The sequence below is a fragment of the Saccharospirillum sp. genome (genome assembly GCF_039982735.1).
Taxonomy (GTDB): Bacteria; Pseudomonadota; Gammaproteobacteria; order Pseudomonadales; family Natronospirillaceae; genus Saccharospirillum.
In genome coordinates this window covers 57,672-115,342 of sequence record NZ_JBDWXV010000018.1, presented here as the reverse complement: position 1 = coordinate 115,342, position 57,671 = coordinate 57,672, and the positions used below count along the sequence as shown (strand labels likewise).

The 57,671-nt window shown below is 56.3% G+C and carries 47 protein-coding genes (2 of these 47 cut by a window edge); 19 read left to right on the top strand and 28 right to left on the bottom strand.

The window, feature by feature from the left end:
* The 10 genes from ABJT94_RS16210 to ABJT94_RS16165 form a co-directional block, all read left to right on the top strand.
* Window positions 1–197 carry the end of a CmpA/NrtA family ABC transporter substrate-binding protein gene (locus tag ABJT94_RS16210; protein ID WP_348476573.1) on the top strand. Its footprint begins 1,102 nt before the window's first position, so only the last 197 of its 1,299 coding nucleotides appear in the window; its start codon lies off the left edge, out of view; it ends in the stop codon at window positions 195–197.
* A gap of 68 nt (window positions 198–265) precedes the next feature.
* The gene (locus tag ABJT94_RS16205) at window positions 266–1,267 is read left to right on the top strand and encodes an ABC transporter permease (protein ID WP_348476488.1); all 1,002 of its coding nucleotides are present in this window, start codon (window positions 266–268) and stop codon (window positions 1,265–1,267) included.
* 41 nt (window positions 1,268–1,308) lie between these two features.
* The gene (locus tag ABJT94_RS16200; protein ID WP_348476487.1) at window positions 1,309–2,157 is read left to right on the top strand and encodes an ABC transporter ATP-binding protein; all 849 of its coding nucleotides are present in this window, start codon (window positions 1,309–1,311) and stop codon (window positions 2,155–2,157) included.
* A gap of 288 nt (window positions 2,158–2,445) precedes the next feature.
* Window positions 2,446–3,396, top strand: a complete 951-nt coding sequence (locus ABJT94_RS16195) for a hypothetical protein (RefSeq protein WP_348476486.1) — start codon at window positions 2,446–2,448, stop codon at window positions 3,394–3,396.
* A gap of 215 nt (window positions 3,397–3,611) precedes the next feature.
* Complete coding sequence (locus ABJT94_RS16190; protein ID WP_348476485.1) at window positions 3,612–3,884, top strand: DUF1289 domain-containing protein; 273 nt, start codon at window positions 3,612–3,614, stop codon at window positions 3,882–3,884.
* A gap of 275 nt (window positions 3,885–4,159) precedes the next feature.
* Window positions 4,160–4,351 (top strand): CPXCG motif-containing cysteine-rich protein, encoded by a 192-nt coding sequence (locus ABJT94_RS16185; RefSeq protein WP_127555654.1) that lies wholly within the window; start codon window positions 4,160–4,162, stop codon window positions 4,349–4,351.
* 191 nt (window positions 4,352–4,542) lie between these two features.
* Window positions 4,543–5,844 (top strand): FAD-dependent oxidoreductase, encoded by a 1,302-nt coding sequence (locus tag ABJT94_RS16180; protein WP_348476484.1) that lies wholly within the window; start codon window positions 4,543–4,545, stop codon window positions 5,842–5,844.
* A gap of 9 nt (window positions 5,845–5,853) precedes the next feature.
* A complete protein-coding gene (gene nirB / locus ABJT94_RS16175) occupies window positions 5,854–8,412 on the top strand; it encodes a nitrite reductase large subunit NirB (RefSeq protein WP_348476483.1) in 2,559 nt (852 codons plus the stop codon).
* A 9-nt stretch (window positions 8,413–8,421) separates the two neighbouring features.
* The gene (gene nirD, locus ABJT94_RS16170; protein ID WP_348476482.1) at window positions 8,422–8,814 is read left to right on the top strand and encodes a nitrite reductase small subunit NirD; all 393 of its coding nucleotides are present in this window, start codon (window positions 8,422–8,424) and stop codon (window positions 8,812–8,814) included.
* Entirely contained in the window at window positions 8,811–11,468 is a 2,658-nt protein-coding gene (locus tag ABJT94_RS16165) for a nitrate reductase (protein ID WP_348476481.1), read from the top strand. The genes nirD and ABJT94_RS16165 overlap by 4 nt, the downstream gene beginning before the upstream one ends.
* A 2-nt stretch (window positions 11,469–11,470) precedes the next feature.
* Here ABJT94_RS16165 and ABJT94_RS16160 read toward each other — a convergent pair whose 3' ends face one another.
* The 5 genes from ABJT94_RS16160 to doeB2 all read right to left on the bottom strand — a co-directional run bounded on the left by ABJT94_RS16160 (window position 11,471) and on the right by doeB2 (window position 18,184).
* The gene (locus ABJT94_RS16160) at window positions 11,471–12,715 is read right to left on the bottom strand and encodes a hypothetical protein (protein WP_348476479.1); all 1,245 of its coding nucleotides are present in this window, start codon (window positions 12,713–12,715) and stop codon (window positions 11,471–11,473) included.
* A 92-nt stretch (window positions 12,716–12,807) separates the two neighbouring features.
* Window positions 12,808–14,181: an NAD-dependent succinate-semialdehyde dehydrogenase gene (locus ABJT94_RS16155; RefSeq protein ID WP_348476478.1), complete on the bottom strand. Its 1,374-nt coding sequence runs from the start codon at window positions 14,179–14,181 to the stop codon at window positions 12,808–12,810.
* 30 nt (window positions 14,182–14,211) lie between these two features.
* On the bottom strand, window positions 14,212–15,567 hold the full coding sequence (gene doeA, locus ABJT94_RS16150; protein ID WP_348476476.1) for an ectoine hydrolase: 1,356 nt from the start codon (window positions 15,565–15,567) through the stop codon (window positions 14,212–14,214).
* Window positions 15,564–16,841 carry an aspartate aminotransferase family protein gene (locus ABJT94_RS16145; RefSeq protein ID WP_348476475.1) on the bottom strand — a complete coding sequence of 426 codons (1,278 nt, stop codon included), beginning with the start codon at window positions 16,839–16,841 and terminating at the stop codon, window positions 15,564–15,566. The genes doeA and ABJT94_RS16145 overlap by 4 nt, the downstream gene beginning before the upstream one ends.
* A gap of 155 nt (window positions 16,842–16,996) precedes the next feature.
* A complete protein-coding gene (gene doeB2, locus ABJT94_RS16140; protein WP_348476474.1) occupies window positions 16,997–18,184 on the bottom strand; it encodes a N(2)-acetyl-L-2,4-diaminobutanoate deacetylase DoeB2 in 1,188 nt (395 codons plus the stop codon).
* A 526-nt stretch (window positions 18,185–18,710) separates the two neighbouring features.
* Here doeB2 and ABJT94_RS16135 point away from each other — a divergent pair.
* Window positions 18,711–19,511 carry a transporter substrate-binding domain-containing protein gene (locus ABJT94_RS16135; RefSeq protein WP_348476472.1) on the top strand — a complete coding sequence of 267 codons (801 nt, stop codon included), beginning with the start codon at window positions 18,711–18,713 and terminating at the stop codon, window positions 19,509–19,511.
* Here the strand turns inward: ABJT94_RS16135 and ABJT94_RS16130 are convergent.
* The 6 genes from ABJT94_RS16130 to ABJT94_RS16105 all read right to left on the bottom strand — a co-directional run bounded on the left by ABJT94_RS16130 (window position 19,495) and on the right by ABJT94_RS16105 (window position 26,679).
* Entirely contained in the window at window positions 19,495–20,271 is a 777-nt protein-coding gene (locus ABJT94_RS16130) for a TSUP family transporter (protein WP_348476471.1), read from the bottom strand. The two genes, ABJT94_RS16135 and ABJT94_RS16130, sit on opposite strands and share 17 nt — an antisense overlap.
* Window positions 20,272–20,486: 215 nt before the next feature.
* Entirely contained in the window at window positions 20,487–22,214 is a 1,728-nt protein-coding gene (locus ABJT94_RS16125) for a hypothetical protein (protein ID WP_348476470.1), read from the bottom strand.
* A 137-nt stretch (window positions 22,215–22,351) separates the two neighbouring features.
* Window positions 22,352–22,984, bottom strand: coding sequence for an SAM-dependent methyltransferase (locus ABJT94_RS16120; protein ID WP_348476469.1), 633 nt, complete (start codon window positions 22,982–22,984; stop codon window positions 22,352–22,354).
* 59 nt (window positions 22,985–23,043) lie between these two features.
* Entirely contained in the window at window positions 23,044–23,508 is a 465-nt protein-coding gene (locus ABJT94_RS16115; RefSeq protein ID WP_348476468.1) for an Mpo1-like protein, read from the bottom strand.
* Between the two features lie 351 nt (window positions 23,509–23,859).
* Window positions 23,860–24,027 (bottom strand): hypothetical protein, encoded by a 168-nt coding sequence (locus ABJT94_RS16110; protein ID WP_164743820.1) that lies wholly within the window; start codon window positions 24,025–24,027, stop codon window positions 23,860–23,862.
* A gap of 420 nt (window positions 24,028–24,447) precedes the next feature.
* Entirely contained in the window at window positions 24,448–26,679 is a 2,232-nt protein-coding gene (locus tag ABJT94_RS16105) for a DUF1631 family protein (RefSeq protein ID WP_348476466.1), read from the bottom strand.
* A gap of 330 nt (window positions 26,680–27,009) precedes the next feature.
* Between ABJT94_RS16105 and ABJT94_RS16100 the strand changes: the two genes are divergently transcribed.
* Window positions 27,010–28,074: a Gfo/Idh/MocA family oxidoreductase gene (locus ABJT94_RS16100; protein ID WP_348476465.1), complete on the top strand. Its 1,065-nt coding sequence runs from the start codon at window positions 27,010–27,012 to the stop codon at window positions 28,072–28,074.
* Between the two features lie 6 nt (window positions 28,075–28,080).
* Here ABJT94_RS16100 and ABJT94_RS16095 read toward each other — a convergent pair whose 3' ends face one another.
* The 9 genes from ABJT94_RS16095 to ABJT94_RS16055 form a co-directional block, all read right to left on the bottom strand.
* On the bottom strand, window positions 28,081–28,926 hold the full coding sequence (locus ABJT94_RS16095) for a transporter substrate-binding domain-containing protein (protein ID WP_348476464.1): 846 nt from the start codon (window positions 28,924–28,926) through the stop codon (window positions 28,081–28,083).
* A gap of 177 nt (window positions 28,927–29,103) precedes the next feature.
* A complete protein-coding gene (locus ABJT94_RS16090) occupies window positions 29,104–30,438 on the bottom strand; it encodes a GH1 family beta-glucosidase (RefSeq protein WP_348476462.1) in 1,335 nt (444 codons plus the stop codon).
* 47 nt (window positions 30,439–30,485) lie between these two features.
* Window positions 30,486–31,352, bottom strand: a complete 867-nt coding sequence (locus ABJT94_RS16085) for a carbohydrate ABC transporter permease (RefSeq protein WP_348476461.1) — start codon at window positions 31,350–31,352, stop codon at window positions 30,486–30,488.
* The gene (locus ABJT94_RS16080; RefSeq protein ID WP_348476460.1) at window positions 31,352–32,356 is read right to left on the bottom strand and encodes a sugar ABC transporter permease; all 1,005 of its coding nucleotides are present in this window, start codon (window positions 32,354–32,356) and stop codon (window positions 31,352–31,354) included. The genes ABJT94_RS16085 and ABJT94_RS16080 overlap by 1 nt, the downstream gene beginning before the upstream one ends.
* A gap of 82 nt (window positions 32,357–32,438) precedes the next feature.
* Window positions 32,439–33,650 (bottom strand): extracellular solute-binding protein, encoded by a 1,212-nt coding sequence (locus tag ABJT94_RS16075; RefSeq protein ID WP_348476459.1) that lies wholly within the window; start codon window positions 33,648–33,650, stop codon window positions 32,439–32,441.
* Between the two features lie 267 nt (window positions 33,651–33,917).
* On the bottom strand, window positions 33,918–34,940 hold the full coding sequence (locus ABJT94_RS16070) for a LacI family DNA-binding transcriptional regulator (protein ID WP_348476457.1): 1,023 nt from the start codon (window positions 34,938–34,940) through the stop codon (window positions 33,918–33,920).
* Window positions 34,941–35,004: 64 nt separating this feature from the next.
* Window positions 35,005–35,607, bottom strand: a complete 603-nt coding sequence (locus ABJT94_RS16065) for a YitT family protein (RefSeq protein WP_348476456.1) — start codon at window positions 35,605–35,607, stop codon at window positions 35,005–35,007.
* A 39-nt stretch (window positions 35,608–35,646) separates the two neighbouring features.
* Window positions 35,647–36,096 (bottom strand): methylglyoxal synthase, encoded by a 450-nt coding sequence (locus ABJT94_RS16060; RefSeq protein ID WP_348476455.1) that lies wholly within the window; start codon window positions 36,094–36,096, stop codon window positions 35,647–35,649.
* Between the two features lie 9 nt (window positions 36,097–36,105).
* On the bottom strand, window positions 36,106–36,477 hold the full coding sequence (locus tag ABJT94_RS16055) for a VanZ family protein (RefSeq protein WP_348476454.1): 372 nt from the start codon (window positions 36,475–36,477) through the stop codon (window positions 36,106–36,108).
* A 121-nt stretch (window positions 36,478–36,598) separates the two neighbouring features.
* Here ABJT94_RS16055 and ABJT94_RS16050 point away from each other — a divergent pair, with 121 nt between their 5' ends.
* On the top strand, window positions 36,599–38,845 hold the full coding sequence (locus ABJT94_RS16050) for an adenylate/guanylate cyclase domain-containing protein (RefSeq protein ID WP_348476453.1): 2,247 nt from the start codon (window positions 36,599–36,601) through the stop codon (window positions 38,843–38,845).
* Between the two features lie 415 nt (window positions 38,846–39,260).
* Here the strand turns inward: ABJT94_RS16050 and ABJT94_RS16045 are convergent, their stop codons facing one another.
* From ABJT94_RS16045 to ABJT94_RS16030, 4 genes are all read right to left on the bottom strand, one after another.
* The gene (locus tag ABJT94_RS16045; RefSeq protein ID WP_348476452.1) at window positions 39,261–40,631 is read right to left on the bottom strand and encodes a sigma-54 dependent transcriptional regulator; all 1,371 of its coding nucleotides are present in this window, start codon (window positions 40,629–40,631) and stop codon (window positions 39,261–39,263) included.
* The gene (locus tag ABJT94_RS16040) at window positions 40,628–42,451 is read right to left on the bottom strand and encodes an ATP-binding protein (protein ID WP_348476451.1); all 1,824 of its coding nucleotides are present in this window, start codon (window positions 42,449–42,451) and stop codon (window positions 40,628–40,630) included. The genes ABJT94_RS16045 and ABJT94_RS16040 overlap by 4 nt, the downstream gene beginning before the upstream one ends.
* A gap of 212 nt (window positions 42,452–42,663) precedes the next feature.
* Entirely contained in the window at window positions 42,664–44,850 is a 2,187-nt protein-coding gene (locus tag ABJT94_RS16035) for a TRAP transporter fused permease subunit (protein WP_348476449.1), read from the bottom strand.
* Window positions 44,851–44,936: 86 nt separating this feature from the next.
* Entirely contained in the window at window positions 44,937–45,902 is a 966-nt protein-coding gene (locus tag ABJT94_RS16030; RefSeq protein ID WP_348476571.1) for a TAXI family TRAP transporter solute-binding subunit, read from the bottom strand.
* Window positions 45,903–46,321: 419 nt separating this feature from the next.
* Here ABJT94_RS16030 and ispE point away from each other — a divergent pair, with 419 nt between their 5' ends.
* The 6 genes from ispE to ABJT94_RS16000 all read left to right on the top strand — a co-directional run bounded on the left by ispE (window position 46,322) and on the right by ABJT94_RS16000 (window position 52,616).
* On the top strand, window positions 46,322–47,185 hold the full coding sequence (gene ispE / locus ABJT94_RS16025; protein WP_348476448.1) for a 4-(cytidine 5'-diphospho)-2-C-methyl-D-erythritol kinase: 864 nt from the start codon (window positions 46,322–46,324) through the stop codon (window positions 47,183–47,185).
* A gap of 90 nt (window positions 47,186–47,275) precedes the next feature.
* Window positions 47,276–48,205, top strand: coding sequence for a ribose-phosphate pyrophosphokinase (locus ABJT94_RS16020; protein WP_348476447.1), 930 nt, complete (start codon window positions 47,276–47,278; stop codon window positions 48,203–48,205).
* 120 nt (window positions 48,206–48,325) lie between these two features.
* Window positions 48,326–48,961: a 50S ribosomal protein L25/general stress protein Ctc gene (locus ABJT94_RS16015; RefSeq protein WP_127555684.1), complete on the top strand. Its 636-nt coding sequence runs from the start codon at window positions 48,326–48,328 to the stop codon at window positions 48,959–48,961.
* Window positions 48,962–49,078: 117 nt separating this feature from the next.
* Window positions 49,079–49,669, top strand: a complete 591-nt coding sequence (gene pth / locus ABJT94_RS16010) for an aminoacyl-tRNA hydrolase (protein WP_127555685.1) — start codon at window positions 49,079–49,081, stop codon at window positions 49,667–49,669.
* Between the two features lie 25 nt (window positions 49,670–49,694).
* Window positions 49,695–50,786, top strand: a complete 1,092-nt coding sequence (gene ychF, locus ABJT94_RS16005; RefSeq protein ID WP_348476446.1) for a redox-regulated ATPase YchF — start codon at window positions 49,695–49,697, stop codon at window positions 50,784–50,786.
* Between the two features lie 279 nt (window positions 50,787–51,065).
* Window positions 51,066–52,616: a methyl-accepting chemotaxis protein gene (locus ABJT94_RS16000; protein ID WP_348476444.1), complete on the top strand. Its 1,551-nt coding sequence runs from the start codon at window positions 51,066–51,068 to the stop codon at window positions 52,614–52,616.
* Between the two features lie 274 nt (window positions 52,617–52,890).
* On the opposite strand, the gene ABJT94_RS15995 is transcribed toward ABJT94_RS16000, so the two are convergent.
* The 4 genes from ABJT94_RS15995 to ABJT94_RS15980 form a co-directional block, all read right to left on the bottom strand.
* Window positions 52,891–53,742, bottom strand: coding sequence for an ABC transporter permease (locus ABJT94_RS15995; protein ID WP_348476443.1), 852 nt, complete (start codon window positions 53,740–53,742; stop codon window positions 52,891–52,893).
* A gap of 13 nt (window positions 53,743–53,755) precedes the next feature.
* Window positions 53,756–55,045, bottom strand: coding sequence for an ABC transporter permease (locus tag ABJT94_RS15990; RefSeq protein WP_348476442.1), 1,290 nt, complete (start codon window positions 55,043–55,045; stop codon window positions 53,756–53,758).
* Window positions 55,046–55,454: 409 nt separating this feature from the next.
* A complete protein-coding gene (locus tag ABJT94_RS15985) occupies window positions 55,455–56,564 on the bottom strand; it encodes an ABC transporter substrate-binding protein (protein WP_348476441.1) in 1,110 nt (369 codons plus the stop codon).
* Between the two features lie 126 nt (window positions 56,565–56,690).
* On the bottom strand, window positions 56,691–57,671 hold the 3' portion of the coding sequence (locus ABJT94_RS15980) for an ABC transporter ATP-binding protein (protein WP_348476440.1). The gene runs 120 nt beyond the window's last position; only the last 981 of its 1,101 coding nucleotides appear in the window; its start codon lies off the right edge, out of view; it ends in the stop codon at window positions 56,691–56,693.

The following is a 57,671-nucleotide window of genomic DNA, read 5'->3' as shown; positions in this document are numbered from 1 at the left end:
CAGACCTTTACCAGGCTGCGGCTGAAAGCCTGATCGAGGAAGGCACCTTCAGCGCCGACCAGTTCCCGGCCTTTGCCAGCGAAACCGGCTTCAAACCCGAGCAGACTGAATTTATCGACGGCATTCCTTACAACGGCCGTGAACCCAACGCTTACCTGAGCCGGTTTCCCATCGGCCTGCAAGGCAGCAACGAGTAATCGTAGACCGTGCACTGCTCGTGGGTAATTAGCGCGCAGTGCACTCCAGTGCGGTACAGGAGAAAACCATGACAGCGCAGACATCCACCCACCCCTGGCGGAAACTCAAGCTCAACCTGAGCCATCGTCTGGCCGACTTCAACCCGGTGCAATGGCTGACATCACTGCTGTTACCCGTGACCGGCATTGTTGTCTTTCTGATGCTGTGGCACGTCGGTGCCGGCCAGATCAATACCTCGCTGGGCACCTTTCCGGGCCCGGTCGATGTGGTGGAACAAAGCCAGTCACTTTGGCAGGGCCATGTGGCCGAGCGGGAAAAAGAAACCGCCTTCTACCAACGCCAGGAAGAACGCAATGCTGCGCGCATGGCCGATGACCCGAGCTACAGCCCAACCATCCACAGTTACCCGGGCAAGGCGACGTTCATCGATCAGATTTTTACCAGTCTGGTCACGGTACTCGCCGGCTTTCTGGTGTCGAGTGTGATCGCCATTCCCTGTGGCATCATCATCGGTTTGTCGCGGTCGACTTATCAGGCCGTCAACCCGATCATCCAGATTTTCAAGCCCGTATCCCCTCTTGCCTGGCTGCCGCTGGTGACCATGGTGGTCAGTGCGGTGTATGTATCAGACGACCCCATGTTCGACAAATCGTTCATCACATCGTTGTTCACCGTGACCCTCTGTTCGCTCTGGCCAACGCTGATCAACACGGCCGTGGGCGTGGCGAATATCGATCGTGATTTACTGAACGTCAGTAAAGTTCTGCGACTACCGACGTTCACCCACATTCGTAAAATCGTCATCCCCTCGGCCATTCCGATGATGTTTACCGGTTTGCGTGTGTCGCTGGGCATTGCCTGGATGGTGCTGATTGCCGCTGAAATGCTGGCGCAGAATCCGGGGCTGGGCAAATTCGTCTGGGATGAATTCCAGAACGGCAGTTCAGATTCACTCGGTCGCATCATGGTCGCAGTGCTGGCCATTGGCCTGATCGGCTACGCCCTCGACCGCATCATGCTGATGCTGCAACAGGCCGTCAGTTGGGACAAAACAAGCGAGCAACGCTGAACCAAAGCAACCCGAAATTTTTACGCGTCAGGAGATTTAACATGACCCAGACACATCTCGAACTGAGTGGCGTCGGAATCGACTTCCCGACCCCCAAGGGGCCTTTCACGGCCCTCAGCAACGTCAATCTGAAAGTGCGCGACGGTGAGTTTGTATCACTGATCGGGCATTCGGGTTGCGGTAAGAGTACCGTACTCAACATTGTCGCTGGTTTGCACCAGGCAACCCGTGGTGGTGTGTTGCTCAATGGTAAGGAAGTTGACGAACCCGGCCCGGAACGCGCCGTGGTATTTCAGAACCACAGCCTGCTGCCCTGGCTCACTGCCTGGGAAAACGTGGAACTGGCAGTTAAGCGTGTGTTTGGAAAAACCAAAAGCCGGGCCGAATTGAAAGACTGGATCGCCCACAACCTGGAGCTGGTGCACATGGGCCACGCCATGCACAAACGCCCCGGTGAAATCTCCGGCGGCATGAAGCAGCGGGTCGGCATTGCCCGGGCACTGGCGATGCAGCCCAGTGTACTATTACTCGACGAACCCTTTGGCGCACTCGACGCCCTGACCCGCGCCCACCTGCAAGATTCGCTGATGGACATTCAATCTCAGCTGGGCACAACGGTGATTATGATCACTCACGATGTCGACGAAGCCGTGCTGCTCTCAGACCGAATCGTGATGATGACCAATGGCCCCTCGGCAACCGTTGGTCAGATTCTGGAGGTTGACCTTGAGCGCCCGAGGAACCGTCTGGCGCTGGCCGACGATGTGCACTACAACCACTTGCGCTCAGCAGTACTGACGTTTTTGTACGAAAAACAGCGCAAGATCGAACCGATTTCATCGCGGGCAACGGCGACCACACCGGCAAAAAAGAAAACCGAAGTGGCCTGACGTTTTTTGCAAAGAGGGTGCGCAACGCACCCTCTTTATTGATCTATTTTTTAACAACACCTCCGAATTGCCAGAACAAATACCCCACCATTTCACCGGGTTCTGTTATTTCCTTACGGTTTAACAGGCAGTACTCGCCAACACAAGGCGCATCGGTCAGCAGGCTGTTACTGAGCAACAAAGCTGACCTGTCGGGCAGGCCCAGGTACCAGCGTCGCCATTGGAGAAGCTTCCCGAGGGGTGATAGCGTAAAGGCCTTCACTCACTCCCAAAGGACTTGAACGCCCCATGGCGTACCACAGTTATTTGCATCTGGTATCGAGCTACCAGCAAGATCGCGTTGCCATCAATGGCCTGATCGAATCGATCGTCTCCAGCCTCGACCGCATCAGTTTGCTCACCGACCCCAACGCACAGCAAGAGGAAGTGGCCCATCTCAGCAAGGCTTATCCGTTCATCGAGATGCTCTACAGTCTGGACGAGCGAGGCAAACAATTACTGCCTTCCGCCTATGGCCAGGGGGTCACCGAACCGGCGCGTCGCACCCTGGGGCAGAACAGCGATCGCAGCCACCGGCCCTACTTTCAGGCCGCGCACCACAACCCGGGGGCCATCACCGTCTCCGAACCTTACCTGTCGAGCGCAACCCACCGTCTGGCCATTTCGGCAGTGCTGCGATTCAACCGCAACGACAGCGATGAGTCAGATGCTGAAACGCCCGGCTATCTGGTCCTTAATTTAAACCTGCAGGCACTGATTGCTTATCTGAACAACGATCAGTTGCGCTATCGGTTTCACCCAGTTTTTCGAACCGTCTACGCCCTGATCGGATCGGTGTTGATAGCTGTCTCCGGCCTGTTGCTCTGGGCCTCGCTGCAATCACTGCTGGGTACCCTGCTGACACCCAGCCACATCGCTACCGACTCATTCGGCGTCGTAATTCTGATCACACTGAGCCTGGCCATTTTTGACCTCGGCAAAACCATCATCGAGGAAGAAGTCTTCGTTCATAAAGACATTCACCACCACGGATCAACAGAAAGAACCATTACCCGCTTCATGTCTGCTATCCTGATAGCGATTTCGATCGAGGCATTACTGCTGATGTTCAAGTCACTGCTGGGTGAGAGCGACCAACTGATCCAGGCGGTCTATATGATGTTATCCGCCGTGGCACTCTTGATCGGGCTCGGTATTTACCTGAAACTCAGTCGACCTGACGGTACCACTGGCAGTTGACCGAGCCACTCTGCTACTGGAGTTCGGGTCTAACCGGTGGCACTAGTACGCACCGACCGCCGGGGTTACTCCTGTGGGGTCGGCGTGAATCCGTCCATGGAGCCTAGACCGCAGCGTCCTGCTGCGGACTACCCCACAGGAGTAACCCCGGCAATCGCTGCTCGCTCTATTGGCGAACTCCAAAACCAAAAAACTAAACAGCCTGACGCGGTGCCATGAAACAACTCGAATTTTTCGACATACCCAGCCCCTGCATCGGCGTTTGTGAATCCGGTGCCAGGGGTTACTGTCGCGGTTGTTTTCGTTCCCGGGCCGAGCGCCAATACTGGTTTCAGGCCGACGATGAAGCCAAGCGCCTGATCATTCGTGCCTGCCAGGTTCGTAAACTTCGTTTCGAGCGAGCCCAAACCAGCCAGTCATCCGAACCCTCTCCCCCTCAGGAAACACTCTTTCCTGATCTTGACGAAGAAGCTGGCAGTAATTCCTAGATTGAGGTAATCACGGAACTTGAGGAGTTCGCTGAAGGTTTAGTATCAGGTACCGGTTGTGCCTCTCTGGGGTAGTTCGCAGCAAGGATGCTGCGATCTAGGCCCCATGGACGGGTTTACGCCGACCCCAGAGAGGCATGACCGGTGGCTGATACGGGCTCCTGGCAACATAGCAGCCTCGAACTCCGGAACTTGCCCCCGAGTAAAGCCGTGCAGATATTAGTGCCATGCACTACTTTCTGTTGTATTGACGTGCCGACCTTGCGGAGACCACCATGTCACTCGATCATCTTTCCACTGAACTGGTGGATTTGCGTTGCCCCTATTGTGACGCCAGCATTCATCTGATTGTCGACCCCACCGAAGACAGCCAGGAATATACAGAAGACTGTGAAGTCTGTTGCCAGCCTATGGTTGTGGTGACCGAGGGTGATCAGATTGTGCGCCTGGCGCGGGAAGACGAATAACAGACGCCCCGATGCCCCAACACCGAACACGCCAACGGTCTCGCTGGCCAGTCTTGGTGCAAAAACAACACACTCCCTCCTGCGATAACCTGCTAACCGCCTGATTTTAGACGGTTTTAAAAGTTGGCACGCCCTTCGCTATATAGAAATCAGTCATCACAAATCAGAGTCTGGCTTGCCAGTTCTCTGAGATGAGATGGCCTTACACTGTGATTTGCGTATCGAGCATTGGCGCTCTTGGGGAAACCCAAGAGCGTCTTTTTTTTGCCTGGCCGAAAGGCACAGGCACTGGCGAGGGGCCTATGAACCAGGAGCGGTTACTGATCATCGGACACGGCATGGCGGCGACCCGGTTGCTGCAACAGCTGGTCGAGCGCGAGTATCCGGGGTCCATCACCGTGGTCAGCGAGGAAGGCGGGATTGGTTACAACCGCATTCAACTGACGCCCTGGCTCGCCGGTGAAGTCAGCGAAGCGAGCCTCGACCTGGTCGACGACGCCTGGTATCGCCAGCACCGGATCTACCGGGTAAACGGCGATGCCGTCGTCGCTCTGGACCCGGCAGGCCAGGTAAGGCTCAACTCTGGCCGCACCCTGGTCTTTGATCAGGCGGTGCTGGCAACCGGCGCCCTGCCCCGGTTTCCCGACCTGCCCTTTCCAGCACAGCCCGCGATTCGGGCCTTTCGCAGCAAGGCCGATGGCCACTGGTTAAAAGCACTGCCAGCGAACCGCTCGGCGGTAGTGGTCGGTGGTGGCCTGCTGGGCCTGGAGGCTGCCTGGGGGCTGCGAGCCTGCGGGCACCGCGTTAGCCTGGTTCACCGCAACACCCACCTGATGAACCGGCAATTGTCGGCACCGACGGCGGCGTACCTGGCCCGCGCGGCATCTCAAGCCGGCATTGCCTTGCATCTTGGCTGTGAACTGAGCCACATCGATGCCAAGCCTGAACTCACCTCGGTCGAACTAAGCAGTGGCGATACACTGGCTGCCGATGTGCTGATCGCCGCCGCCGGCATTCAGCCCAACCAGCACCTCGCTCGCCAGGCCGGGCTGCGCGTCAATCGCGGCGTGTTGATTGATGATCAGATGCGCACCAGCCACCCCCAACTGTTTGCGCTAGGTGAATGCGCCGAATACAAGGGCCAGACCTTCGGCCTGGTCGCACCGGCCTATCAGCAGGCTGAGGTGCTGGCCTCGGTGCTCTGTGCCGAACCAGCGCACTGGTCACCCCAGCAAAGTACCACCCGATTAAAAATTTCCGGGCTCGATGTGGTCTCTCATGGGCGCATCGACCACCCCGATGCCCGGCACCTGACACTGGACGCGCCCGTCCTGAATCAGTGCCGGCGACTGCATTTTCTGAACGACCGGCTGATCGGCGCCGAGATGGTTGGCATTCGCACCCACCTCGAGCTCTACCAACATCTGATTGAACAACAGACCCCCATAAACGATGCCCGCGCCGTGATGCTGGGCAGCATAAAAGCGGCCTAGGAGAAGCACATGACAACGCAACCGACACACACAGACACCCGGAATCAACGCCAACTGGTCATTATCGGTAACGGCATGGTCGGTCACCATGCTGCCATGAGCTTTCTGGAAACCTGCGGTGAGGCAGCGGACTGGGCCATTCACATTGTTGGTGAAGAGACTTACAGCGCCTATGACCGGGTGCATCTATCCGAGTACTTTCAGGGCAAGACGCACGCTGATCTGGCACTGGGCACACTCGAACAGTACAGCGAATGCGGCATTCACACCCACCTCGGCGTGGCCGCTCGCCAGATCGATCGCGACGCCAAAAAAGTCGTGCTTGCAGACGACACCGCACTGCCTTACGACGCTCTGATTCTGGCAACAGGCTCCTACCCTTTTGTGCCCCCGATCCCCGGGCACGACCTGCCTTCCTGCCTGGTCTACCGAACGCTCGATGATCTCGATGCGATTCGCAATGCCGCCAGTGATGGCAGCGTCGGTGTGGTGATCGGCGGCGGGTTACTGGGCCTTGAAGCAGCCAATGCCCTCAAATCGCTAGGGCTCGATACCCATGTCATTGAGTTCGCCCCCCAACTGATGCCCGTGCAACTGGACGCCGATGCCGGCACGCTGCTGCGCGATAAAATTCAGGCGCTCGGGGTTCAGGTTCATGTAAGTACCGCCACTCAGTCGATCACCAGCGACGAGCAGGGGCGCACCGTGCTTACCTTCGCCGATGCGGAACCGCTGGTCACCGATGTCGTCGTCTTCTCTGCCGGCATTCGCCCGCAAGATGCCCTGGCGCGCGACGCTGGGCTGAAGCTGGGTGATTGCGGCGGTGTCGCCATTAACAACCAGTGCCAGACCTCCGATCCGGCGATCTACGCCGTGGGTGAAGTGGCACTCTGGAACAACGCTATTTTCGGTCTGGTCGCTCCAGGTTATCGCATGGCTGAAACCGCCGCGGCTCATCTCGCCGGGGGTGATGCCTCCTTCACCGGGGCCGACATGAGCACCAAGCTGAAACTTCTGGGGGTCGATGTGGGGGCCATTGGCGATGCCCATGCGCGCAGCGCCGGCGCGGTGACCTACCGATACAGCAATGAACGCACAGGGGTTTATCGCAAGCTGGTGACCAGTGCCGATGGCAGCCGGCTGCTGGGTGCCATTCTGGTGGGCGACAACAGTCTGTACGACACCCTGCTGCAGTATTACCTGAACGACATTACCTTGCCCAAAGAACCGGACAGCCTGATCCTGCCCAGCAGCGAAGGCGTACCTCAGCTGGGCGTCGACGCGCTGCCCGACACCGCTACGCTGTGTTCCTGTCTCAACGTCACCAAGGGCGATGTCGTTGGCGCCATCGATTCAGGCTGTTGCTCCCTCGGAGAAGTGAAAGCCGAAACCCGGGCCAGCAGCGGCTGCGGCGGGTGCGCCGCCATGCTCAAGCAAGTGGTCGATGCCATCCTGGAAGCGCGCGGCGTTGAAGTTGACCATTCTTTGTGTGAGCACTTCAGTTACACCCGCCAGGAATTGTTTCATCTGGTGCAGGTCGGCCAGATCAAAACTTTCGATGCCCTGATTCGCGAACACGGCAAAGGCCTCGGCTGCGATATTTGCAAGCCTACCGTTGCTTCCATTCTGGCCAGTTGCTGGAACGAAGGTGTGTTGGAACCGGCGCACGTCAAACTGCAGGACACCAACGACACCTTTCTGGCCAACATGCAAAAAGACGGCACCTATTCTGTCGTGCCGCGCATTGCCGGAGGCGAAATCACCGCCGACAAACTGATTGTGATTGGCGAAGTGGCCAAAGAATACGACCTCTACACCAAAATTACCGGTGGCCAGCGTGTCGACTTGTTCGGTGCCCAGCTGCATCAGTTGCCTGAAATCTGGAAACGGCTGATCGACGCCGGGTTCGAAACCGGCCAGGCCTATGGCAAGTCCGTGCGTACGGTGAAATCCTGTGTCGGCAGCACTTGGTGCCGCTATGGTCAGCAAGACAGCGTAGGCATGGCGATCTTGCTGGAGAACCGATACAAGGGCTTGCGCGCACCGCACAAACTGAAATTCGCCGTCTCCGGCTGCACCCGAGAATGCGCAGAAGCGCAGAGCAAAGACATTGGCGTCATCGCCACCGAGCACGGCTGGAACCTCTATGTGTGCGGCAACGGCGGCATGAAACCACGCCATGCCGACTTGTTTGCGACCGACCTGGACGACGTCACCCTGATCAAAACCATCGACCGGCTGCTGATGTTCTATATCAAGACGGCCGACCGACTGCAACGCACCGCCCGATGGATGGAAAACCTGGAAGGCGGTCTCGATTACCTGAAAGACGTCATCCTCAACGACTCCCTGCACATGAATGTCGAACTGGAACAACAGATGGCGCGCATCGTCGAATCGTACCAGTGCGAATGGAAAGCCGTACTGGACGACCCGGAAAAACTGAAACGTTTCCGCACCTTCGTCAACAGCGACAGCGCCGACAGCAATGTGGTGTTCGTTAAAGAGCGCGAGCAGATTCGCCCCGCGCGCGATGAAGAAAAAGCCCGACTGATCGCCACCGCCTAGGAGACCGACATGACTGCCAATGCCCAATCGCAAACCCAAACACACCGGTCCGGAACCAGCCCCTGGGTTCAGGTCTGTTCCGTCGATGATCTGGTACCCGGCTCCGGCGTCGCTGCGTTAGTGCTCGGGCAGCAAATTGCCCTGTTCCTGTTACCGGGTGACGGACAGCTGACTCAATCGCAACGAGTCTACGCCCTGGCCAATCAGGACCCGGCCAGCGGTGCCAACGTTATGGCGCGTGGCTTGCTCGGTGACATTAACAGCGAACCTGTCGTCGCGGCTCCGCTGTACAAACATCACTTCTCACTGGAAACCGGCCGTTGCCTGGAAGACGACACCTGGCAAGTGCCGGTCTGGAACGCGCGTATTGTCGATGGCCAGGTCGAGATCGAGTGGGTATGACCGATCGCCGTCTGCACACCACCTGCGCCTATTGCGGCGTTGGCTGCGGCGTGGAAATTCCGCGCAGCGGCGATCGCGACATTCAGGTCAGTGGCCTGGCCGATCACCCGGCTAACCAGGGGCGACTTTGTGTAAAAGGTACGCATTTGGGTGAGATACTGCCGCTGCAGCAACGCCTGTTGCGACCCAAACTGGCAGGCAAGACCGTCAGTTGGGACACCGCACTCGACTTTATCAGCCAAACGATCGACAGGGTCCGCACTGAAACCGGCCCCGACAGCCTTGGTTTTTACCTGTCCGGCCAATTGCTGACCGAAGACTATTACGTCGCCAACAAACTCGCCAAGGGCTTTCTCGGCACCGCAAACCTGGATACCAATTCCCGGCTGTGCATGTCGTCGGCGGTGGCGGCTTATCAGCAATCGCTGGGGGAAGATGCGGTACCCGGTTGCTATAACGACCTGGAACAGGCCGATTTGGTGATACTGGTGGGCTCTAACCTGGCCTGGGCCCACCCGGTGCTGTTTCAGCGGTTGCAGGCAGCGCGCAAGGCGCGACCACAAATGCGACTGGTGGTAATAGACCCGCGCGCTACCGATACCAGCCGGGCGGCCGACTTGCACCTGCCGCTCAAACCCGGAACCGATGGCCGGCTATTCAACGGCGCGCTGGCCTGGCTGGCCGACAACAACGTACTGGATACCGACTTCATTGACCACCATACCCAGCAATTTGAAGACACCCTGGCCGCCGCACGGCACCATGCCGGCGCGAACTGGGCGGCCCTGGCGGATGATTGCGGCCTGGCGCTGGTAGACTTACTGCAATTCTTTGACTGGTTAACCACCACGCCCAAGACCGTCACCGCCTGGTCGATGGGCATTAACCAGAGCCGCTCCGGTGTGGCCAAAAGCCAGGCAATTATCAATCTGCATCTGGCCACCGGTCGCATTAGCAAAGTGGGCGCTACGCCCTTTTCCATCACCGGCCAACCCAACGCCATGGGCGGCCGGGAAGTCGGCGGCCTGGCCAATCAACTGGCCAGCCACCGCGGATTTACAGAGACGGACTGCAATGCCGTTACCCGGTTCTGGAATGCACCCAACCTGGCCCGCAAGCCCGGTTTGAAAGCGGTTGATCTGTTTGAAGCGGCGGCGCGAGGGGAAATAAAGGTTCTGTGGATCATGGCCACGAACCCGCTGGCCAGCTTGCCCGACGCCAACCGGGTGCGTGAAGCCCTGGCCCGGGTCGAGACCGTGATCGTCTCGGATGTGGTCACCGACAACGACACCCTGGCCTACGCCGATGTCATCTTGCCGGCACTCGCCTGGGGCGAGAAAGACGGCACCGTTACCAACTCCGAACGCTGTCTGTCGCGACAGCGTGGCTTTCTGCTACCACCGGGTGACGCAAAACCCGACTGGTGGGCCATGGCTGAAGTCGGCAAACGGCTGGGTTATGAGGCCGCCTTCAACTACAGCGGCCCGGCGGCTATCTTTGCCGAGCACGCTGCCATGAGCGTCTTTGAATCGGCACCCAACCGGCAATTTGGCTTACAGCCGTTAACCAACCTGACGCCGCGTGAATACGACAACCTGGCACCCAGCCAGTGGCCCTATGACGCCGAGGGCCGATCCCGTGCCCGCCTGTTTGGTGATGGCCGTTTTGCCACTGCTAACGGTCGTGCCCGGTTTGTTCCGGTCGCACCCGCCGAGCCTGACGCAGCGGGCAAGCAGTTGCGACTGAATACTGGCCGGCTGCGCGATCAGTGGCATAGCATGACCCGCACGGGTCTGGTCAGTCGGCTTGGCCAACACCGGCCGGACTTTTGCCTCACCTTGCACCCGGCCGATGCAGCCGAACGTGATCTGCTCGAGGGCCAGCCGGTAAGAGTAACCAATGCGTTTGGCCGCTTTGTCGCCGTGCTGGCTCTGGACAGCAGCCAGCGGCGCGGAGATGCCTTTGCACCCATGCACTGGAACGAAACCTTTGCCGCAGCTGGCGGTGTCGCCCGAGTGATTCCGCCCGTTGTCGATCCGCAATCGGGTCAGCCGGAAAGCAAACATGCACTGGTGTCTGTAGAACCGATGTCGATCAGTTGTGCGGGTACCTACGTTGCCGAGCACCTGCCCGAGACCCTCGCTCGGGGTGCCGTCTGGTTTAAACGGTCGCTGGGCGCACAATGGCTGTGGACCCTGTTTTATACCAACCGGACCCTGAGTGACATATCTGAACACTGGCAAAGCGTTGCGCCCAATACCGGTATTACCCTGACGGATTCAGAGCAGCACTGGTTTCAACAGGCCAGCCCTTCGGGCCAGACACCTTCCTACTGGCTCGGCCTGAGTGACCGGCAACGACCGGTGCCGGATACCGACTGGCTGCAGCAACACTGGCAAAATGATGAGGTGTCACTGGAAGACTGGCTGACGGGTAAACCGGGCGAAGCCAACCCGCGTGGCGATCTGATCTGCACCTGTTATTCAGTGTACGAACGGGACATAGAGAATTACCTGACCCGGCATTCGGAGGCCGGATTGGCCGAGGTTCAACGCGCCCTGAAATGCAGCACCCAGTGTGGCAGTTGCCTGGAGGAAGTCAGTGGCCTGGTTCAGGCGTGCAAGGTAGCGGCAGTGACCGTCGAAACCGCTTGAGATTATTGCAATCCTTTCAGGGCGTTCTCAACGTTCACTCCAGCCACCAGCATGCCAATAAGGTCGCCGTTGCTATCGCGAATCGGCAAAGCGATCTGGGACAAAAACTGGCGGGTCGATTCATCGTAGGCAATGGCGTCTATCTGAACCGGTTCACGTCGGGTAACAATGGCATCGAATGGCCCTTCATCGCCCTGAAACCAGTCCGACGTGATAGTACTGGTGCCCAGGGTGACACCGTGAATATCGGTGATGAACAGTTCACTGAACACGCCTTGAGACTGGCGACGAATCAGCGCCAAACGGGTAGACAGGTCACGGCTGAGCACCTCGGCGACCAGGTCGAAATTGCCAGTTCGTACTTCATCGACCCATTGCCGGTCTATCCGGTAGATTTCATCAGGGGATAATTGCCGGTTGCGCGCATTGGCCAGCAACACCGGCTCAAGCACCCAGTCGGACGCTAGCCAGCGCGACAGAGGCGCGACCAGATTGGCCAACGACTGCTCATTCTCAGCGGTTAACCCAACCTGATCAATACGGCACCCGGTAGCAGCTGCGTTGAATTCACTGATAAACCCGGGGTGTTCACTGGAGAACGCATCGGTAATGTACAAACCAAGCGGAATAAACCCCACAAAGCGCTGATTAATGGCCGATAGCTCCCCATTCAAACGAGCCACGGCCTCGTTAAAAACGGTTTCACTCACCAGTAAATGCCGCGCGCGGCCCGCCAGAAAGGCACGAATCAGGCTATCGGTTGACCCAACGCTGAAGAATTCGCTAAACCCCTGGCTTTGCAGCCAGATGGCCTGATAGGTACCGTTCATGACCAGAACGGTTTCATCCCTGAGATCTTCCAGGGTGGCATCCGACACATCATCCAGGCTGTACCAGTACCAGGATTCCAGCAGCAACGGATCAGACAGCACCGCAAAATCATCGCTGCCTGCGTTTTGCACATAAAGAAACCAGCCATCAATATCACCCCGGTGAGCCAGACGAACCACTCTGGGCCAGGGCGCAATGGCCGTGTGAAACTGATAATCGGGCAACTGCTCAAAAACACAGTCCAGGGTATGCTTCGCATCCCCCTGCAACGATTGATCGGGAGATTCAAACAAATAAGGTGGCATGACGTCTGTACCCAGACGAAGAATCGTTTCAGCCCTGGTAGCAAACGAGACGCTGACCAGATACGAGATGATCAGTAATGTGAAACGCACTTTCAGACTGGCCGAACGCATCAGACCCACTTATCCCCGTGACGCAATAAGCAGAGTGTAGACCGGTTTTCTGAAAACACCGTGCCTCCGGGCGGAGGCACGTTTTGAGCGTGTTAACTGCCCTGTTTGGGACCAATCCAGACTTGCTGGGCGTTAACGAATTCGCGAATGCCGTGTGGCCCCAGCTCCCGGCCCATGCCGGATCGTTTGATGCCACCACTGGGCAGGCGCGGATCAGTTTTAACAATGCCATTTACCGCTACCTGGCCGACTTCAAGCTGGCGCGCAATGGCTTCGCCACGATCAGCGCGGGTCCAGACTGCTGCCGCCAAACCGTAGTCACTGTTATTGGCAATGGCGATGGCGTGATCTTCACTCTCGGCTTTCATGATCACGGCAACCGGACCAAAGGTTTCCTCGCAACTGGCCACCATCGACTCGGTGACATCAGCCAGCAAAGTAACCGGATAAAAATAACCGGCACCCGAAGGCATTTCACCGCCGAGCAAACAGCGAGCTCCGGCTTCAATCGATACCGTTACCTGGCGATGCAGGTTATCGCGCAGATCGGCCCGGGCGATCGGTCCAATGTCCGTGGTTTCGTCCCGGGGGTCGCCCATCTTCAGGCGGGCCAGCCGTTCATGCACTTTGTCGACCAGGCTGTCATAGACCGATGCTTCAACAATGATGCGCTTGGCGGCGATGCAACTCTGGCCGGCATTGATGATGCGCGACAACGTGATGATATCGGCTGCTTCATCGAGATTGGCGTCCGCCAATACGATGCACGGATCAGAACCACCCAGCTCCAGTACTGAGTGCTTGATTTCAGAGGCAGCAATGGACGCCACTGCACCGCCGCCTTTTTCGGAACCGGTGAACGACACCGCCTGAATGCGCTTGTCGCGTATCACCGCCTCAACGGCTGGCGTTTCCAGCGGCAGGTTTTGAAAAATATCGGCCGGTGCACCCACCTGAACAAACAGATCGGCAATCGCCTGGGCACAGGCAGGCACGTGCGGGTCGTGTTTCATGACGCAGGTATTACCCGCCATCAGCGTCGGCGCGGCATACCGGAACGCCAGCCAGAACGGCGCGTTCCAGGGCAAGATGCCAAGAATGACACCCAGCGGCAAATGCTGTACGTAACTCAGCGTTGCATCGGAACCCAGAGTCTGCGGCTGCAAATAGGCCTCAGCGTTTTCCGCATAATGCTCGGCACACCAGGCCGATTTGATGACTTCAGCACGTGCTTCCTTAATCGGTTTGCCCATTTCTTCGGTCATCAGAATGGCCAGACGGTCGACATCGTCGCGCATCAATTTGGCGACCTTCAGCAATACCTCGGCGCGCTCGTTGTAAGAGCGGGTCCGCCAGCTTTTGAAAGCCGTTTCGGCACGCGACAGGATATCCTCAACCTGTGCGGAGGTGGCCGCAGGCACTTCATGCAGAAGCTTGCCTGTGGACGGATCGGTGGCGGTCAACATGTCTCGTTCTCCTCGGTTTATCGCTATGGCTTAGGAGCCAGCCACTTCACTGCTGACTTTTTCGCTGTTCTTGCTGCTGACTTTTTTGGACGGATCGCGAGACGCTCCCTTTCTCTTGGCCGTGTTTTCATCAGCCTTGGATTGAGATTCTGCGCTGAGTGGCTTGCCCGACACATCGGTTAACCGGGCTGGTGTATTCGCACTGAGTTCACGCGCTGCAAATTCCGGTTTGACGACGAAGTCCTCATCCAGATCGAAGAAAGACTGACAACCACGATCCGTCACATAAATGGTGTCTGATATGCCAACGGTCTTGTTGCCATCGACGCCCCACATCCAGGGAATGATGTGAAACGTCATACCCTCGCGCAGCACCTGGGAGTCACCCTGCTTGAGACTGATGATGTAACCCTCGTCCCAGCTGGGCGGAAAGGCGATTCCGATCGAATAGCCGGAACGAGTGACCAGCCGCGCCCCGACGTCGTTGTCGGTGATGATGTTGCGCACTAGGTTATCCACATCCGAAACCGTCAGCCCGGGTCGAATCAGTTTCTTCACCTCACGCAGCGCATGCTTCATGCGCTCCTGGGCGTGGTGCATCGACGCTGACAAATCGCCCAGCACAATAGTGCGCATCATGGCGGTATGATAGCGCCGGTAACAGCCGCCCACTTCCAGAAATACATGTTCACCCGGTTGCACTGTGCGGCCTTCCCAGGTTGCATGGCCGATCATCGACCGGGGGCCGGAGGTGACGTAGGGCATCACGGCCGGCGGCTCGCCACCGGCACGAAACATGGCGGCCGAAATGGCCGCACCGATGTCGTTTTCGGTGGCACCGGCCACCGTGGCCTCGAAACCGGCTTTCATGCCGGCCTCGGTGGCCCGGGCGGCCTTGCGCATCACATCCAGCTCGGCCGGTGACTTGCAGATACGCCCTTCCTCGACAATGCCAAAACAGTCGTTCAGAGAACCGTCCAAAAAGGTGGTGTGAATGCTGTCCTGATGATAGGCCGGGAAAAAATAGCTGTTACGCTCGTAGCCAATGCTCTTCCCGTTCAGGCCAAACTCGCGCAACGCCTCAACCAGCATCTGAATGGCATCACCGGTATCCGGATAGGGCCGGGTACGCTCCACCCAGGTTCGGGCATGAACATTCGACTCCTCCAGCGCCCGGGTGATCATGAACGGCTCGTCCTCCAGCGGTACAACAAGTGCCTGAAAGAAAGAGTACCCGGTGGTCTGATAATCGGTCAGATACATCAGGTTTTCCGGGTCGGTGATTACCACCGCATCCAGCAACCGGCTGGCCATACGCTCGCGCAGTCCGTCCAGTCGACGCACGTACTCATCGAATGGAAACGTCATGTCCTCGCGTTGTTTCATGCCGCCTCCAGTGCGTCTCCAATGGCTTTCGACAAGGTTGCCAGGCCTTCGTGCAAGTCCGCGTTGGGAATCGTCAGTGGCGGAATCAGTTTGAGCACCCGCCCACCGATACCGCAGGCACCGATCAGCAAGCCGGCTTCAAAACACCGCCGTGCCACGTCTTTCGCCAGGGCACCGTCGCCCAGATCGATGGCTTGCATCATGCCTTTGCCACGCACCTGAAAGGCCTTGCTGCCGTGCTCGGCGCAAATGCCATCGAGGTGTTCTTTCATTTCCTTGCCTTTGGTGACCACTTCGGTCATCAGGCCATCGTCTTTGAAGTAGCTCAGCGCCTGAACGCCGGCCACAAACGAGAATCCCTGACCGCGGAAGGTACCGGTGTGTTCACCCGGGCCCCAGTGCTTGTCGTGCTCCGGATGCACCAGGTTCATCGCCAGCGGTGTACCAAAGCCGCCGATGCCTTTGGCCAGCGTGACGATGTCCGGATCCAGACCCATATCGTCGAAACTGAAGTACTTGCCGGTGCGGCCACACCCGGCCTGAATGTCATCGATGATGAACAAAGCCCCCAGGTCATGCGCCAGCTTTTGCACCGCTTGCAACCACTCTTTAGAGGCGACATGAACCCCGCCTTCGGCTTGAATGGCTTCCACCAGAAAGGCCGCGGGTGGCTCCAGGCCACTGCTCGGATCAGCGTATAGCGCGCGCAGCCGATCGACCGAATCAACACCACACCCCAGCGTACAGCCCTTGCATTGGGTTTCGCAGCCAAAAGGCTGACGCAGCACATGGTTCAGCGGCACGCCGGCGGCGTTACGGAAATAGCTGTTCGCGGTGGCAGCCAGTGCCCCCAGTGTCATCCCATGAAAACCGTGGCTGTAGGCCACAATGGTTTGCCGGCCAGTGACCTTACGCGCCAGCTTCATCGCCGCTTCAACGGCATTGGTGCCGGTCGGGCCCATGAACTGCATCTTGTAGTTCATCTTACGCGGTTCAAGAATGGTCTGGGCGAACGACTGAATGAAATCGCGCTTGACCGTGGTGTACATATCGAGGCTGTGCGCCACGCCATCGTTCTGGATGAATTCGATCAGCGCCTTTTTCATGCGTTCGTTGTTGTGACCGAAGTTAAGAACCCCGGCACCGGCAAAAAAATCCACATAGGATTTGCCCGCTTCATCGACCTGGCGTGCATTCGACGCCGACTTGAACACTGTCGGATACAACCGGCAGTAGCCACGGATATCAGATTCCCACTTTTCAAATACGTCCATTTCAACCCCTCCAGTTGTGTGTTGAGACAATCATTTTTTAGTAGCCCGGTCTGTTCGGTTTTACTTCACGGTACCGCGACTTCGGGTGTTTGAGTGACACCGTCGCCTGGAACGATGCCAGGCCAGAAAGTTCTGTTTCTGGCCAGATAATCCGGTCATTCCGGAATCGGGACGCCCGCAATACGGGCATAAATGCGCGCCACCGGGTCAATAAGCGCATCGTTAAAATCGTAGTTCGGACTGTGACAGGGCACTTCATGTGCCGTTTCACCGTCTCCGGAGCCGACCAGCGCAAAGGCACCCGGGCAAACCTGTAAGTAATAGCTGAAGTCTTCGGATGCCATAATCGGCAACCGGGTGGTGTCGCTCAACGCGCCCTCGCCCAGCTGTGCTGCCAGTGCTGCCCGGTATTCCGCCGCTTCAGCCGCATGGTTAACCGTAGCCGAATATCGCGGAAATACCTCTACCTGACAGGTAACGCCATAAGCTTGCGCTGTGGCGGTGGCAATCTCCTCAATCATCTGCGTCAGCGGTTCGCGCATGTCAGGGTCGGCCAGGCGAAAACTGCCTTCGAGCACGGCCTGATCGGGAATCACCGTAACGCCACTGCGTGCATCAAAAGAGGTAACGCTCAATACGGTCGCATTCTGCGCCGGTAGCCGACGGCTCACAGCTTGCTGCAAGGCCACAACAATGGCTGACCCGGCCAGAACCGGATCCCGGCACAATTCAGGTTGGCTGGCATGGCCACCCTGGCCTTTGACCACCAGCTTGAAGGTGCCGTTACCCGCCATAACAGCGCCATCCGGACAGACCGCCTGACCAAAAGGAATCGCCGGCCAGTTGTGCCAGCCAAACACGGCATCAACGCCGTTCAGGGCACCGTCTTCGATCATTCGTTTGGCGCCGTGCCCGCCCTCTTCGGCCGGCTGAAACAGCAAAGTCACCGGGCCGGGCAAAACGTCTTCCTGAGACTTCAGCCATTGGGTGGCGGCAAACAGCGTGGCTGCATGGCCATCATGACCGCAAGCGTGCATGCAACCCTGGTTGTGGGATGTCCAGGCAACGCCGCTGTTCTCTTCGATGGGCAAGGCATCGATATCGGCGCGCAGCGCTATGTGCCGGCCCGGGGCCCTGGGGGCCAGTGTCGCCACCGTGCCGGTATCGGCACAGACCCGCCAGTCGATACCCAGCGCCGTGAGCTTCTGACGCAGCGTTGCCGCCGTGCGTTGCTCAGACCAACTCAACTCTGGCTGGCGATGCAAATCGCGACGCAACGCGATGGCATCTTCAATGGCCAGTGCCCAGTTTGAATCGCTTGACGATGAAGTTCGTGCTGACACGTTCGAGTTACCTCTGTTTGTTTGTCTCTATCAATCTAGCCGTTATTACTGAACATCGTGGATCTGCCGGTAAAATGTTTTGATCCCCACAGACCTGTCATCGAGGCTCTTACCCACCCTAGTTTCATAAGCGGAAGCCTTGCAAGGTTTTTTTCCGGCTGGTGGGAAACCCGGCTAACCCCAATAGTTTTACCGGTGTTAGGCCAACCTCATTAAAGCAGACCATGTAGCACCGTTTTTCCTTTCTATATCAATCAATTACACCGTATTTTCCAGGTTCGAAACTGACTCGAAAACGGGGTAAAACAGGCGCGAAACAGACGCTTGAAATCTCATTTGTTGACGCACAATTTTCACGGTATTTCCGGTTGTATTATTCTTGAGGGGAATAACCATTAGGCCCCTAATAGTAAGGGGCATAAAACGTTTAACGCCGAGCAAGCGCACCTGTCAGCGCCCAATTAATTCGGCCATTCAAGACGGAGTTGGCTATACTGTTTCAACAAGATGAACACTGGAATGAATAATGCGTTCCCAATTCAGAATCATCCTGCTGGCAGCGTCTCTGCTCATCGGCCCGGTACAGGCTCAGGTTGTGATCAGTACAGGGGGTTGGCCACCGTTTCTGACACCGGATCAAAAGCATTTCGGCTTTATTGCTCATCTGATCAGCGATGTATTTGCCGAATCCGGCATTGAGGTTGAGTATCGACTGGTGCCCTGGCGCCGGGCGTATGTAGGCACCGTATCCGGCGAGTACGACGCAACTGCGGTATGGATGGATGCGCCCGACCGCCACGACGACATGCTTTACAGCGCCCCTATTCTGGACGAACGCTTTGTATTCTTTCACCGGGCCGACCGGGCGTTCGAATGGCAGGAATTTTCTGACTTGTCGGGCCTCAAACTCGCGGGCGTGTTGGGTTACAGCTATGGCCCAGCCTTCGATGCCGCGGTGGAAGCTGGGGTTCTGGACATAGAATGGGTTGCCAGCGAGGCATCAACGGTGAATATGCTGCTGGCTGGGCGCATTGACGCCTACCCGCAGGAGATCAACGTCGGCTACTTCAATATTTCAAAAACCGTGCGCCCCGAAGCAGCAGCGCAGATTACCCACCACCCCAAGGCCTTGCTGGTCAATAAAAGTTACTTGCTGCTGCCGCGCTCCGCGCCAGACAGTGAAGCTCTGCTTGGTGAGTTCAACACCCAGTTGCAGGCGTTCAGAGACACCGGACGTTATCAATCCTACTTCGATGCATTTGAAGCCGGTGATTATGAACTCGATACCGCGGAGCCCACGACAGAGCCCGTTAGCCAGCCAGATTGATCCAGCCCATCGATTGCGCCACCTGACTGAACGACATTAGCACACACATGGTGATCACGATCGGACGAATCAGTCGCGCACCACCACTGAGCATGGTATGACTGCCAACGAAGGCCCCCAACACCTGCCCCAGCATCATCGCAAATCCAATGACCCAAACCACCTGACCACCCGCTGAAAACACCGCCAGCGACACAACATTCGACATGAAATTCAGTGGCTTGGCCGAGATTGTCGCGGCCAGTAATGTCTGCCCCCGAAAAGCCACCCCGGTTGCCGCGTAAAACGAGCCGGCACCCGGCCCGAAAAAGCCATCGTAAAAGCCGACCGCCGGCGCCCAGGTCACCGTCCATTGCCGTTCTGACTGATGCGCTTTGGTCTCGATGCTGCCCAGATTCGGGGTAAACCAGAAATACGCGGCGACGCTGATTAACAACAGCGGTACCAGCCATTCCAGCCAGCCGGTATCCACGCCCTGCACCAGCCAACTGCCCAGAGCAGCGCCCAAACCCGCAGCAACCAGACGCCAGAGCAAGGCTTGCCCGCGCAAATGGCCTTTCAACAGTAATGTCACCGACGCAGTCAGTGTTCCCACTACGCCCTGAGCCTTGTTCGTCGCCAGCGCACTGACCGGCGGAACGCCCAGCAACAACATGGCAGGCAACGAAATCAAACCACCACCCCCGGCCAGAGTATCGACCCAACCGGCCAGCATGGCGACCGCAAACAAAATAAAGAGAATGGTGAAAGACCACTCCATGGTTAATTTCCCCCTGGGCAGTTTATAACTAGAGATTGGGCATTAGCACATTGCGAGCGGCGGGTGCCGGTGGTGCCTCTGAGGGGGAGTCCGCAACATGGATGTTGCGGTCTAGGCCCCAGGGATGGGTTCACGCCGACCCCTCAGAGGCACTACCGGTAGCCGGCGCGGACCACGCCCCTAAGTTGGAAGTTTGGCGCCTACATTGACCCGCGTTACTCCTGAAGCACCGGCATCAGGCCAACGCTGCTCAGGTTTTGCCAGGCGCGTCGGGCGTCATTATCGCGGGCAAAGCCGGTTGCGATCAAATGATAACGCTGATCTGAGGCCTGCCATTGCACCACCAGGGTTGGCGGCTCATCGTTGATGGACTGGTAAGCCTGGAACCAGAGCACCTCCGCAGACACCAGCCGCTGCAACATATCTCCGGCATCGGCCTGCTGGTAAAGCTCTAGGCTGTAACCCTGTAACGCCTTACCCAGGTGATACACATAGATATCACCGATGGGCAGCCGCGGCCTCTGTTGCAAGCTTGCCTGCTGGTCATTGCGCTCCAGCCAGGCTTGCCATTCATCGATTTGTCGGGTGGATGCAAACTGGTCCAGATAGACCCAGGCCTGGTTGCGGGCTGCATCCCAAATCAGCCGGTGACGACCGGGCAAGCGGCGGTTGGTGTCGGTCAGCAGTGCGTCCCGCATGGGTGGCTCCGACATCCAGTTGGTCAGCGTAGCTGCGCTGACTGGCCCCAGCACCAGAGTTCCTGCCACGTAGTCCGATTCGTCTGCTACGGTTGTCGCGGCACTGGCCGTTGCCACGCTGTTTCCCGATGCCTGATTCATCGCCTGACGATCCTGTTCTGCACTGTCACCGGCTTCTGATTGCACCGAGTTCATCCGACGTATTTCTTCAGCTGTGTACTGTGGCGCTCTTGCCTGGGCGCTCGCATCGACTGTGCGGTTTTCAATGCGTCCGTCATTGCCCACTACCTGGCGAATGCGTCCCTCAATACCACTGAGCCGCAACCGGCGTCGCCAGATTTCACTGTCGGCCAACTGCTCATATTCACCCAGAAACAGGCCAACCGGGCCATCGGGGTCGGCCTGAGCCAGAAAGACCGGTTGCGGATCCCGATCGTAGGCCACCGTGGTAAAGAACTGACGCAAGCCCCGATATTCCATGGCACGAACCGCTCGCTCCATATTGGGAAACTGACCCAGTTGCAGGGTGAACGGCCCGGCCGGGAAGCACTTGCACAGTTCAGAGCGTTCTATGATGGGGGGTAAAGACTGCGACAAATAGGTTGGAATTGGTTGCATCCGACGCTCGGGTTGAGCGGTCGCCGCACTGTCGCCAGCATTTTGTGGCTGAGCCTGAGCGGCCTCGGCCCGGGCGCGGGCGTCCCGTTCTGCTGCCGACATGCGCTCGCCAAACACATAGCGCAGACCGTAACGCCAGCGCCACTGAGCGGGCATATCGCCACTGTAATAACCCTGATAACCCGCATTGGCAAACACCCGCAACCCCTCTGCCACGGGTGCGCTAATGTCTGCATCGAGGTGATAGCCGAGTGCTCCGGCATTCAAAACCGCTTCTCCGGCGTTGCCGACCACATCGCCACCGGCCAGAATAATCCCTGCAACGCCCTGAAAGCGGGCGCCGATGTGGCCCTGTTGCCAAATAAGACCCATTTCATACTGGCTGAAATCGTGATTCAGGGTACCGTTGTCGGTCGGGTATTCCAGTTCGCTGTGATAGCGATAGCCCAGGTCCAGCCCCCAGCGGGTGCTTTGCATGAACTGGGCATGACTGGCTACACCCCAGCCGACCGCGTTTTCGCCACTGGCAAGGCCAAGATCCAGACTGAACTCCATTGCCGTTGCCGACAATGGCAGCAAGACTGCCCAGCCCAGCAGCAGAGGTCGCAGTGCTCTGGCCAGGCTCATGAGCGGGGTCTCAAGTTGATTGTGGCAGTGGCTTGTTTCATGTCTGGGCGATCCGGCAAATTTCACTGTCAGTGTTATCGCCCGCTGCCCCTAAAAGTTGAGCCAGGATTACCAATAGCATGACACTTCAGGGGGTGTCATTCCGCATTCAGTGGAATATCCAGCACATAGCTGGTGGCTTTCACCGGCTTAGTGATATCGTGTTCCCAAAGCTCGGCGTTATGCTTTTTCACCGCCCAGTCAGCCAGATCGTAAAAAGGCTGGCGCCCGGGGTCTGCGATCAGAATCTGGCGCACACCTGCTTTTTTGGCCCGTTTGATCAGCGTTTTCCATTCGTCACCCAGACTATCCCAAAAGCAGATATCGCCCCCGACCACCGTATCGGCCATCGACAGATCGGCTGTTTTCAGCTGCTTGATTTTACGCTGCCAGAAGACGGGTTTTAACTCATTCAGTTCACCATGCAGCTGCAGATAGGGCTCGACAGAGTCGTCCGCGTCTATGGACATGACTCTGGACTTGAACTGGTTCATCAAAAACAAACTGGTTGGTCCCCAGCCACAGCCAATATCAAACACCACCCGCTCTTCGGGAATCGGGTCGATCAGCAGGTAATCCATTAATACAAAGCTGGAATCCCAGACCTTATTACCATGCAGGTTGGCATCGCCAACACTGTATTTCAGGGTTTTGATTACCGGGTGACTGGCTTTTAAAAAGGTCAGACCGTGGGCAGACATCTGATGCCTGGACAAGGAATTTTTAGACAAAGAATTTCTCCAGCTACTTAAAACTCGTTAATCGCAAATGGGTCGGGGAACACACCCTGTTACTTCAATGGAATCCCCAGGCGCTGGTAAACAAAACTGAGCAACCAGGCCGGGCCAATTAACAGGAACTGGATATCCTTGAAGAAGCTGGGCTTTTTGCCTTCGATGCGGTGCCCCCAGAATTGCCCCACCCAGGCCAAGACAAACAGACTCAACGCAAAGATCCACAGTGGCAGGGGTAGCCTGAGCGATTCGTAACCGAGAATCAGTGCCACCGACACCGCGACCAGAATGCCCATGCCGATGGTCAGTGTCCATGACAGACGCGAATAAAACAGAATGCTGATGGCGATCAACACAACCGCTGCATTCATGATCGGGTTCGGCCCAAGCGGAATTTGCCACAACAACGCCAGTACGCACCAGAATATGACCGGCACACACACCCAGTGGACTTTTTTGTTGGTGGGGTTTTGATGGCTCTCGCCGTATTCGCTTAACCAGGTCTCGAGAGAGTTGGCCATGATCGTACCTCCCGCTAGGTAAGTGTCCCGTCAATAAATCAGACACAACAGCATAGCGGGTCAGCGGCCGGTAGAACAGCAGGGGCGATTTATAGCAGGCTATTGAAAATCACCGAATTTCAGCGGACTGCTACCGGAACACCGATGTTCCGGCAAAATCGATGACTGTTAAGTCATTGATTTTGTGAAAGAAGTAACAATCGCAATGCTGGATTCTCGTGTTTTGAAAAAGTCAGGAAGCCTTTTTCAACAACCTGGTGAGGGTAATACCGCCCTGACGATACCCCTTGGGGTATCGCTGTCGTTGGCATCCTGCCTTTGCCCGATCTTCAATTCATCGGGCGGCGACGATCAGTTGTCGCTAAGAACCGCTACACCCTTTAGGGACAGCTCGTCGCGCACTTCAGGACGTGATAGCCGGTCCAGCGTTGTGTGGTTACCACGACGACGCGATTTGGACTTGCTGACCACACCCAAAAAGGCGAGGAACGACTGCTTGGCGGTTGCTTTCTTCTCCATTGTGTTCACCTTGAACTCAGTATTCTGAGGATTAGTAGGCCGTTGAAATTCAGCGAATTTCATCGGGCTGCGACCGGAACAAGGATGTTCCGGCAAAATTAATGACTGTTAAGTCATTGATTTTGTGAGAGAAGTAAAAATCGCAATTTTTGCTTCTCGTGTTATTGAAAAAGGCAGGAAGCCATTTTCAATAACTTAGTAAGTACCATGTTTACCGTCAGATTTTGCGTGTCAGATTGGGTACTCAACTACTCTACTCTGACCACTGGTTAATTTCTGCACATGAATCAGACAAACATTTATAACTTAGCGTCGTCAATGACCCTTTGCATACAGTCGAGGCTGAAAAATCTACGGCTTCCGGGGCCATAAAAAAACCCGCTTCATGAAGCGGGTTTTTCAGCACCAGCCAGGGGCGAATCAATGCCGGGTTTTACCCGACTCGCCAAGCTCTGATACCAGGGTGTCGATAACGCGGTCAAACAGCGGGGCGTCGTCCACCACTTTGAAGGCGTCGTTGCGCAACGCCATAGCCAGACCAATCGCCGAGCGCTCTGCTACCTTGCTGCCCTGATGGTCAGTGAAAATATACTTGCTGCCCAGGCCAACGATAGCCGTCAGACAACCCCGTTCGATCTTGCCCGACTGGTTCTCGATCTCGAACCAGCATCCGGTTTCAAACCTTGCCACCATATCCATGTAATAGGTCAGGTCGGCAGGCTTGTGTTGAACAACGGGTTCATCGACCGGCAGCGGTTGCGGCCCTTCGACCAGTTCATCTGCACGGGCTGACCGCTCTGCAAAGGCGTCCAGTCGTTCCTGGTCGGCCCATACACTCTCCGTCAGCGGCTGATGCCGGGGCTGGTGCCATTCATCGATGGCAGACACCAGTCGGTCGCGTTCGCCTTCGTTCAGACCCAGGGCTTTCAGGCCATCCAGCAAACCAGACCTCAGGTTGGGCAACAATTTGCTGAACCGCACCGACTCGGTTACCTGAATGTTTGGTTGTAGACTCCAGACCAGCTCGCGAGCAATACGGGCACTGGTTTTCCAGGCCTTGCCTTCACCGTGTGCGTTGTAGATACCACGCATCAGCCGGTACCAGTGACGCTTGAGCAAATGCTCGGCATCTTCTGGTAGCGTCTCGCCTTCGAGCAAGGTATCCATAAACAGCCTTGCCCGGTCCTGATTCTGATGCGCCTCGAACTGAGTTTCCTCAGCTTCGACCATGGGCGTCAGGCGAGCCTCCTGAAGCGCATCGTACTCGGCCTTGAGATCATCAAACTCACTCAGGGCCGCGTCGAACATGGCCAGGTCGGTTTCGAACTCGTGATTGAGGCGGGTAACGATGCGCTCCATGCCATCGAGCAGAACATCGTCTTCGAGTTGCTCGTCTGGCTGCCAGCCGGTCGCGGCACGCGCCATCCGGTTTAACAACAGCCGGGCCGGATGTTCCGATTCGGTAAAAAACTCTTTATCGAGCAAGGCCACCTTAATGATAGGAATCTGCATGCGCGCCATCAATTGCTTCATGTGCGCCGACAGTTTCTGGTCATCGAGAATGTATTCAAACAGCATGGCCACCAGTGAAACCGTACCGGCTTCCTGGGTTCCCTGAACCTGGGCGGTGACTTGCTGCGCCTGAGCCTGGGCCCAGAGTTTCATTTCACCCAGATCCAACGATACCGGTGCGGCACTGGCCTGGGTCTGCACCCGGGTCAGATTGCCCATCAGCGCCTGCAGTGCATCGGCACCGACCATAACACCCGGCCCGCCCTGCCCTGCCATACCAGCACCAAAGTTGCCCGGACCCGATCCCCCATAGCCACTACCGGCGCCGCCATAGCCACCGCCCAGCGGGGCCTGCCCGCCCGGGTTGTCGCCATACAAGCGCTGGTTCAGCATTTGGCCCAGTTGCTCGAAGGTATCGGCACTGGTGACATCCGGACGGCTTGGTGACGACGCATTCAACAGCTTGAGATTGGGCAGAATGCCTTCTTCGATCAACCAGCTGTTATTCGACTGGTAAAAGACCAGCAGCTTGGAAACGGCCTTCTGATCAAACAACCGGAACAGCATGAGGGTTGTTTTCAGCGACCAGTTACCCCCCTCCAGCGCACCCATGGAAATGCGTCCAAGCACTTCGGGGTTGTAGGGGGTTTGTTCATTCTTAAGGTCTTTGCGGCCGGTCAGCACACCCAGGCGCTCCCGGAACGCCAGCCACTGGTCACCGGACCGCTCGAGAATTCGGTTGGTAAAGCTGTCGATGGCCAGGCCACGTTCCAGCGTGTCGTCTTCCATCAGCGACAATTCTGTCGCCTTGGGGGCTGCATGGGTCGACTCAGCCTCCAACTGGCCTTCCGCCACTTCATCGGTGTAGTTTTTTACCCCTTTGATAATGGCTTCGCGAATGCTGTTCTTTTCGAGCCGAAGGGCGCGCAGGCTGTCGAAGTAGGCGCCGGATTCGAAACCATCTGTGGTTTTTTCGGCGAGTCGGAACAGGAAATCATCGGACGCGACAAAGAACTCATCCAGCAAGGCCGGCAGCAGCGCGACAAACCGCCGCGATAGCGCGTCCAGCCTGGCTGTATCGGCTTTGTGCGGTACCTTGCTGAGATGTTGGCGCAGGTCTGTAACCTTGGCTGTGTTCATGGTCGATCCACTTGGAGTAACGTTAGGCTGCCTAATGTACGGTTTCATTCGTCAAAATCTGGGACCCAGTTCACTCTGTTCCGGAACCAAACCGGGCAAAACCCTGAAGTGTCGACTGCGTCACTCTTTCGACTCTTTTCACCCGGGTCAATCAGTCAATCTATTGGCTAATGGCATCGCACTCTTGCAGCCATTCAGTAAGTGGCAATTTTCTGGCGCACTACTTTATGACGGTACTCATCCGCTCCAGCCTGTTACAGTTTGATACTTGTGACGGACCAGACCAACTGGGTTAAATGTGGGTTAAACGATAAAAAAGGTACTGCACCCATGGCACACCCAGCTATTCGAACCGGCATTATTGGCTATGGTCTCTCGGGTCGGGTTTTTCATGCGCCTTTTATTCAAAGCCTCCCCGAATTTGAGCTGAGCGCCGTATGCAGCCGGCAACCGGACGCCGTGCTGGAACGCTACCCGGACACTCACGTCGTGGCGGACGCCGGGCAACTGATCGCATCGCCAGAGCTCGACCTAATCATCATCACCGCGCCCAACGCCCTGCATTTTCCGCTTGCCAAAGCGGCACTGGAAGCTGGCAAGGATGTGCTGCTGGAGAAACCATCGGTCACCTCCCTGGAGGAGATAGAATCGCTGACGCGGCTGGCTGAAAAGCGCGGACGTATAATGACGGTCTATCAAAACCGGCGATTCGACGGTGACTTTCTGCATTTGAAGGCGATGATGGCATCTGGAGAACTGGGTAAGCTCAGGCATCTGACCAGCCGGTTCGACCGGTTCAGACCCGTGCCCCAGAATCGCTGGCGCGAGCAACCCGGCCCGGCGAGCGGTATTTTCTGGGATCTGGGACCGCATTTACTGGATCAGGCACTGCATTTACTGGGCTCGCCAGAGTCCCTGCAGGCTACATTGAGGACGCTGCGACCGGGTGGTACCACCCACGACTGGTTTGAAGTCATGCTCTATTACCCCGGCCTGCTGGTAACCCTGGGCTCTACCCCGTTTGAGGCCGGACCCATGCAGCGCTTTAACGCCCGTTTCGAACGCGGCAGCTGGCAGTGCTGGGGGCTGGATCCGCAGGAGGAAGCCTTGCGCGCCGGTCAGATGCCCTGGCTCCCGGAGTACCCCGGTGCCGGGCAGCCACAGTCAGCACACCGTTATCGCGCCACTGAAGACGGAGCCCTGGCCGGACAACCCGAAGACTGTTCAGCGGGACACTACCAGGGCTATTTCAGCACTCTGGCCAGTGCCATTCAAAACGGTACGGCCCCACCAGTCAACCCTGAAGATGCCTGCGCGCTGATCTACACTCTGGAACTGGCAGAGCATTCCTCTGCCCTGGGGAAACGCCTCGACTGGCACTACCCCGGCGCCTGACCTGCCTTATTGGCTGGTCAGGGACCAGGTTTCCAACCCTTCGTTCAGCGCGCGTTGTGCGGTGCCGTCTTCAACCAGCTCAGTCATAATGCGCATCAGCTCGGCCCGAAAAGCCTCGGTGTTGCACGGTGAACGTCGGGAGATCGTAAGGAACAACCCTTCCGAACTGACCGGCGGTTCTATTTGCTCGATGACAAAGTCGAGATCAAGTTCCGCCGCATAGGCCAGACCGGGATATTCCTCATAAAGCACGTAATCAACCCGCCCTTGTGCCAGCATGCGAAACGCCTGTGGCAGGCTGGTGACGTTATCAATACTGAGATTGACGCTGGCAAATTCATCGAAGCTCTGTCCAAAACTGTTGTTGATGACCGTGGCGCCTTCATAGGGTTTAAGATCTGCCCATTCACTGTACTCGAAGGCGACCAGCGACCGCTTCCAGACGACCGAGCGGGTGGTCAGAAACGCCGGTTCAATGTAATCCATGTAGGCCGTTCGCGGCAGGGTATAGAAAGCACCGGCGATCAGATCAATACGCCCGACCCGCACTTCTTCCTGTGCACGGGACCAGGGGCCGGTGTAGATCACTTCAATCGGGATGCCCAGGCGCTCGCTTAGGGCTTGCATGATGGTTTTATTCGCGCCAATCAGTCCGCGCCGGGAGCCGGGTTCCTGCCACAAATAGGGAGGGTATTCGGGGTTGCCCGTCGCAGTCAGCCGCGTGCAGCTGTGCTCTGATGCTCCCGCCATTGCAGTGTCTGACTGGACTTGCTCGGCCTGAACCGAGGCCAGGGTGCCGAGCAAACACACCATCACCAAACGTTGAAACCAGCCGGTTACTCTAAAGATCATTATGTATGCGTGCCCCGATTCGGACAAAAGAGCCGTCAAGATCATGTACTCATTCAGATGGTGCGGATTCAACGCCTGCGCCCCTGCTCCTCCCTGATCCGGAACCCCAGGGTCAATAATAGATGGGCAAACGAAAAATGACAAAAACCCGGACAGGTGTCCGGGCGGGTATTGCCTTCAGCGGGCGGCAAGAAACGCCTTGAACGCCAGCGCACTGGCCTTGGGCGTTCTCACCTGAGTGTCATAATTTACATGCACAATGCCAAAGCGCTGGCTGTAGCCCTCGGCCCATTCGAAGTTGTCCATCAGGCTCCAGGCAAAATAGCCCTGCACATCCACGCCGGCCTGAATCGCACGGTCAACCGCATTCAAATGCGCATCGTAGTAACCTACGCGAAGCTGGTCGTTCACTTCGCCGTTGGTTACCGGGGTATTGTCGGCCGCGCCGTTCTCGGTGATATAGACCGGCGGCAGATTGTCATACCGCGCCTTGAACCCGGTTAACAGGTCGGTCAGCGCTTGTGGATAGATTTCCCAGCCAATGTCGGTTTTTGCGGCTTGCTGTGGTACGCCATCGTAATCATTGTCACCACTGGCGGTGATCACGGCGCGGGTGTAGAAATTGATGCCCAGAAAATCAAGGTCTGCGGCTATGGTGTCCATATCGCCAGGGTAGACCGTTGGCATCCATTCGGGGTGCCGTTCGGCAACCGCACTTGGGTAGTGACCGGTCAACAGCGGCTCCAGGTAGAAGTGGCTATTTTCTTCATCACTGTAAGCGGCAGCTGCCCGATCGGCTTGCGAATCGGTTTCCGGGTAAGCCGGCGTGAAGTTCAACACAATGCCATGCTCTGACGCCGGCGCGTTGTCTCTCATGCGCGGCAAGGCCAGGCCGTGCGCCAACAGCAGGTGGTGCGCCGCCTGAAACCCCATTCGATCGTCTTTCAGACCCGGGGCATGAATGCCCAGCCGGTAACTCAAAAAAGCCGAACACCAAGGCTCATTGAGGGTAGCGTAACTGCTCACGCGATTGCCCAGCACCCGGGTAACCCGATCGGCGTAATCGGCAAACCGGTAGGCGGTATCGCGATTGACCCAACCGCCGCGTTCGCCCAGATACTGGGGCAAATCCCAGTGGTAAAGCGTTGCATAGGGTTTGATGCCCCGCTCAAGCATGCCATCGACCAGTCGGTCGTAGAAATCAAACCCCTTGTCGTTCCAGACACCTGATTCCGGTTCGATGCGCGGCCAGGCGATGGAGAAACGATAGGCATCGAACCCCAGTGATTTGACCATGTCCAGGTCGTCGGCCCAGCGGTGGTAGTGATCGCAGGCAGGCATGCCATTGTCGCCGCCCAAAACGCGCCCAGGGGTATCACAAAACCGGTCCCAGATGCTCTCGCCCCGGCCATCTTCAGTCGTCGCCCCTTCTACTTGAAAGGAAGCGGTAGCAACACCAAACAGGAAATCGGAACGCTGCAAGGGTGACGCTTCGGGTAATTTAAAACTCATACCATTCTCCTAAATACCGGGGGCAGACTCCGCCCCCGCAAACTTCATCAATTTTTTACGGCACCGCTGGTGAGGCCGCTGATCATTTGCTTACTGGCCGCCATATAGATCAACACCAGGGGCAGAATTGAAATAAAAGTGCCCAGCATCAGTGCGCCCCAGGGCGTATTCGGAACCCCCTGGACGCTGCGCAACATCTGGGTGATCACCATCTTGTCACTGCTGGTCAGCACCACCAGCGGTTGCAGGAAGTTGTTCCACAGAAACACGAATTGCACGATCGCCAGGGTTGCCAGGCCAGGCCGCAACAGGGGCAAAACCACACTCCAGTAGGTGCGAAAGGCGCTGGCACCATCGAGCTTGGCGGCTTCAAGCAGGTCTTTGGGAACAGAGGCAACCACGTACTGGCGAATCAGAAATATACCAAAGGGGTTAATACTGAACGGCAACCAGACAGCCAGATGGGTGTTGCTCAGACCGATGGCGTTGATCACCATGTAATAAGGAATCAGCGTCAGAATGGGCGGCAGCATCATAGAGCAAATCATCATGCCGAACAGTACTTTACGACCTCGAAATTCAAACACGGCCAGTGCGTAGCCACACATGCTGCAGAACAGCAAAGAGGTTATGGTACCCAGCAGCGCTACGGAAAAACTGTTAAACATCCCCACCCAGAAATCCATGATATCCAGCAGGCGGTGATAGTTGGCAACCAGTTGATCTCCCAGCGTCAGGTTCAAGCCTGAACTGAACATGGTGGTGCGGTCGTGCGTGGCCATCAGCAATGACCACAGGAAGGGGAAAACCGTGAAGACCACCGCGGTTAGCAGGGCCGTCCACAACAATGCCTTTCCCAGCATGCGAAACATTCCGTCCAGGTTTTCTTTTTGTACTGGCGTCAGTGCTTTCATTATTCGCCTCCCAGACCACGACGGCCAAAGAACCAGAAATACAGCCCGGTAAGCAGGCCAATGACCATAAACAGAATCCAGGAGATGGCAGCGGCACTGCCCATATCGAGCCATTCCCAGGCAACTCGATAGAGATAGTTGGAAATGGTCATGCCGTTGGTGGACGCCTGTTGCAAGCCACGCGTCAGTACATAGGGTTCGTCGAACAGATTCATATTGCCAATGATGGTGAGTGTCACCGCAAAAAAGATGAACGGACGCAGTAAGGGCAGCGCAATGCGGGTAAAGCGTTGCCAGCTGTTGGCACCGTCGATGATGGCGGCTTCGTAGAGCTCATCGGAGATGGTGGCCAGGCCGGCGGTGTAGATAACAATGTTGAAACCCACGTACTTCCAGAAAACCACAAAGGAGACGGAGTAGCGGATCAGGCTGTTTTCCTGCACCCAGCCCAGAGGCATCACATCATTCAGCCAGCCAAAAGCCCAGGCCGTCAGGCTGCCATTGGCCAGCCCCGTCAATGCCTGGTTAATAATGCCGCTCTCTTTGGAAAACATGACAAAGAAAATCATCGAAATGGCAATGGTCGAGGTCACGTAGGGTAGAAAATAGGCAGTGGTCAGCCAGTGACGCGCGCGCTTGCCCAGTTGCACCAGCAAGTATGCCAATGGCAAGGCAACCAGGTGCTGGGGGATGCCCGAATACAATGCCATCAGGAACGTATTCCACAAGGTCTGCCACAGGGTCGGGTCGGTCAGGCTGAGTACGTAGTTTTCCAGGCCGACGTATTCCATGGTGCCCAGCCCGGCGACGGGATTCCAGGTGTGAAACGACAGATAGATCATAAACAGCACCGGGAAGATGCCGAAGGTGCCGAAAATAATGATGTAGGGAGACATAAACCAGTAAGGGGTGGTTTTATGCCAGAAAGTACGCTGACGGTCCGACTTATCGCGCTGGGCGTTTTCCTGCGCGGTCGTCGGATCAGTCATCTCGGTGGTCGTCATGGCCGCAATCCGGGAAGTTGAATGAATTGGAAATAAAAAGGCGGCATCAGTGGTGATGCCGCCCTGGAGTTAACCCGTCAAATTAGCGTACGCGACGCTTGATCTGACGTTCGGCATTGGCCAGTGCCGTATCGATGTCCATGCCATCGTTCAACACTTGTTCGAGTGCGGTGCCGATCAGTGACTCGGCAATCTGATCACCTTCGTGCGGTTCGACCGGTGTTACGTTTTCAGCGATATCGGCAAACAGAACACGTGCTCTCTGGCCGCGAAGGAAGTCGATAGGCTCATTGAACATGGGGTTATCGTAGGTGGCGGTGTGCGCCGGGAAGGCCGCAATATTCTGGAAACCGGCCAGCTGAATGTCTTCGCTGATCATGTATTCGATCAGATCCCAGGCTGCTTCAGGCTGCTCTGACTGACGCGGAATGGCCAGAAAGGAGCCGCCCCAGGTTCCGTAAGTGTTGTCAGGCAAATTGCTGACGCCCCAGTTACCCGAGGTTTCCGGTGCCATCCAGTTTTGCAGGTGACCCAGCAACCAGGCTCCCGACATTTGTGTCGCAAATCGGCCTTCGCGGAAACCGGCGTACCACTCTTCGGTCCACTCAGAAATATTGCCATCCATGCCTTCATCGCGCACGGTTTTGGCCAGTTCGAAGGCGCGCTTGAAGCGGTCGGAAGTGACCAGCGGTTCACCCTCTGAATCAAAATATAGGCCATTACCGGGTTCAACGTTAAAGTTCCAGTAGGCGGTCGCGACGGCATTGGCGTTGCCGATCAGCAGAATGCCGTCTTCTTTCAATGCACGACCGTAATCGAGGTAGGAATCCCAGTCGGTCATTACCTCGTCGAGGTCATAGCCCATGTCTTCCATGTAGTCGCGGCGGTAGTAGACGACGCCAGGACCCAGATCGACCGGTACGGCATATTGATTACCATCATTACCCTGCCCCTGAGTAACGGCATAGGGGGCAAAGTTGTCTCTGTAGGGAGCGAATTCGTCAGTCAGGTCGACGAAGCCGCCCTGGTTCACGAAGGAGCCAACAAAGTTCCGGTCGATCAATACCACATCACCTGCGCCACTGCCGGTCGCCAGGTTGGTCTTGAGTTTATCGTGGTGGCCGCCGTGCTCGTTCATCAGCATGTCGACATTGTGTGCCGGGAACCCGCCCAGAATCGCTTCCAGCTGACTGTCGTAATCGGGGAAACCATCCAGTCTCAGATCGGCCGCCATGGCGCCGCCAGCCAGCGTCAGTGAGGCCAGTGCCAGGCCCAGTCCTTGTGTATGTTTCATAATATTCTCTCCAGACAACTTCTTGTTTTTGTGGTTTGGTATTGCGACTGCGCCCTGTGACAGCACAGCGGCCGATGCGACTGCTTCGGAAAGCAATGTCATGTAACCGGTTACATAACGATAAAGAGAGAAAACTTTGGTGTCAACTGCCTGCAGCTCTATTAATGCTGTTTCGAGCTCTGATGAGGGGCTAATGTGCCTTGGGACAAGGTGGTTTAACAGCCAAAGGTGTAACCGGTTACAAGAGATAACAAAAAAAACAGCCCGTTACCCGGGCTTTTGTTTCTCAGGCCTGTAAACCCGGGTTGAAGCCCGTTCAACCAGCGTCGGCTGAAACAGGTGCTGCACGGTAAAGCTGTGCCCTTCGCCAAGATTCAGCGCCAAACGGCCGGCCTCTGCACCAAACTGTTCAATGGGAACGCGAACCGTGGTCAGCCCCGGTTCAATATAGCCCGCCATGACGACATCGTCGTACCCCACGACGCTGCAGTCATCGGGCACGCTGAGACCATTGCGACGCAACGCCTTGATCACCCCGATGGCCATCAGATCGTTGCTCGCGACCAGTCCGCTGAATCGGGCATCTCGCCGGAACAAGCGTTCCAGAGCGGCCTCCCCGCCCTGCTCCAGATAATCGCCTTCCACCACCAATTGATCGTCGTAGGGGATGTCGGCCATTTTAAGGGCATTGCGATAGCCGGTCAGGCGATCGCGGGCATCGGATTTGTAGAGCGGCCCGGTAATACAGGCGATGCGCCGGTGACCGAGCTCAATAAGATGCTGTGTTGCGAGATAACCACCGGCTTCATTATCGAGGTAGATACACTGATCAATCAGTTCCGGAACCAACCGGTTAACCAGAATGATGGGCGTTTGTTCAGCATCAACCCGTTTGAGTATCTCGGCATCGGACATCAGATCGAGGTGTAAGATCAGTGCATCGCAACGGCGTTTGAGCAAAAATTCAATAGCATCGCGCTCTTCGGCCAGAGATGCATGACCGCTGGTGATGATCAGGTGTTTGCCTTCGTCGCGAATGACCCGCTCGGCAAACTGCATCATTTCACCGAAGAACGGGCCGGCCAGCTCACCCACCACCATACCGATGGTTTCCGACTTATTGGTCGCCAGACTGCGGGCAAACGAATTGGGTTCATAACCCAGTTCCGACATGGCCTCGAGCACTTTCTGGCGAGTCGCTTCCACCACTTTCTGATTACCATTAACCACCCGGCTGACGGTTGCAACTGAAACACCGGCTCGCTTGGAAACCTCACGAATTGTGGCCATAGATCAGATCCTGTTCATTGTAAGTTACCCGCAAGACAACCCACACGATAAATGAAAACGGGTGTCAGGTAATCTGATAACGACCCGGCTTGTGATTCAATGCAATCACCATATTCAACGCCAGAGCCCCAACCACAGACAGCGCTAGCATCGGCAGTGACACCAGGAAAAACCCGATGCCCACAATGCACACATCAACGGTCATCTGCACTCTGCCGGCATTGATGCCAAACCGTTGCTGTAAGTAGTACGCCAGAATACCTACACCCCCGAGGCTGGCAACATGACGAAACAGAATCAGCATGCCGGTACCGATCAAAAAGCCACCCATCAGAGCGGCAAACACCGGGTTCAGGCTTTGCAGGTCGATGACATACGGCAAGCCTTCTACCATCACCGAGACGCAGGCCACTGAAATAAACGTATTAATCGCGAATCGCCACCCCAACCCCCGAATGGCCAGCCAATAGAAGGGCAAGTTAATGGCAAAAAACAACAGACCAAACTCAACCCCGGTCACTTTGGCAAGCACCAGGGCCAGCCCCGCCGTTCCGCCGGTGAGCAAGCCATGGTACTGAAACATCAACAACCCAAACGATACGAAGGCTGCACCGACGGTCAGCGCGAACAAATCTTCCAGCAAGGAGTGCGTGCTTTTTTGTTTCAACAAAGATCTCCGGATCAATCATAGACGCAAGGCAAACTGTTATAGATCAGCCGGTGTAATGCGTTGGGTATAAATGGAAAAATCAGGCTTCGCCGGTGTGTAGTCGCTGTGCAACAGCGGTGACTGAATCATGAAGTCAGCACTCGCACGGTTACAGGCAACCGGAATATTGTAAAGCGCAGCGATGCGCAGCAGGGCTTTGATGTCCGGGTCATGCGGTTGTGGTTCGAGTGGATCCCAGAAAAAGATCAGCAGGTCGATATCCCCTTCGGCAATCTTGGCACCAATTTGCTGGTCGCCACCCAGAGGGCCACTGAGCAATTTCTGCACTGGCCGGTTCAACCCCTGCTCGATCAGTTTGCCCGTTGTGCCCGTGGCAAATATACCCAGTGACTCGAACAGAGCCTGGTTCTCCTGCGCCCAGGCAACGAGTTCTTTCTTTTTGTTATCGTGCGCCACCAGGGCTACGTTTCGATTGGGTTTGGCCATTGTGATTCCTCAGTGAGTCGGGTTAATGCGAAGCGTCAGTCGGTCCCACAAAGAGACAAGCGCCAGACCGATCAGCAACCCCGCGCCATTGGCGATCGCATCGGCAACGCTGAACATCCGATAGCCGGTTAGCCCCTGGGCGCCCTCTAGCGCAAAGCTGGCGCACCAGAGCGCCAGTATCAGCCGCCAGCGGGCTGACCAGCCAAGGCAGGCCAACATGCCCAGCGCACCCCAGCCAAGCAGATGGTTCAGCTTGTCGTTGGGGGAGAACTCGGGGTGCCCCAGTGGCGCGAGCGACAAGACAATGATGGTCAGGAACAAAACCCAGAACAAGGTCCGGATCACGGTGGGCGACACTAAACGGCGCCAGTTGATCGTCAAAAAAGAACCCTCCCGGGCAATATCGTTTACCGCCGTTACTGGCCAGTACGCGGGACACCAGCGACACTTTACCATATCCTGATGACTAACCACGACAAGCCACTCAAGGTAGTACCGCGTTATGGCATGGCCAACATCACCGACTATTACTCCCCGGGGGTTACGCTGGGGCGCGCTGCTGCTGGGCATCCTGATAACGCTGTCACTGGCCGGATATCAGTTACTGCAAGGCCGATACGACCAAACGTCGCTGATCAAACGGCTCGATTACCTCTTGTACGACTGGCGCTTCAACCTGCTCAACAGCCATGAGCACTTTGCCCGCAGCGACGCCAATATTGTCATCGTCGACATCGATGAAGCCAGCCTCTTCGCCGAAGGCCGCTGGCCCTGGTCCAGAGACAAACTGGCCACCCTGACCCGCAACCTGACGGACGCCGGCGCAGTCGTGATCGCCTACGACATCCTGATGTCCGAACCTCAGGAAAACCCGACCCGGCGGTTGCAGCTGCAAGCCCGCCAGGAAGGCGATGAGGCCATAGCAAAGGCATTGGCACCTTTTGTCGAACTGACGGAATACGACCAGCAACTGGCAGACACCTTTGCCAGTGTCGATGTCGTCATGCCGTTTCTGTTTCATGAGCAGGCGGCAACCCGCACCGGCCAACTACCCGCGCCGGTCTACTCGCTCAGCCCGGAACAGGCCGAGCGGCTGCTGGCGGTGCAAGCCCAGGGTTATACGGGCGCACTGCCCGTGTTACAGGATGCTGCGGTAGGGGCTGGCTTTATCGTTCCTGCCATCGACGGCGATGGTGTGCTGCGCAGCGCACCGCTGATCACCCAGTATGAAAGCGCGCTTTACCCGTCACTCTCGCTGGCTATGGGTCTGGCATACTACTTTATCGAAGGTATCGACCTGTCGGTTGCCCGATATAACGACCAGCTCGACGTCATCAACTGGCTGCAATTTGCCGACCAGCGCATTCGCACCGATGTAGCCGGCCGGGTGCTGATTCCCTACCTCGGCGCGCAGGGTCAGTTCCCTTACCTGTCGGCAACCGATGTACTCAACCAGCGCACTGAACCGGGTGTTCTGGACAATGCCCTGGTTCTGATCGGGACATCCTCGGTTGGACTTGCTGACTTGCGCACAACACCGGTGGGCACGCAGTTCCCCGGTGTCGAAATTCACGCAACCCTGCTCAACGCCCTACTCGCCGGAGACTTCCCCTACACACCGGATATCGCCCACACCCTGACAGCGCTGATCCTGCTGACTCTGGGTGTCATCTATTCAGTCATTTCCAGCCGTATCGGGCCCCTTGGCCTGGTATCGGCCACGCTGATCCTGCTGGCCTTACTGGTCGGGCTGAACTTTTATTTCTGGCAACAGCAAAAAGTGGCGCTGCCACTGGCCAGCAGCCTACTGCTGACCATCGGCCTCAGTGCCCTACATTTACTTCAGGGTTTTCTGGGCGAGCGGCGGACCAAACAGCACATCAGTTCGGTGTTTGGCCAGTATGTACCGCAGGCCCATATCGACCACATGCTCGCCCACCCAAACGAGTTCGGCTTTGCCGGTGAAACACGGGACATGACAGTGCTGTTTTCCGATATTCGATCTTTCACTACCATCTCGGAATCGCTGGATGCAACCGAACTGAAGGATCTGCTGAACCGGTACTTCACCCCCATTACCGAATCGATCTTCAACCACCAGGGCACCATCGACAAATACGTCGGGGACATGGTGATGGCGTTCTGGGGCGCCCCACTGAAAGACCCCGACCACGCTCGCCATGCACTCGAAGCCGCGGTTGATATGATTAATACTCTGAAAACACTGAACCCCGAACTGAACCGTTTGGGCTACCCCACCATCGACGTCGGCATCGGCCTGAACACCGGCCCCATGAACGTCGGTGACATGGGCTCCCATTTCCGCCGTGCCTATACTGTGCTCGGCGACGCGGTCAACCTGGGGGCGCGCCTTGAAGGGCTGACCAAATTCTACGGCGTAAAAATCCTGGTCGGCCCGGAAACTTACGCCGCCATTGACGGCTGGGCTTTCCGCCCCATCGACCGCATTCGGGTCAAGGGCAAGTTGGAGCCGGTATCCGTCTATGAGCCAATCGCGCCACGTGAAGTGCTCTCAGATGAGTGGCACCAGGAACTGACCCTCTGGGCAGACACCTACCAAACCTACCTGAACCGGAACTGGGCGCTCACCCGCAAGAAACTAAACGAACTGATAAACCAGAGCCAGAGCCCTGCGTTGTATCAGGTCTACCTGAATCGGCTAACCGACCTGGAAGCCGAAGGCGTGCCGCCAGACTGGGACGGAACCTACACCCACACCAGCAAGTAACTCAGGCTTCGGAGTTCGGGGGTGCTGAGTGGTTTTGGCCCGCGCCAGCTACCTGGGGTACTCCTGTGGGGTCGGCGTAAATCTGTCCATGGCGGTCCGACGTCTCGGGCCTAGGCCGCAGCATCCTTGCTGCGGACTTCCCCACAGGAGCACCCCAGGCAGCTGGCGCTAGTCTATTGAGCCATTTCCGAAACTTAAGTAACCAAGGTTTTTAAGCTCATCCTAGACTAGCGCAGGGTGGTAGGGTTGTTCTTGCGGGGGTATCTGAGGCATGGATGCCGAAGTTAAGCCTACATGGACGTATTCACGGCGCCCTCGCAAGAGCAACCCTGCCACCCTGTGCGGGTTCATGGCTACACCCTTAGACCCCACTCTGAACTCGACTCGAGGGAAGGACAAAGGCTGGCAACGAAACCTAGTCAGTGCCACCATCGTCCTTGAACCGGGCCTTGTCGAGGCCGTGCTTTTTCATCTTGTCATAAAGTGTTTTGCGCGCCAGCCCCAAGTGGACCATGGTGTCTTTTATACTGCCCTGGCATGCCTGCAACGCATTCTCGAGCACTGAACGCTCGAAGGCATCAACCAGCTCGGCCAGTGTTTGTCGGCCCGCCACCTCGGTTGAATAGGAGCTCTCGGAATCTTCCAGGGCGCTCGGGCCCATCAGCACATAGCGTTCGGCCCGGTTGCGCAATTCACGGACATTGCCGGGCCAGCTGTGACGTAACAGCTGACCAACTTGCTGGGTATTGAGCGGAATGCTTTCCCGGTCATAGCGGGCGGCTGCGATCAGCGCGAAGTGATGGAACAGCATGGGAATGTCTTCCTTGCGTTCGCGCAGTGGGGGAATATCGATTTGTATAACGTTCAGCCGGTAATAGAGATCTTCCCGAAAATCACCCTGTTCGCTCAGCTTTTTCAAATCGGTTTTGGTCGCCGCGATGATGCGTACATCGACATCGATGCTGGTGTTGCTGCCCAGTCGCTCCACCTTGCGCTCTTCCAGAACCCGCAGCAGTTTTACCTGCAGCGGCAACGGCATGCTTTCCAGCTCATCCAGAAAAATGGTGCCTTTGTGGGCATGTTCGAATTTGCCGATGCGTTTTTTGTCAGCGCCGGTGAAAGCGCCTGCTTCATGGCCAAAGAGTTCACTTTCAATCAGGTTTTCGGGCACGGCACCGCAATTGATAGCAACAAAGTTGTGCTGGCTGCGCGGGCTGGTCTCATGAATGTAGCGGGCGATAGCATCCTTGCCGGAGCCTGTCTCGCCATGCAACAACATATCGGCCGAGGTTTCGGCCAGACTATCGAGCATCGACATCACCCGTTTCATGCTCGCCGACTCACCGCCCAGCAAGCGCGGGCCCGGGCGTACAAATTGCCGCAGCTGCGCCTTCAGCATGCGGTTTTCGAGCGCCAGTTGCCGCTTTTCGATCGCACGTTTGAGCAACTCAATCAATTCATCGTGATTGAACGGTTTTTCGATGAAATCATAGGCACCCTGCTGCATCGCCGTAACCGCCGTGCTGATGTCGCCCTGACCCGTTAGCATGATGACCGGAATGGATTCATCAATGGCCCGTACCCGGTTCAGCACGCCCAGTCCATCGAGCCCGGGCATGTGATAGTCGCACAGCACCACGCCCTGAAAATCCGGTTTGAGCTCGGCCAGGGCCGAGGCACCGTCCGCATAGCCCCGTGCCGTTAAGTCTTCCAGCGCCAGCGTCTGTAACATGACCTGCCGTAGCGTCGATTCATCGTCAATAAACATTACATCAATGGCAGTCATTCCGACGTCTCTCTTCGATTCAGCTCTACAATAAACTCAGCCCCCCGGGCATCGGTCCGGTTGCGTCCGGTCAATTGCCCGCCGAGCGCATCAACAATTTGCCGCGATATGGACAACCCCAAACCCAACCCCTGCTTCAGGGATTTGGTGGTAAAAAAAGGTTCGAATAACTGTTCGGTATTGGCTGGCAAACCCGGACCGTTATCCAGCACCCGGCACACCCAGTGCATTGGTTTTGTAACCAGTTGCACCGTTACCGTCGGTGACTCGCTCGACTCGACAGCATGTAACGCATTGGCCACAAGATTCACCAGCACCTGCTCGATACGAATCAGGTCGCCATGCACAAAAGCCGGAAAGTCTGGCCGTTGCCAGTCGATCTGAACACTGTCACTGTGGTCCTGAGCCTGAATGATTTTTAGCGCAGCGTCGATGGGCAAGCGCAAATCGACCGTGGAAGGTGGGCCTTCCGATTTGCGCGCGAAGACCTTGAACTGGCGGGTCAGTTCGGCCATTTTGTCACACAACCCAACAATTTCACCCAGGTTGGACTGTACCGTTTGCGAATCACCACGTTCAAGAAAACGCTGGCTGTTGCGCGCATAGGCCTGGATGGCGGTTAACGGCTGGTTCATTTCGTGATTGAGCCCGGCTGACATCTGGCCCAGCACCGCCAGCTTGGCGGCCTGAATCAGCTCCTGCTGGGTTTCCTTAAGTTCTTTCTCGGCCCTTTCCCGTTCGTGGATTTCAGCTTTGAGCTGCTGGTTCGAGGCTTCGAGATCCGCAGTGCGTGCGGCTACCCGATGCTCCAACTGTACACCCCTCTCGGCCAGTTCGGCTTCGCGCCGGTACCGTTCACGCAGGTAAAGCCAGGTCAGAAAGCAGCCAAGGTAAACCAGAGTTCCGGCGATTAAAAACTGCACCTGCGTCCAGAGTACCTGATCGGTACCAATCAGCACCCTGAGTGTCCAGTCCAGTTGCGGTAAGGGAGTATCGACACTGAGGTATTCCTGCTGATTGTTACCGGTATTGATGGCCACCCGAACCGACTGTTCACCCACCCCCCAGGGGCGGCCACGCTCGGCCTTGGGAATGGGCGTCAGAGGTTCATCGAAATACCGGCGTTGCGCCCGAATATCAGCCAGGCGCTGATCAGAAATGGGTTCGAACGCCCGATAGAGCCAGTTCGGGCGGCTGGCCAGAAAGCTGACGCCATCGAGGTCCAGCACCACCATCTCGGCCACCGAAAAGGATTCTGGACGACGCCACTGCGATTCCAGCTCGTTGACCTGAATTTTTACCGCGATCACACCCAGTGGCCGATCGGGTTCCTGATCTGAGGTTACTGTGTGCGAAAAGTACAGCCCGCGTTCATTGGTGGTAATACCGAGGGCGTAATACAGCGCATCGCCATTGCGCTCCATGGCTTCAAAAAAGTAGGGGCGAAACGCAAAGTTGCGTCCGATAAAACTGGTCGGCAACTCATAATTATTGGCGGCAATCGTCAGCCCGTTGGTGTTCATCAGATAGACGTCGGAGCTGGCGACAATGGTCGCCATGCGTTTCATTTCTTCATTGGCCGCCAGCACCAGATCCGGATTACCCGGATCGCGCAGCACGTCCAGCATCACCGGATGCTGCGCCATCAGCTCCGGGATGGGCCGGTAGCGGTTCAGTTCGTTGGCGACCAGTTGGGAGTACCGGAAGGATTCATCCAGACTTTCCCGCTCCACCTGCCGATACCCCACCCAAGAGCCCAGAACCCAGGACACCAGACAGGTCAGCACAAACAACAACAGACCCCAGGTACGGTATTTCATGCTCGGTTCCCATTACAGTTCGTGGAGGTGTCAGCTAACGCGTTTAACAATCAGCCAATTCTACCCGAATTACTGCCCGACAGTGACCAGGTTGAACCGGCCGCCCAATCACCGACGCCCTAAACAAAACAACCCGCAAGCCGGAGTCGACTTGCGGGTTGATATCCGCTTCGGCGCGGCTAAATCAGCCCGCCTTCATTGGCATTGCGTCATCAGGGCTGGGTTTGAACCAGGCGCCCGTTGATCACCTTCTGCACAAAGAAAGCGATGGCACCGGCCGCAACGCCTGCCAGGTCAGTATAGATACCGCCTTCTATCATCAAGAACGCCGCAATGATCAACAAAATGCGCAGGTACCAGGGCGCGGCGTACCGCAAGAACCAGGCCTGTACACCCGACGACAGCAAGTAAACACCTACAATCGCGGTCACCAGCGCACGGATAATGGCCAAAGGTTCTGCGTCCATCAACAGGGCACTGTTGTAGAAGAACATAAAGGGCACAATGAACGCAGCCAGACCCATTTTAAACGACGCAACGGACGTCTCCATGGCCTTGGCCCCGGATATCGCCGCCGCCGCATAGGAAGCCAGCGCCACCGGAGGCGTAATGGCAGACACTACCGCGAAGTAGAACACGAAGAAGTGCGCCGTCAATGCCGGGATACCCATCTGCACCAGGCCTGGCGCAACCACCGATGCCGCAACGGCATAGGCCGCTGTAGTCGGCATACCCATTCCCAACAAAATGGAAATGCACATGGCGAAGAACAGGGCCAGCAGCTGGCTGGCTTCTGCCACGCCCAGCAGCAGAGAACTGAAGCGTGCACCCACACCCGTCAGCGAAATAACCGCGACAATAATACCGGCACAAGCGCAGACGACAATGATCTGTATCGACATGTAAGCGGCTATTTCAAGCGCCTTCAGAATCGACTTTATGCCCATCTTGTTCGGCGAAATCCAGCTGACAACCGCCGCTGACACCGTCGCCAGGGTACCGGCGCGAATGACCGAGTAGCCCATAAACAGAGCCCCGATCAGGATGATAATAGGGATAAACAGATACACCTGGCGCACCATGCGCCGCAGCGAAGGCAGTTCATCGTCGCGCATGCCGCGCATGCCCGTTCTGGCCGCTTCCAAATCGACCATGAAATAGACCGAGGCAAAATACAGTATGGCCGGAATAATGGCGGCGATCGCGATTTCCGTATAAGGGATACCGGTAATCTCAGCCATGATGAAGGCACCAGCACCCATGATCGGTGGCATAATCTGGCCACCGGTAGACGCCGCCGCTTCAACCGCACCGGCTGATGTCTTGTTGTAGCCCACTTTCTTCATCAGCGGAATGGTCAGCGAGCCGGTGGACACCACGTTACCGGCACTGGTGCCGTTGATCATCCCCATCAAACCGGAGGCAAAAATGGCCACTTTGGCAGGGCCGCCACGCGCGCGACCGGCCATCGCAAACGCGAAGTTCACAAAGTAGTCACCCACCTTGGACGCTTGCAGGAAGGCAGCAAATATAATGAACAGAATAATGTAGGTCGATGACACAGCCGTGGTTGGCCCCAGGACACCAGCATCGGTATATACCTGGCTGAAGAAGCGCTGCACGCTCAGGCCGGGGTAGCCGAGGAAGCCCGGCAGGTAAGGACCAAAGAAAACATAGCCCAGGAACACCAGGGAAATAATCACCAGCGCATAGCCCGCGACGCGACGCGTCAGCTCAAAAATCAGCGCCGTACCGGCAACGGCGGCGAACGAAATACCAACCGGTGCGAACGACGTACCTGTGCTCATACGAATGGAGGTATTGAAGACAATCACCAGGTAGCTGGCCACCGACATGGCGCATACCACCAATACCAGATCTGGCACAGAGAACACGCTTCTGTCACGACGATGCAACCAGCTCAGCACAATGCCCAGGCCCGTCACGGCCAGCAGTGGCCAGCCGAATCGCCAGGTTTCCATCTCAACCGGCAAGCGCAAGGTGCCGCCAGACAGAATATTTTGCATGATGGCCGTTTGCACCAGCACATAAAAGGCTGGCACCAGCAAGGCAACCCCCGCCCAGGTAGTCCATGATGCGCCCTGTTCACCTTTCTCACTCTCTACAAAGCGAGCTCCGGAAAACAGGATAAAACCAAGAATAGAGGCACCGCAAACGTGAAGAATCCGGAATGCCCAGGTTTCCAACGGCGCGATGTTCAACGTATAGAGGTGAAAGGCTGAATAGAGTATCGATAATGCCATGATCAGCCACAGCATCGGGCCGACAAACTGCCGGCGATTAGGCTCAATCGGTTCGTCATCAACCCCTGCCGCCACAACTACATCGTCAATGGACTCGACGTCTGTCGACTCCGGGGTGTTTTTTTCAGTTGTCATAAGTCTGACCCATACCCAAACAGGCAAACGGGTGGCCCAAAGGCCACCCTGTTTCTGGAACAAAGGCTTTTATTAAAGCCGAATGATTACTTGATCAGGCTGGCGTCAATGGTGTAACCATTTTCGTTGAACCAGCGTGCTGCCCCGGCATGGAACGGGATAAAGGTATTTTTGTCGTAGTTCGCAGGGATTGAGCTTCTGGCTGAGTTATGGATAGACACCATGTCATCATTGTTTTCCATGGTCAGCTTGGTTGCTTCATACACAAAGCTTTCTGGCAGTGAGCAATCTGCTATCGCAAAATTCCACATGGAAACCGCTCTCGCATCCTCGGTCAGCGTCGTGTAGGTGCTGGCAGGAATACTGAATTCGGAGACCGGAAACGCAGCCATGACAGTGTTCATCTCGTCTTCGGTGAACTCAATAATGTTCACATCGGTTTGTACTTCCAACTGACTGACGGCAGGAATTGGAATACCGGCGGCAAACGCGATCACATCCAGCAAACCATCCTGCAGCTGAGTACCCAGGTCGCTCCAGCCACCATTGCGGCGTTCGAAGTCCACACCAAGCGTCTCCAGCATAGCCGGGAAATAGGTGTCAGAGGTCGAACCCGCAGGGCCAAAACCAATGCGGGCACCGGCAGGAATGTCGCTGATGCTTTGAATGCCCGAGTCAGACAGCGCCGTTACGGAAAACGGAGTCTGGTACATGGGGAACATGGCGCAGACGTTATCCATCATCAGGCCAGGGGCAAGTGGACTGTTCCCTTCCATAGACTCACGAGCAGGGCCCATGGTGGTCAGGCCAAACGCCACTTCGCCGGTATGAACAAGCGCCATGTTCTGCATCGGCCCGCCGGTAATTTCCGATCCACCGCTTACACCCAAGTTTTCTGCCACAAAGTTAGCCCAGCCTGTGCCGTAGGCGAAATAGGTCCCGCCCTGGCTGGCCGTTCCGACAGTAAAGTTAGTTGGCCAGTCTGACCGGTCTTCGGCGATCGCAACGCCGGCGGTCATGACAGAGGCAGACAGTGCCGCAAGGGCAAACATACGTTTGGACATCATTGAAACTCCAGTTTGTTGTTGTCGTTGTCGTTAACACATAAACGTTAGGGTTAACATCTGGTAGCTACCAGTGTAGTGCGTTTTCGTTCTTATTCGAGCGTTCAGTCGACCGGCATTACATCGGCCACCGGCTCTGCGCACCAAGACAGTAGCAAAGCGCGGGCCAATGCACCGAAAGCAGGCAAACCGGGGCTTTCAGAACGAACAGACGCCTATACTGGGTCAGCTATTACCCACCGCCAGGCGAGTGTTGGGTGTAAACCCACCCATTCTCTGAAGACCCAGCAGGATTCACCGGCGTCGACACTGCGCCAGTCCCCAAGTCGGGGCAGTCAGTGCTGCCACATTGCGGTAAACTGGCGTCCGCAACCCCACTCTTACCCCATTCTCAGGAGTTTAAACTGGTGCTGACCCTGCCTGCGCCCGCCAAACTGAATCTAATGCTGCATATAGTCGGACGCCGGCCAGACGGCTATCACCGCCTGCAAACGCTGTTTCAACTGCTCGATTTTGGTGACACTCTGACACTGGAGCCCCTGGCGCGGCCCGACATTGAGTTGTCTTGTTCAGACCCTGAACTGGCGCCAGCCGACAACCTGGTAATGCGTGCCGCCCGGGCCCTGCAACCGCTTACCGGAAACCGCACCGGCGCCAGGCTGCACCTGAACAAACAGCTGCCTGCCGGAGGCGGCCTCGGTGGCGGCAGCTCCGACTGCGCGACTGCGTTACTGGGGCTAAACAAGCTCTGGTCACTAAACCTTTCTATTGACGAGCTGGCAGACATTGGCTTGTCGCTCGGCGCCGACGTCCCGGTTTTTGTGCGCGGCCATTCTGCCTGGGCTGAGGGCGTCGGCGAGCAATTAACGCCTGTCGACTTGCCGCTGAACTGGTTTGTTGTGGTTCATCCCGGGGTTCACGTCAGCACGGCTGAATTGTTCAGCCATCCTCAATTGACACGTCATACCCCAGTCAGCACAATACGCACCGCACTGACCGGGGCCGGACACAACGATTTTGAGCCCCTGGTCAGAGCACTCTATCCTGATATTGATCTTGCCTTTACAGCGCTCAGCGCCCTAGCCGGCGACGGGGCCGATACGGTCAGACTCAGCGGGAGCGGGTCCAGTATGTTCATTAAGACGCGAAGCGAAATGGCAGCCCAACAGATTCTGAGCAGCATTCAAGATCACCACCCCGGCTATCGCGCTTTTGCCGCACGGGGGGTTAATCAGTCGCCTCTGCACCAGGCCCTGGCCAGACAGGGCTGATCGCAACACCAGTTTCCAGGCAGGTGGTTGCGAGAACCACCTGACGTATGTTCAAGCAAACGCCAACAAGGGTGGTTCGAAGTGTCGAAAATGATGGTATTCACGGGGAACGCCAACCCCGAACTCGCCAACCAGGTGGTTGAGCGTCTCTGTATTCCCATGGGGGACGCCACCATTACCCAGTTCAGCGATGGTGAAACCGCCATTGACATCAATGAGAATGTCCGTGGCGCCGACGTTTTCATTATTCAGCCCACCTGCGCCCCAACAAACGATAACCTAATGGAAGTCATACTGCTGGCCGATGCACTGCGCCGCGCTTCTGCAGGCCGTATTACGGCGGTCATGCCCTATTTCGGTTATGCCCGACAGGACCGTCGCCCTCGCAGTTCGCGTGTACCCATTTCAGCCAAGGTGGTTGCCGACATGCTGACGGTGGTGGGGATCGACCGAATTCTGACCGTAGACTTGCACGCCGACCAGATACAGGGCTTTTTCAGCATCCCGGTCGACAACATCTATGGGTCGCCCATTCTGCTCGACGACATACAACGCCAAGACTTTGAAGACCTGATCGTGGTCTCGCCCGATGTCGGTGGCGTGGTTCGGGCAAGAGCCGTCGCCAAGCAACTGGGGGCCGACCTGGCCATCATCGACAAGCGCCGGCCCAAGGCCAACCAGGCAGAAATCATGCACATCATTGGTGATGTCAAAGACCGCACCTGCGTTATTGTCGATGACATGGTCGACACCGCCGGCACGCTTTGCCAGGCAGCAGAGGCACTGGTCAAGCACGGTGCCCACAAAGTGGTCGCCTATGCGGTTCATCCGGTACTCAGTGGACCGGCCGTTGAGCGCATTGCCAACTCAAACCTCGAATTGGTGGTCACCGATACGATTCCCCTCTCGGATGCTGCAAAAAACTGTGCTAATATCCGCCAGCTTTCTATGGCAGGGATTCTTGCTGAGTCCATGCGCCGTGTTAGCAATGAGGAATCAATCAGTGCAATGTTCCGTTAATTCGGAACATTTACCGACTTTTCCCAGCTAAATTCGCTTATCGGGAGTCACCCGATACTTTTAAAAACGGTACCGCCCAGACTGGTCGCGGTCTGTGGTACCTATATTTGGAGAAACACCATGTCCGATTCTTTTGCATTAAACGCCGAAGTGCGTGAGCTTGCAGGAAAGGGTGCGAGCCGCCGCCTGCGTAAAGAAGGCAAAGTACCTGCCATCATTTACGGTGGCGCCAAGAACCGCAAGCCAACCAGCCTGACTCTGGAAGCTCGCGAACTGGTCAAGGCACTGAACAACGAAGCTTTCTTTTCTCACGTCCTGACCATCAACATCGATGGCAAGGAAGAACAGGCCATTCTGATGGACCTTCAGCGCCACCCTGCCAAGGGTCACCCGCTGCACGCTGACTTTGAACGTGTCACCAAGTCCAGCGTAGTCCACAAGAAAGTGCCATTGCACTTCGTTAATGAAGACCAGTGCAAAGCGGTGAAACTGCAAGGCGGCAAGATCCAGCACAGCGCCACCGACGTCGACATCACCTGTAAAGTGAGCGACCTGCCCGAATTCATCGAAGTCGACATGGCCAAGATTGAACTGGGTACCGTGCTGCACCTGAGCGACCTGGTGTTGCCAAAAGGTGTAGAACTGGTTGAACTGAACAAGGGTGCAGACCACGACGCACCGGTTGTCTCCGTTGTTAAGCCAGCTGGCATTATTGACGATGCAGACGACGCCGAAGAAGACGCTGCTGAAGAATAAGTAGCGCCATCTGAACGTAAAAAGGGCCTCAGGGCCCTTTTTTTGCTCAGGCAGCTTGGAAAATGGCCCCCATTCTCCAAACTGCTTTCATTACCAAGGTTGCACAGTGGCACCCTCATGAATGACCCTATTGAGATGATTGTCGGTCTGGGTAACCCCGGAACCCAATACGACCACACCCGGCACAATGCGGGCTTCGAGTACGTCGATGCACTGGCTGAAGCCGTTGGTGGCCAATGGAAGCTCGACAGCAAATACCAGGCAATGACGGCAAAAGTGCGCATTGGCAACGCCGACGTCTGGTTGCTCAAACCCATGACCTTTATGAACCGCAGCGGCCAGAGCGTCGCTGCGCTGGCACAGTTTTATAAGATACCGGCCGAACGAATTCTGGTAGCACATGACGAGCTGGACTTGCCCGCCGGCGTGGCTCGCCTTAAGAAAGGCGGTGGCCATGGCGGTCACAATGGCTTGCGCGACATCATTGCCTGCCTGGCGAACAATCGGGATTTTTACCGGTTGCGTCTGGGCATTGGCCACCCGGGATCGGCGAGCCAGGTAGTCAGCTACGTGCTGTCAAAAGCACACCCCGACGACCGGATCAGCCTGGCCAGAGCTCTGGACGCCGCAGTCGAGCAAACCCCCCTGTGCGTTGCCGGACACTGGCAAAAAGCCATGAACCAATTACACCAATTCAAAGCAGACTGACCTCTGCCTTCAGGAGACCCCCAGCATGGGCATTAAATGTGGCATCGTCGGACTACCCAATGTCGGTAAATCCACCCTTTTCAACGCCCTGACCCAGGCCGGTATCGATGCGGAAAACTTCCCGTTCTGCACCATCGAGCCCAACACCGGTGTGGTGCCGGTACCGGATCCGCGTCAGGACAAGCTGGTCGAGATCGTCAAGCCCGAGCGCACCATCCCTACTACCATGGAATTCGTGGATATTGCCGGCCTGGTCGCCGGTGCGTCCAAAGGAGAAGGGCTCGGCAACCAGTTTCTGGCCAACATTCGCGAAACCGATGCCATTGCCCACGTTGTGCGTTGCTTCGAGAACGACAACGTCATCCATGTTGCCAACAAGATCGACCCGGCATCGGATATCGAAATCATCAATACCGAGCTGGCCCTGGCTGACCTCGATATGCTCGAAAAACAACTGCTGAAACTGCAGAAGAAAGCCAAGGGACAAGACAAAGACGCCATTCGTCAGGTCGCCGTTCTGGAGAAGATTCGCCCGGCCCTGAACGAAGCGCGCCCGATTCGCAGCGTAACGCTGACCGACGACGAAAAAGCGGATCTGAAGCCTTTTTTCTTTCTGACCACCAAGCCTACGCTCTACATCGCCAACGTTGATGAGGATGGCTTCGACAACAACCCCATGCTTGACCGGGTCCGTGAAATAGCCTCCACCGAAAACGCTGAGGTCGTGGCCATCTGCAACAAGCTCGAATCCGAGATTGCAGAGCTTGAAGACGATGAAAAAACCGAGTTCCTGGCCGACCTGGGCATGGAAGAGCCCGGCCTGAACCGGGTTATCCGGGCGGCTTATTCTCTGCTTGGCCTGCAAACTTACTTTACGGCCGGTGTCAAAGAGGTTCGCGCCTGGACCGTCAAGGTGGGGGCAACGGCACCTCAGGCTGCCGGCGTGATTCATACTGACTTCGAGAAAGGCTTCATCCGTTCAGAAACCATCTCCTACGATGACTTTGTCGCCTACAACGGTGAAGCTGGAGCAAAGGAAGCGGGTAAATGGCGACTTGAAGGTAAGGAATACATCGTAAAAGACGGCGATGTGATGCATTTTCGCTTCAACGTCTAGCAGGCTGTTGAATTGCGACAGAAAGCCGACAGACTGCTCTGGAACACGGATGTTCCGGCACAATTGAAGACAGCTAAGCCATTGATTTTGTGAGAGAAGCAAAAATCACACTGTTTGCTTCTCATGGTTTGAAAAAGACAGGAGGCCTTTTTCAACAAGCGGTTAATCGTCCCGCTAAAAGTGGACTGTTCCGGGTCACCGCCCCCCACCTTAGTGGAATAGACATTTTCTGTTGGAATGCTAATTTAAGAGTAACGTCTCAATAGAAGACCACTATCGATGCTGCTCTCACTGCTTTCCGGAATTATTCTGGGCCTGTCTGCCTGGTTACTGCTTCTCATTCCAATGCCAGCCTGGCAAGCTACTATAGCGCTGGCATTGCTGGTGGTAGCCAGTCACGAGGTTCATCGCCGACTGCGTGCCCGGCGAGATCAGACCAATCACTCTGAGCAACCGATATCAGCCGATTCGGAATCTCTGACGCACATTGCCGGTGCCGCTCAGCGTATAGCCATCGGTGGCGCAACACTCTCCAATTTTCTCGATAAACTGGCCCGCGCACTGGCAATGCAAGTTAAGCACGCCCAGCAGGTCGCCGATCGCATTGAAGTGCTCGAAACATCGGGTGCGCAATTGTCATCCAATGTCAGCCAGTCACATGAGCATGTATCCATCGCCACCCAAGACATGAGCCGCATTGATAGTGCTCTGGTGGACATCGCCAACCAACGCGACACCTTGCTGACCCAAATGGAAAGCACCAACGCCGTACTTACCGCGCTGAAAGACAAGGCTGACTCCATCAGCCACATCACGCACACCATCAATCAACTGGCCGACCAGACCAATCTGCTTGCCCTCAACGCCGCCATTGAAGCAGCGCGCGCCGGTGAATACGGACGAGGGTTCTCGGTTGTAGCCGATGAAGTCCGCAACCTGGCCAACAAAACAAGCGAAGCCACCAAAGGGATTGAAACTCTCCTGTCCAGAGTGTCTGCAGACAGCGTCAGCTCCGTTGCTGCCATGTCGACCCTGAGCGACATCGCCAATGCCATGTCAGCCCAGATCAGCCAGGCTAGCGAAGATGTCAACAACACTGCCGAGAGCACCCGCAAAGCCAGTCAGGCCATGGAGTCGGTCAGCGAATCACTCACCCTCTTTGATGAAGCTAAGGGAGGCATCTCCAGCGATGTCACGGCCTTGCACGAATCCATCACCAGAATCGACAAGGACCTGGAAGAAACCTCAGCCAAGGCCATTCAACTGAGTCACGAAACCGAAGACATTTTTCGACAGCTGCACGACTTTGAGCTGGACGATCGCAACCACAAGATTCAGGCGTTGTGCCTGACAACCGCAGAGCGAATAGGCAAGCGGTTCGAGCAGGCCATTGAACAAGGGGAAATCACCCGCGAGGCGCTGTTCGATTTCAACTATCAGCGCATACCGAACACTGAGCCACCCAAGTACAAGACCGGCTTCGACACTTTCACCGATAAAATTCTACCGGATATTCAAGAGCCCATTCTTCAGGCCAACTCCGATATCGTCTACGCCGGTGCGGTTGATGTGAACGGCTACTTCCCGACCCATAATCTCAAGTTCTCTAAACCTTTAACCGGCAACCCCGAGACTGATCTGGTGGCCAACCGCACCAAGCGAATATTTAATGACTACACCGGCGCCCGTTGCGGCTCCAATACCGAACGCTTTCTACTGCAAACCTACAAGCGGGATACCGGTGAAGTCATGCACGACCTTTCATCCCCGATCTACGTGAATGGCAAGCACTGGGGTGGATTTAGAGTCGGTTACGCACCGGAAGAGTAAGAGTAGGAAGGAAAGAAAGAAAGAATGAAGAGTGTGTCGCGGGGTGAGGCCTGGCGACTCCGGGAAAATTGATTTAATAGATTAATCGTTCGCCGAATAGATAAGCAGCGGTTACCTGGGGTGCCCCTGTGGGGTCGTCCGCAGCAAGGATGCTGCGGCCCAGGCTCCACGGATGGATCTACGCCGCCCCCAAAGGGGCGCCTCAGGTGGCCAGTGCGGACTCATGCCACTGAACTGACTCGAACTCCGAAATTTGAGTTAGTAAGTCACCGGATCACCCCGGTGACATACCCCGCAACCGCTCAGAGCGGCGCCTTAGCACCTCCACCGTCGTCAGCAGCAGTATCGAGAAGGCCACCAGAATGGAGGCCACGGCGAGAATGGTTGGGCTGATCTGCTCACGGATGCCCGACCACATTTCACGCGGTATGGTTCTCTGCTCAACCCCGGCCAAAAACAGCACAATGACAATTTCATCGAACGAGGTGATAAAGGCAAACAAGCCCCCCGAAATCACGCCCGGAAGAATCAGCGGCATCTGTATCTTGAAAAACGTACGCCCTGCCCCGGCACCCAGGCTCGCAGAGGCGCGAGTGAGAGAGTGATCAAACCCTACCAGGGTTGCAGTGACAGTGATTACCACGAAGGGCGTGCCCAGTGCTGCGTGCGCAAGAATGACACCGGGAAGCGTATTGGCAAGGCCGACGCTCGAATAGAAAAAGAACATACCCGCGGCGGAAATGATCAGCGGCACGATCATTGGCGAGATCAGCAACCCCATGACCAGGCCTTTAAAAGGCATCTCAGAACGGGACAGGCCCAAGGCCGCCAGCGTACCCAGAAACGTCGCAATCAGGGTAGAGGCGATGCCGATAATCAGAGAGTTTTGGATCGAGGTCATCCAGGACTCCGACGAGAACAAATCCTGATACCAGCGCAGTGAAAAACCGTCCGGATTAAACGTCAGCATTTCCCGGGTATAGGTAAAGTAAGGCTCAACGTTAAAACTCAGGGGCACCATAATCAGTATGGGTGCAATCAGGAAAAAGAAAATAAGCCCGCACAACACCCGAAACGCGTAATACCAGATTCTTTCCAGTGGGCCTGCATACGTTGGTACTGCCATGATAAACGCTCCTTCAACCCAGCTTCAGGGAATCTGCACCGACCAGGCGGTTATAGACCCAATAGAGAATTAACACACTGATCAGCAATACCGACCCCAGTGCTGCCGCCAGACCCCAGTTCAGAGACGTCTGCATATGATGCGCAATCAGATTGGAGATCATCTGACCAGACTGACCACCCACCAGTGCGGGTGTAATGTAGTAACCAATGGAAATAATAAAGACCAGCACGGCTCCGGCCCCGATACCCGGCAGCGTCTGCGGTACGTAGACTCTCCAGAACGCCGTCCAGGGTGTGGCACCCAGGCTCTTCGCAGCGCGAACGTATGAAGGCGGAATGGTTTTCATCACGCTGTAAAGTGGCAGCACCATAAAGGGCAGCAAAATGTGGGTCATCGCGATAATGGTGCCGGTCATGTTGTAGATCATGCCCAAACGGCCATCGTCGCCAATGAAGCCCAGAGCAATCAGCAATTCATTGATAACCCCTTGCTGCTGCAACAACACGATCCAGGACGTGGTGCGTACCAGCAAGGACGTCCAGAATGGCAACAGGACAAAAATCATCAGCAGGTTGGCATGCCGCATCGGCAAACTGGCCATCAGAAATGAGATTGGGAAACCCAGCAGCAGAGTGATCAGCGTAATGCCCAGACTCATGGCGAAGGTTCGAATGAATAAATCGATGTAAATACGGCGGTTTTCATCTTGCAGCACCACCTCACCGTCTTCGTTGTAGGTGCCATCAAACGCTGCAATGTAATAGGAGGCCGTTAGCGGATTGCCTTCCCGCTTAATAATTCGATAAAACGCCGGATCGTTCCAGAGCCGGTGTGCATCGAGAAAGTCCTCTTTGTAGGGCGGCTCAAAATCCTCCACCGACCGGGAAGTTCTCATCAGTGCACCACGTGCCGCACTGATTTCATAATTCAGTCGAACGGCCAGTTGCCCGACTGTCCGGTTCGCACTGGCAATGGCCAGCTCTTCTGCCAGCGCCTCGAACACAGGCTCATCTGGCAAGCCTTCTCCGTCCCAGTCTTCCAGTGCTTCCAGAGTCTTGGGCAAGGTAGTAACAACCTGAGGGTTATCCACACTGCGCCACATCATCTGCCCGATGGGGAAAATGAAGGAGATCAGCAAATAGGTCAGAAGCGGCGCGACCAGCAAAAAAGCGATGAAGGTGCGCTTGCGCTCAGCCCGTTTAAGGCTGGCTTTCAACGGCGTACCGTCAACGGTCACCATCTGTCCATTGACCATATGGCCGGCGTCGGATCCGCTATGGGTACCGTCTGACTGGGTCATACTCACTCCTGTTCACCCTGGTTCTGATTCTAACTGCACCGCTATCGTTGTTGTTAAAACGGCTGTACAGATATCGCTTGCTCGAGTTGCTCTGAAGCAGGTTTCTTAACGACGGGCGTTAAACAAGACACCTCTACTACGAAAAAGCCTGGTTCAGAATGACTCTTGCCTGTTGTTAGCAGGCTGTTGAAATTCGTAGAATTTCGGCCGCCAGCTACCGGAACATGAATGTTCCGCCAAAATCGATGACTGTTAAGTCATTGATTTTGAGAGAGAAGCGGAAATCGCAATTTTCGCTTCTCGTGTTTTGAAAAAGGCAGGCCGCCTTTTTCAACAACCTGTTAAAAGGTAGAAATGGCGAGCCGAACAACACACTGCGTTATCCGGCTCGCTGGTCAGTCACTGTGGTTTAACCACGCAACATCCAGTTGGAGAACCGCTCACGCAATTCGTCGCCGTAATCGGTCCAGAAATCGTTATCCAGCACAATGGGCGTCTCGTAGTTTTGCGGGTTGGTCGGCATATGCGGACGCATATCGATACCCAGATCAGCATGCTCACTTACCAGTGGCGCTGAAGAGGCACGGGCCGGGCCGTAGGAGATGTATTTGGCCTGGTCTGCCAGACGCTGTGTATCAGTCGCCCAGTAAACGTACTCAAGCACTTCTTCCTGGTTCGGGCCATAAGGAATTACCCAGCCATCCCACTCGACGATCTGACCATCCCAGATGATTTCGAACGGCTGGCCTTCAACTTGCGCTGCGTTGAAGATACGCCCGTTATAACCAGTGGAGAAAGCGACTTCCTGGTCTGCCAGCAACTGCGGAGACTGTGCACCTTCGGTCCAGAACACCAGGTTGTCTTTAATGGTGTCCAGCTTGTCAAAGGCACGATTTACACCTTCGGGAGTTGCCAGTACATCATAGATGTCGTCCGGCGCTACACCATCGGCAAACAGAGCCCATTCGAGGTTACCGGCAGGTCTGTCCTGAATGGCACGACGGCCCGGGAAGTCCTCAGTATTGAAGAAATCATCGATGCTTCCCGGTTGGTTATTTGCTGGAAACATTTCAGTGTTGTAGGTAACAACGGTGGAATAAACGATCTGTGGAATGAAACACTCACCCAGGCTTCCCGGTAGGAAGTCTTCACTGGCCGGCGTACCATCGGGTGCAGGTGCGAGCATTTCATCGGCATCGATCGGCATGATGATGCCTTCGTCACAGGCAAGCTGTGCATCTGAAGGCAGCATGTCAACCAGATCCCAGGTTACGTTTCCGGCCATGCTCTGTGAGCGCAAGCCTGCCAGGGCGTTGGCTGAGCCATCATCGTTGATAATCGTGATGTGGTCTTTAACGGCGGTGTAGGGGTCGTGGTAGGCGCGAACCTGACTTTCCGTGTATGCACCACCCCAGGAGACAATGGTCAGGTCAACGGGGTCTTCTGCGTGTACCGCTGTCACAGCCAACAGGCTGATCGCGCTGCTGACTCCAAGCATTCTAAGCATCGGCTGTTTCATGGGTAACTCCTCTTTGGATATAAACCAGGCAACACTGCCTGGCCGCTTTTTGCCACCAAACCTACTGGACAGATGCCGGAAACTGAAGCATCCGACCCAGAGTTCAGCGAATCATTCACCTCACACTCAGGTTGCATCGAGTGCGCGGCAATCATGCTCCGACCAGCCAATGCGAACAGACTGCCCTACTCGCATGGAATGATGATCGGAAGAATTGGGTACTTTCATAATAAAATCGTCGCGGCCACAGACACTGACTCTGGAGCGAATATGATCACCCAGATAAATCAGCTCTTTGACGGTGGCGTCAAACATATTCGCGTACTGGGTGTCACCCTTGACCACTAACGCGCGCTCCGGACGCAACGACAGGGTCGTTTTATCACCGACCTCGTTAACACAGACCTTAAGGGCTTTCACCATTGAGCCATCGTCAAGACGCACCTGAGCGAAGTCACCCTCAATGCTTTCGACCTCGCCCTGCATCCGATTATTCTCACCAATAAACTGCGCGACAAAGGCGTTCTCTGGTCGTTCATAGAGGTCGGCCGGGGACGCCAGTTGCTGAATGCGGCCATCGTCAAAGACGGCAATGCGGTCAGACATGGTCAGCGCTTCCGTCTGATCGTGAGTTACATAAACGACGGTAATTCCCAGCTTCTCATGCAGGTGTTTGATCTCATATTGCATGTGCTCACGCAGATTTTTATCAAGCGCGCCGAGCGGTTCATCCATCAGCACCAGTTCGGGTTCGAACACCAGCGCTCGCGCCAATGCCACCCGCTGTTGCTGGCCACCAGACAGCTGTGCCGGGCGGCGACCTGCAAAGGCTTCCATCTGCACCATCGACAAGGCGTTCATCACTTTCGCTTCGCGCTCACTCTTGTCCATGCCGCGAACTTCGAGCGGGAACGACAGGTTTTCGCCAATGGTCATGTGCGGGAACAAGGCATAGTTCTGAAAAACCATGCCAATGCCGCGCTTGTGAGGGGGAATGTTATTGATTGCCTGGCCGTCGAGAAGAATGTCACCGTAGGTCGCTGTTTCAAAACCCGCCAGCATCATCAGGCAGGTCGTCTTGCCGGAACCGGAGGGGCCCAGCATGGT

Bases quoted from the DNA above. Each gene is read 5' to 3' on its own strand.
- ABJT94_RS16180 (WP_348476484.1), top strand. From the start codon at position 4,543: ATGAGATGGCCTTACACTGTGATTTGCGTATCGAGCATTGGCGCTCTT.
- ABJT94_RS16115 (WP_348476468.1), bottom strand. From the start codon at position 23,508: ATGGCCAACTCTCTCGAGACCTGGTTAAGCGAATACGGCGAGAGCCAT.
- ABJT94_RS16105 (WP_348476466.1), bottom strand. From the start codon at position 26,679: ATGAACACAGCCAAGGTTACAGACCTGCGCCAACATCTCAGCAAGGTA.
- ABJT94_RS16135 (WP_348476472.1), top strand. From the start codon at position 18,711: ATGCGTTCCCAATTCAGAATCATCCTGCTGGCAGCGTCTCTGCTCATC.
- ABJT94_RS15985 (WP_348476441.1), bottom strand. From the start codon at position 56,564: ATGAAACAGCCGATGCTTAGAATGCTTGGAGTCAGCAGCGCGATCAGC.
- ABJT94_RS16100 (WP_348476465.1), top strand. From the start codon at position 27,010: ATGGCACACCCAGCTATTCGAACCGGCATTATTGGCTATGGTCTCTCG.
- ABJT94_RS16185 (WP_127555654.1), top strand. From the start codon at position 4,160: ATGTCACTCGATCATCTTTCCACTGAACTGGTGGATTTGCGTTGCCCC.
- ABJT94_RS16085 (WP_348476461.1), bottom strand. From the start codon at position 31,352: ATGAAAGCACTGACGCCAGTACAAAAAGAAAACCTGGACGGAATGTTT.
- ABJT94_RS16050 (WP_348476453.1), top strand. From the start codon at position 36,599: ATGGCATGGCCAACATCACCGACTATTACTCCCCGGGGGTTACGCTGG.
- ABJT94_RS16045 (WP_348476452.1), bottom strand. From the start codon at position 40,631: ATGACTGCCATTGATGTAATGTTTATTGACGATGAATCGACGCTACGG.
- ABJT94_RS16030 (WP_348476571.1), bottom strand. From the start codon at position 45,902: ATGTTTGCCCTTGCGGCACTGTCTGCCTCTGTCATGACCGCCGGCGTT.
- ABJT94_RS15990 (WP_348476442.1), bottom strand. From the start codon at position 55,045: ATGACCCAGTCAGACGGTACCCATAGCGGATCCGACGCCGGCCATATG.
- ABJT94_RS16040 (WP_348476451.1), bottom strand. From the start codon at position 42,451: ATGAAATACCGTACCTGGGGTCTGTTGTTGTTTGTGCTGACCTGTCTG.
- doeA (WP_348476476.1), bottom strand. From the start codon at position 15,567: ATGAAACAACGCGAGGACATGACGTTTCCATTCGATGAGTACGTGCGT.
- pth (WP_127555685.1), top strand. From the start codon at position 49,079: ATGAATGACCCTATTGAGATGATTGTCGGTCTGGGTAACCCCGGAACC.
- ABJT94_RS16080 (WP_348476460.1), bottom strand. From the start codon at position 32,356: ATGACGACCACCGAGATGACTGATCCGACGACCGCGCAGGAAAACGCC.
- ABJT94_RS16090 (WP_348476462.1), bottom strand. From the start codon at position 30,438: ATGAGTTTTAAATTACCCGAAGCGTCACCCTTGCAGCGTTCCGATTTC.
- nirB (WP_348476483.1), top strand. From the start codon at position 5,854: ATGACAACGCAACCGACACACACAGACACCCGGAATCAACGCCAACTG.
- ABJT94_RS16000 (WP_348476444.1), top strand. From the start codon at position 51,066: ATGCTGCTCTCACTGCTTTCCGGAATTATTCTGGGCCTGTCTGCCTGG.
- ABJT94_RS16110 (WP_164743820.1), bottom strand. From the start codon at position 24,027: ATGGAGAAGAAAGCAACCGCCAAGCAGTCGTTCCTCGCCTTTTTGGGT.
- ABJT94_RS16190 (WP_348476485.1), top strand. From the start codon at position 3,612: ATGAAACAACTCGAATTTTTCGACATACCCAGCCCCTGCATCGGCGTT.
- ABJT94_RS16155 (WP_348476478.1), bottom strand. From the start codon at position 14,181: ATGTTGACCGCCACCGATCCGTCCACAGGCAAGCTTCTGCATGAAGTG.
- ABJT94_RS16075 (WP_348476459.1), bottom strand. From the start codon at position 33,650: ATGAAACATACACAAGGACTGGGCCTGGCACTGGCCTCACTGACGCTG.
- ABJT94_RS16195 (WP_348476486.1), top strand. From the start codon at position 2,446: ATGGCGTACCACAGTTATTTGCATCTGGTATCGAGCTACCAGCAAGAT.
- ABJT94_RS16095 (WP_348476464.1), bottom strand. From the start codon at position 28,926: ATGATCTTTAGAGTAACCGGCTGGTTTCAACGTTTGGTGATGGTGTGT.
- ABJT94_RS16130 (WP_348476471.1), bottom strand. From the start codon at position 20,271: ATGGAGTGGTCTTTCACCATTCTCTTTATTTTGTTTGCGGTCGCCATG.
- ABJT94_RS16015 (WP_127555684.1), top strand. From the start codon at position 48,326: ATGTCCGATTCTTTTGCATTAAACGCCGAAGTGCGTGAGCTTGCAGGA.
- ABJT94_RS16165 (WP_348476481.1), top strand. From the start codon at position 8,811: ATGACCGATCGCCGTCTGCACACCACCTGCGCCTATTGCGGCGTTGGC.
- ABJT94_RS16060 (WP_348476455.1), bottom strand. From the start codon at position 36,096: ATGGCCAAACCCAATCGAAACGTAGCCCTGGTGGCGCACGATAACAAA.
- ABJT94_RS16020 (WP_348476447.1), top strand. From the start codon at position 47,276: ATGATGGTATTCACGGGGAACGCCAACCCCGAACTCGCCAACCAGGTG.
- ABJT94_RS16070 (WP_348476457.1), bottom strand. From the start codon at position 34,940: ATGGCCACAATTCGTGAGGTTTCCAAGCGAGCCGGTGTTTCAGTTGCA.
- ABJT94_RS16035 (WP_348476449.1), bottom strand. From the start codon at position 44,850: ATGACAACTGAAAAAAACACCCCGGAGTCGACAGACGTCGAGTCCATT.
- ABJT94_RS16200 (WP_348476487.1), top strand. From the start codon at position 1,309: ATGACCCAGACACATCTCGAACTGAGTGGCGTCGGAATCGACTTCCCG.
- ychF (WP_348476446.1), top strand. From the start codon at position 49,695: ATGGGCATTAAATGTGGCATCGTCGGACTACCCAATGTCGGTAAATCC.
- ABJT94_RS16160 (WP_348476479.1), bottom strand. From the start codon at position 12,715: ATGCGTTCGGCCAGTCTGAAAGTGCGTTTCACATTACTGATCATCTCG.
- ABJT94_RS15995 (WP_348476443.1), bottom strand. From the start codon at position 53,742: ATGGCAGTACCAACGTATGCAGGCCCACTGGAAAGAATCTGGTATTAC.
- ABJT94_RS16145 (WP_348476475.1), bottom strand. From the start codon at position 16,841: ATGGACGTATTTGAAAAGTGGGAATCTGATATCCGTGGCTACTGCCGG.
- nirD (WP_348476482.1), top strand. From the start codon at position 8,422: ATGACTGCCAATGCCCAATCGCAAACCCAAACACACCGGTCCGGAACC.
- ABJT94_RS16125 (WP_348476470.1), bottom strand. From the start codon at position 22,214: ATGAGCCTGGCCAGAGCACTGCGACCTCTGCTGCTGGGCTGGGCAGTC.
- ABJT94_RS16205 (WP_348476488.1), top strand. From the start codon at position 266: ATGACAGCGCAGACATCCACCCACCCCTGGCGGAAACTCAAGCTCAAC.